Consider the following 57,671-nt stretch of genomic DNA (forward strand, 5'->3'; position numbering starts at 1 on the left):
CACCGACCTCGCCGCGCTTGTTCATCGCCAGGAACCCGACCTGCAGATCGCGGGTCAGCTGCGGCTTGCGCCGCACGATGCGCATCACCACCTCGCGGCAGGCCTCGGCCGGGCTCTTGCCCTGGCGCATCATCTCCACCACCGCGAAACTGCCGACATTGCGGATCACCTCCTCGCCGACGCCGGTGGACGTGGCGCCGCCGACCTCGTTGTCGACATACAACCCGGCACCGATGATCGGACTGTCGCCGACCCGGCCGTGCATCTTCCACGCCATGCCGCTGGTGGTGCAGGCCCCTGACAGATTGCCGTGCGCGTCCAGCGCCAGCATGCCGATGGTGTCGTGGTTGTCCTTGCCGCCGGGCAGCGTGCCCTTCTGGTAAGCCCTGTTCTCGATGTTCGCTTCCGGCGCGTACTTGGAGGTCTTCAGCCACTCCTTCCACGCCTTTTCCGAAGACGGCGTCAGCAACTTGGTGCGCTCGAAGCCTTGCGCCAGCGCGAACTGCAGCGCCCCTTCACCGACCAGCATCACGTGCGGCGTCTTCTCCATCACCCGCCGCGCCACCGAGATCGCATGCACGATGTCCTCCAGCGCCGCGACCGAGCCGCAGCCGCCGGTGTGATCCATGATGCAGGCATCGAGCGTGACCCGCCCATCGCGGTCCGGATAGCCGCCCAGCCCCACGGTGGGATTGTTCGGATCGGCCTCCGGCACCTTCACCCCGGCCTCCACCGCATCCAGCGCCGCCCCGCCGCGCGACAGCACCTGCCACGCCGCCTGGTTCGCCGCGATCCCGAAGTCCCAGGTCGAGATCACCCGCGCCGCGCCGCGCGGCAGCGGCGCGACGCCGCCCTTGGCGCTCGCCAATGCACGCGGCAACGCGGCGGCCAGGCCGGTGGCGATGGTGCCGAAGGCGGCGGTCTTGAGGAAATGGCGGCGTTCGTGCATGGGGTGCTCCGGCGCGGGAAGGAAGGGCGCAGCGAGAAGATCGCACGCGGCTAGCCTTGCATCATGCGGCAGAGTGGGAGTGGATTGAATGGGGGGCTGTGACGACGGCGCCCAACCAAGGCCAAGATCACGCGTTGATAGGGCCTGCCAGCCGTTACCGCGATGGGACAGACCTACAGCTGCTGCTGAGCAATATCTGCACGGTGATGGGCGGGCGATCATGAAGTCCGCAAGCTGGAGAAGAGCGGTGATGCCTAGAACCTACTGCTGCTTCCTCAGGCCGGCGATCCAACGAAGATGCCGAAGAGAGAAGAGTGCAGCACAATGCCTTCAAGCTCCCAATTTACAGACACAGCATGAGCACGGAAATCCGCAAGGCACTGGAGAAGGAACTGCTGGCAAGGTTCGAACAGACCGCGTCTTCGCGCCCATACCTGAAGGCAGGCAAGAACAAGCTCAGCCTGGTTGCCGCAAAAGAGAAGCTCGGCGAGATATACATCCAGCACTTGCGCAACGCGGACGGCTATTACGCAGCACTGGAAATCCATGCATGCGAAGCGCTGAACTTCTGCAAGAGCCAATCGCCGCCTTATCCAAGCCGGCTGACGAATGCCTCTTGCATGTCAAAAACTTCACTCTCTGAAGAAGCAAAACGTTTTGGCGACGAGCTGGGCGGCATCATCAGAACTCCATCTTTTCAGGAGATAGCATCAACAGCAACAAAGATAAATGATCGCATAGTGAAATTTTATCTCCCGAAGGCAGAGAACTGCATTTTTGGCACAACCTCTCTGATCGAGGACATCCTGGCCGAGCCGAGCGACTATGCCTATCCATTTCTGACTGCGCTGTTTGTCGCGAAAAAAAACGGGCTCGACCTAGACTCAAGCCTGTTCCAGAAAATGCTCGGCACCAAGATCATATTCGGAAACAAGAATTTTGATCTTGCACTGGCAAATGATCTCTTGAAGCCCTAATGAAGCCAACGCATACTCCCCTAGGACTGACCGCATGCATCTTCTTGATGTTAATTAAAATCGCCCTGAAGGCTATTGACTCAATACGACCAGGCAGTTTCGCCGGATCACCTGTCGTTTATCTTTGCCGAAGCTAGGCCGGCATCGGCCGCAAACGCATGCCACTTGGATGGGGCGGGTTGCCATGTCCTAGAAAGGCGAACACGACAACTCCCAAAGTAGCCAGACGCCGAGACTAGCGAATGGAATCCAACAACGTCTGAGCTGCCTGCCTTACATGGGCAGCCGGATCGTCCAGGTAAGGCGCTATCAGATAAGCGTCATCAGCAGAGATAAGCCCGTCCAGTTCATCGATCGCGTTTTCACGAACAATTGGATCGTTGTCATCCAGGCCTGTCAGCAACAGCGGTCGTGCGTCCTTACCGAGCGCTTCTTTTGCATATCTGAGAGCCGCGCCCCGGACATAGGGAGAAGCATGGCGCAGTTGCGATGAAATGATCGGCCATTCCGCCGAACCGATCCGCCTCAGCCCATCAATAGCAGCGGTGACAACCAACGCCTCATCATGATGGAGGAAGCTTTTGATCGTCGGCTCACTCTCAGTAGAAGAAGCCATTCCCAAGCCACAGATAGCTGCACGTAGACGTTTATTGGAGAGACTCCCCGACATCGCCTCCAACGCATGTCGGTGTTCCTTCGCCAGTTCAGCGGCGACGACATCGTAGAAATCATCGTCATCAAGGACTTCACAGAAAAAAAGCCCCATTAGCTCGTCAAATGACTTCCCTACTATACTAATTATAGTAGTCATCAGCCTGCCCCCGGCAAATACAACGAATTTTATTCAAGCCCTTACCACGATCGGGATAGCCGCCCAGCCCCACCGTCGGATTATTGAGGTCGGCCTCCGACACCCGCACCCCGGCCTCCACTGTATCCAGCGCCGCGACGCAGCGTGACAGCACCTAATTTAGTCAGTGAGACCCAGAACACTCCCATTCCCCAGAGGCATCCACAGATTCGTGAACACACAGATTGCTACCAGGGCCAAAATACTTAAAAACCAAAGTATAACCTCCTCCTGCATTAGAGGTATAGATGAAGGTTAATTGATCGCCACCAGAACCATTTTCGATCGCTGCAAATTGGCCACCCAATTGTTTCAGCGAAACTGGGTATTGACCATTCTTTAAATGGTATGCATTCAACGCAGTGACAATTGCGTCACCGCGTTTCTTACCAGCGCTAAATTTTCCACCTTGGCCGGGAGCCACGCATGCAACAATAAAAATGGAAAAGAAAAGTAAAAAAAAGGCACAGCGAGGGAGCTTCATCATTTACACCCGCAACTGGATTTTGCAGCAACCACCGCTTTCAACGCCTCATGAATCTCACTAGCAAGCCCGCCTTGATCTGCTCGCAGATAAGAATCCTCCCACATCTGGGCTTGCCCCTCGTAGCGCCCTCTGTTAAACAAATCATTAAAATACAAGGCTGCACCACCTGCACTTGTTGAAGCACCATAGACATATGGGTCGCCGAATCCAAAGTAATTCGCAATTTGAGGTACAACAAGCGAAGAAGCAACTCTCGCACCTTGCCTCCTTTGCCAGACATGAAAAACTTCATGCGCCAATGTGGACCTGGCATTAACGCTATAGAGATCCAAACCCTTATTTACGTCACCACCATTAAACAGCGAAGCGGGGATTGAAACGCTCCCACCACTTAATGACGAAGCGCGTTCACGTGAAGTCCCACTGATATCTATTGAGGCAAAATCAAAACAATCACCAAACAAGCTTGATATAAATGCGGCCTCTTGCTCATTTGGAGAACGAAGCCCCAATGGATCGATGCGACCCATCGAGCTTCCGCCGACATAAGCATAAGTTGAATAACCCCCATTTAACCCAATAGGGTCACTTTGCCCATACCGCCCAGTGCCCGGCTCGTAGTCACGGAAGTAGTTCTGATTGAACCCCGTCGCGGCATCGTAGCGCTGCCCCGGGAAGCGCATATCGAACACGAACGCGGTGCCGTCCTTGTCCGGATCCTGGTCCGGCGGCGTGTTGCCGAAGGCTTCACCCTTCAGATCCCACTTCCAGATCGCGACGTCGCGGACCGGATCGATCACTGCGCGTGGGGTACCCAGGTGGTCCGGTTGCACGTAACGCAGGCTGTTCTTGGCCAGCACGCCCACCGGCAGGTCGTCCAGCCAGATCGCCTGCTGTAGCGGTGCGCCGTTGATGTCGTAGTCGCCCAGCCAGTGGCCGCTCTCGTCGTACAGCGTGTAGGTGTTGGTCTTGCTAACCCGCCGCACCTGCTCGCCGCGGCCGTTGTAGCCGTACTTCATCACGACCGCGCCGGCGCGCTTGGCCTGGCTCATCCGGCCCGTTGCGTCGTAGACGAATTCCTGCGCGGTGCCACCGATCGAGAGCGTATTGCCGATCGCGTCGTAGGTGCGGGCGGTGCCGGCCACCGCGCTCAGGCGGTGACTGGTCGTCGGATAGGTGTAGCTCTGCGTGGCGGTGTTGACCTTGGCGCTGAGTCGGTTACCGGTGGCGTCGTAGCTGTAGCCGTCGATCACCGTGCCGGTCGGGCCGTCCTTGAACGCGGTCAATCGGCCCAGCGCGTCGTAATCCAAGCTGACCACCGGGGCGGTGTTACCCGCTGCGGTCAGGGCGCTGAGGTTGCCGGCTGGGTCGAATGCGAAGCCGGTGCTCAGGCCATCGCTGCGGGCGTCGCTGACCGCCAGCGGACGGTAGTCCTGGTCCAGCACGCGCTGCATCGGGCGGCCGTTGCCGTAGGACCAGCTCGCCACCGGGCCGAACGGGTAGTAGGTCGCGTTGCCCAGCAGCAAGGCCGTTGTAGGCATAGGTGGTGTCCAGCCCCTTTGGATCGGTGACCTCGGTCAGGTTGTCGAGCGCGTCGTAACCGAACTCGGTCTCGGCCGCGATGCCGCCCACGTCCTGCGGCGTGCGGGCCACATCAAAGGAGCCAGAGAAAATCTCCATTTCAAACAAATACTCCTCTGATCTTTGTTCACAAGCAGCAGCAGGCCTACATGCAGCCTGGCGTCATGATTCCCACAGCAACTTCTCGACAACCACCCATTTCCCGGCCCGCTTCCTAAGAAATACGTCACCATTCTTTCCCGTAGGTGGAAAGCCAATCTCCAAAAATGCAGCGTCACCATCGTAATACATTTTCTCGATGGCTATAAATCCATTGCGCTGATTAAACCCAGGTGACGAAGAACGCACGATCCTCATACCCCCTCTTGCAACTCCGCAAGCTTCTATCCTTGCAGGCATCCCGTCCCATAAAAAAGTTACCTCCGGAGGAGCAAAGTGCTCTTTTGCGTAGCCTCTGATTTCGGAGTTATCTGCAACTGCCTTTAGCACATCGAAATGGGTAAAGCTGCATTTCGCGTTCTCCATTGGATGCACAGGACCCGAGCAGCCTCCCATACCGAGTATGAGCAAAAAAATCAAGAAAACAGAAGTCCCGTTAGTTAAATAATGGAATTTTCGTGCCATAGACATAATTTTCATAGTACCAACCCTCCTCAACCCGAGACCTATTTCCATTCCAGAAATACTCCGTGAAATGCACCAACTCATGCTCAACCGTACTATTTAAAATATGCAACAACTCTGGACTTCTTTCGCCCAACTCGTACCTGTCGAAATAACTTTGATGAACCAGTATTTCGCCTCCGCCTTGCTTATACCTTCCGTTATCATGCCTCATGTATTCAGGAGTAACTACAGGGCCGTCACATGGATCGAGAAGATGATCCAGATGTTCTTTCCCGATGTTCCCAAAACGGGCGAATCCATCGTACTTCCTCTGCGTCATCCTATCCTTGATTGAGTTCAGGTAATCCACCGTACTTGGATATTTCTGTTGAACCCAGGAATGAAATCTCAACAAGCCCAACAGATCAATATAAGAGGCGGGGTTTCCTCCTACATAACTGTATGTAGATAGACCGCCACCAAGCCCAATCGGATCGCTCTGCGCATACCGCCCAGTGCCCGGGTCGTAATCCCGGAAGTAGTTCTGGTTGAGCCCCGTCGCCACATCGTAACGCTGCCCCGGGAAGCGCATGTCGAACACGAAGGCCGTGCCGTCGCTGTCCGGGTCCTGATTCGGCGGGGTGTTGCCGAAGGCTTCGCCCTTCAGGTCCCACTTCCAGATCGCGACATCGCGGACCGGATCGATCACTGCGCGGGGGGTGCCCAGGTGGTCCGGCTGCACGTAATGCAGGCCGTTGCTCGCCAGCACGCCGACCGGCAGGTCGTCCAGCCAGATCGCCTGTTGCAGTGCTTGGCCGGTGGAGTCGTAGTCGCCCAGCCAGTGCCCGGTTTCGTCGTACAGCGTGTAGGTACCGGCCGTGCCCAGGAACTTGCGGACCTGCTCGCCGCGCCCGTTGTACTGGTAGTTCATCACCGCCGCGCCCGCACGCTTGGCCTGGGCCATGCGGCCGTTGGTGTCGTACACGAATTCCCGCGCCGTGCCACCGATCGACAGCGTATTGCCGATCGCGTCGTAGGTGCGGGCGGTGCCGGCCACCGCGCTCAGGCGGTGACTGGTCGTCGGATAGGTGTAGCTCTGCGTGGCGGTGTTGACCTTGGCGCTGAGCCGGTTGCCGGTGGCGTCGTAGCTGTAGCCGTCGATCACCGTGCCGGTCGGGCCGTCCTTGAACGCGGTCAATCGGCCCAGCGCGTCGTAGTCCAGGCTGACCACCGGAGCGGTATTGCCCGCGGCTGTCAGGGCGCTGAGGTTGCCGGCCGGGTCGAAGGCGAAGCCGGTACTCAAGCCATCGCTGCGGGTGTCGCTGATCGCCAGCGGGCGGTAATCCTGGTCCAGTACGCGCTGCATCGGGCGGCCGTTGCCGTAGGACCAGCTGGCTACCGGGCCGAACGGGTAATAGGTGGCGTTGACAAGCAGCACCTGCCGGGTGCCGCCGGCCGGAGTCACACCCACCTCGGTGGTCTGGCCTTGGGCGTTGCGCACGTAGTCCACCGCTGCGCCGTCGGGATAGGTCAGCCGGCTCAGCTGACCTGCCTTGGTATAGGCGTAGCGCAGCACGAACACCTTGCCGTTGGTGGTCTGCACCTTGCGGACCACGTCGCCGAAGCGGTCGTAGCAATAGTCGGTGGTGCCGCTGGCGTCCTGCATGCGGGCCAGGCGGCCGACCGCGTAGGTTTCGCCGCTGGCGCAGACGGTCTGGCTCACGTCGTAGGTGTAGGTGACGTTGAGGCTGCTGGTCGGATAAGCGACTTGGATCAGCCGGTTCAGTGAGTCGTAGCTGTAAGTGGCGGTGACGTTACGCGCATCGGTCTGGCTGGCGCGGTTGCCGGCGCTGTCGTAGGTGTAGGCCGTCGTGCCGGTATCCGGGCTGGTCAGCGTGGTCAGGTCGCCCAGGCCATTGTAGGCATAGGTCGTGTCCAGGCCTTTCGGATCGGTGACCCTGGTCAGGTTGTCGAGCGCGTTGTAGCCGAACTTGGTCTCGGCCGCGATACCGCCCACGTCCTGCAGCGTGCGGGCCAGGCGGTTGAGCGGGTCGTAGTCGTTCTGGTTAACGTGGCCGAGTGCGTCGGTCACCGTCTTGGCGTTGCCATTGGCGTCGTAGCCGAAGTCGGTCGGATTGCCGCTGGCGGTGGCCTGTGTGGCCAGCTGGCCGAGCTGGTTGTAGATCCGCGAAAGCGTGCGCTTGAGTGTGCCTGACGCGTCCTTTATGTCTTCCTTGACCCGGTTGCCAGCGTTGTCCAGCGTGTAGTGCAGCGTGTTGCCGGCGTTGTCGGCAATATCGGTCAGGCGGTGAGCCGTGTCGTAGGTGAAGGTGGTGAACGCGCCATCCGGCTGTGTCACCTGCTTGACCAAGCCGGTCGGCCAGTAGTCAAGCAGGGTGATGCGGTCGTCGCTCTCGCTGGTGTCGTCGCTACCGCGTGCCTTGCTGGCCGTGAGCCAGCCGCGCGGGTGGTAGGTGTAGTCGGTGATGACGCCATTGGCGTCCTTCATCGACAGCACGCGACCAGCACCGTCGTAGGACAGGTACTCGGTCACCTGGCCCAGGGTGTTGGCGACCTTCCAGAGGTCGCCCTTCCGATGTGGACAGGTGGTGGGCGATGTGGCGCAGGTTGCGTCGTCGGACGGGTAGTAGGTGTAATCGGCAGCGTCGACCAGATCGGTACGCGCACCGTCTTGCCGCTTGAGCAAGCCGACAATGGGGCATGGACCACCCGCCGCAACATCGTCGGTACTGCAATACGCCCGCAACTGTTGGCGAACTCCAGTCGGAGGCGTGGATGACGATCCGCAGACATAAGCAGTCGCCACCGTACTGGACGGATCGATCGCACATTGGGCGGCCAAGGCGCCATCTGCCGTGTAGGCGTAGCGCGTGGTTGCAATCGTGCCAGCCGTGGTGGATGTCTGTGATTGCACGATGCGATTGTTCGCGTCGCGCGTCGTGACACGGCTGCGCTGTCGCTCAGTTCCTTCAGCCTCGACCTCGGTAACCGACGAGGCACCATCTGCGAGCGCATCGCTGTAGGTCCAGGTCTTGCGCCATCCGTTTCCATCGACAGATGCGGTCGGCCTTCCATCGACAGTAAAGGCGTGGGTTCGCGAAACACCTGGGCCTCGGATGCCGGTGACCTGACGGAACGCTCCGGCGCCGATGGTGTAATCGTAGCTGGTACCGTTGGGCTTAACGACTGTGGCGCTCTCGCTGCTGGTGTACTGCAGCGTGGTTTTCTCCACAACTCCGGCACCAGCATGCAAGCCGCTGGAAGCGACTCTGCCGTCGAGGCCATACGTGAAGGATGCATAGCGCACACCGTCCTCCGCGATGCCAGTCAGAAGATGCCGAATCGATGCAGGAGCTGCGCCAGTTTCATTATAGAAGTAGCTACGGCGTGTGCCGTCAGACCGAACTGCTGCGACCAAGTTATGCTCAGAGTCGTATTCATAATGGACCGAGCTACCGTCACTCAACGTGACGAAGGAGAGAAAGCTCTTGTCGTAGGAAAATGTGATAGCGCGACCGAGTCCATCCGTAACACGGGCTAAGCGGCCTGCCTGATATCCCAATATCGCGGTTCGCTCCGGCACCCCAGGATAACTTACGCTTGTCAATTGGCCACTGGTGTTGTATCTACGCACCTCGCCACTGGATTTAGTGAGGGTCCACGCTCCATTCGAGGCCTGGCTCAAGAAATCCCCAGAATTGCGAAAACCACGGTATCTTCTTTCAGCAATCTGTTTGAACTTCTCGAAATAGCCATCAGCCGTTATCATGTACGGCCAGCCTACATCCGATCGAATCATTTCCGTGTAACTATGCCCCCAACCAGTCGGCATGTAAGAGGTCACGCCAAGCTGTTGCAAGGAATGGTAATAGCGAACGAATGGCAATCCAGCGAAAACGAAGTCTTCTTCAGCGCGAAACTTATCCCCCGTCGCCGGAAAGCATGGATGGTCGTTGGCAGGACACGAAGAGGTCTGCGTGATACCTAAAGAAGACCGGACCTCGATATATGCATAAACTTGACCAGCAGTACAAACATTCGGCCACAACGCGACATAATCTGGATTTCCGGACGAATTATAGGCTGGATTAAATCCTGTTATCGGATAGAAACCGACCGGACATTCATAATTCTGGAATCTACTCAACGGGTAAGAGTAAGAATTATGATAGGAATAGCAAATACCCTCATACTTCAACCACTTCCTGGGCCCACCTTCTTGCGCCCGAAGCAACCCATGCGTACCCGCCGGGCGACTATAAACAAAAGGTTCTCCGTATTCACCTTCGGTGTGCTCACCAAAGAACGTGCACTCTGGGTACACGCTCCGCGTATAAGCGAGAATATTGGCAATCATCTCACCCTCGTCTGCGCATAGCCCCCCCTCGTCCGCAACATAAGGGTCGGCAGGCTGAGAGCAAAATCCCGAGTCTGAGCGCCAGCCGTTCGCATATCCATGGGGATAAATTTTTGAGTACGGCTGATCTGGCACCACATACTTTATAATAACCGAAGGCGTGGAACTGTATACATTCCTAACAGCCGATTCCGCGCGCTGAAAATAAGCGCCATAGCTAGACTTCGCCTTCATAAATGTTTCTGCCTCGGCCAGCGTGGCAAAGCAGCTGTTTTCGTGGCAATACTGCGTAGATTGAGACTGCGCACGAACTGGTGCCGACGGAATAATCCACCAGACAGCCACTAGAAAGAAAGCGAGGGCAAAAGATTTCCATTTCATACGAGCACGTCCCTGTCCAAATGCCTTGATTAGATCCGACCTTTACCACACGCAAGATCGAATTGAACTTATTCAACTGCCCTCATGCCTTGGCCATCAGCAAAAGGTAAATACGCCGAACTTAACCACAGCAATGACAATGAATCCGAGCAGGTCGGATCTCAACCCACCAAAAACCGCTCCCCAATCATCCCCTCGATCGCCTCCATATCCGGCAGCAGCGCGCTCTGCTCGCCCAGCAGCACACGCATATGCACGCCAGCAGGCAAGGTTTCCTCGGAAGCGTCGGCGAGCAAACCGTCGCGCGGGACCGAAATCAGTTGCGGGAAGGATTGGGTCAGCAAGGCGAAGTACGGCAGGTCGGGGTTGCCGCCCAGCGCCTTCAGCACGACGATCTTGTTGTTGGAGGCGACGGTCTCGCTACCCAGGCCGGTCAGGCGGGCGAAGGAGAAAAGCGGCACTTTCCAGCCGTACCAAGCGATCTGGCCGAGCAGCCAGTGCGGGGCGTCGGGCAGCGGTTCGACCGGGATGCGCGACATCACCTCGGCGACGGTGGCGTTGGGCAGCAGGACGCGCTCGCTGCCGGCCTGGATCAGGACACCGCGGATTTCGTCGTTGCTGGCGTAGCTGCTGCTCATGGGTTACGTCGTCCTGGAACCGGGAAAAACGCGCGGGCGGCGGCTCAGCCGCCCCATCGCGCGGACAGGGCTTGCGCCAGCTGCACGGGGTCGCCGCCGGGATGGCCGCGGCCGGTCAGTTGCGCGCCGGCGGCCGGGTCGTAGCAGCCGTCGCCGGTCTGGCCGGCGACCCAGGCGCCTTGCGCGGCCAGGGCCAGCACGTCGTCGACCTGGTGCGGGTCGCTGCCGCTGAGCAGCAGCACGGCGCTGTGCGCGGCCGGCAAGCCGCCGACCACCGAGGCGCCGGCGTCCTGGGCGACGAAGCGCAGGCCGGGGCCTTCGCCGCTGCGCACGCCGACGTCGTCGGGCAGGATGTAGACGTTGCCGGCGGCGACCGGCGCGCCGGCTTCGGCCAGCAGTACCGGCAGCGCGGACACGCGCGCGATCTGCTTGACCAGGTTGCCGTAGCGGCCGCCGTCCAGGCGCAGTTGCACCAGCAGCGGCTGCGGGAAGTCCGACGGCAATGCGGCGAGCAGACGGCGGATGGCATCGGGGCCGCCGATGCCGGCCATCACCAGCACCGCGCCCTGCGCGACGGCCACTGCCGTGGAGGCGGCAGCGGCGGGATCGGTGGCGGCGTCCGCCTCGGAATCCAGCGCGACCAGCGACAGGCCTTCGGTGGAAATCTGCATCTGGCTCAGCGGCGCGCGCGCCTGCACGACCAGCGGTGCGTCGTCGTCCACCAGCGACCAGGCGCTGGCCGGCAACGGCGGCGGTGCGCTGACCGGTGCGGCGGCGGGCACGGCAACCGTGTTCGCCGGTTCCGGTACCGTGGCGGGCGCGGCCGCATCGCCTGCGGCGATCTGATCGCGCGAGAACTGCAGGTCCTCGAATCCGGGCGCGGCATCGGCCGGCGGTTGCCAGGCGTAGAAGCTGTCGCCGGGCACGGTGGTGGCGAAGCTGGCCGCCTCCTCGACGTGGAAGCCGATCGGCGCGCCTTCGTGCAATTGCGCCGGCGTGGCCGGCAGGCCGGGTTCGGGCTGCAGGCCGGTGTCGTTCTCGCGTCCCGGCGGCAGCACGTCCTGGTGGCCTTGCAGCTTGGCCGCCAGGTGCCGCGCCCAGCGCTGCGCCTCCCAGCCTTCGCGGCGTGCGGCCAGTTCGGCTTCGTCGAAGATCACGGTGAGGCCGGGCAGGTCCAGTGCCGCGTCGAGCCGTTCCAGCGCGTCCTCGATCGCCGGTTCCAACGCGATCAGCACGGCGCTGGGCGCGGCATCGGCCAGGGTCTGCGCGTCGATCGCGCCCGGGTCGTCCTCGAGCACGATCGCCGCGCCGACCTGGTGCAGCGCCTCGCGCAGGCGCTCGCGCGCCTGGCCGGGGCGCGCCAGCAGCGCGACCGGGGTGCCGTTGCCTTCGCCGTCATTCGCGAACACGGGCAATCCCCAGCAGGTCGTACACGTTGCGCATCAGATCCAACTCTTGGTAAGGCTTGCCGAGATAGCGTTGCACGCCGATCTCGAAGGCGCGCTGGCGGTGCTTGTCGCCGCTGCGCGAGGTGATCATCACGATCGGCACCGCTTTGTAGCGCGGGTCGGCGCGCATCGCGGTCGCCAGTTCGTAGCCATCCATGCGCGGCATCTCGATATCCAACAGCATCAGGTCGGGCACGCGCTCTTCGAGGCGCTCCAGCGCCTCGATGCCGTCGCGCGCGGCGATCACGTCGAAGTTGTGGCGTTCCAGCACGCGGCCGGTGACCTTGCGCATGGTCAGCGAGTCGTCGACCACCATCACCAGCGGCACGCGCCGCTGTTCGGTCGGTGCCGCTTCCACCACCGGCCGCGCCGGCTGCGCCAGGTAGCGGCGTACCAGCGGGGCGACGTCCAGGATCACCACCACGCGGCCATCGCCGGTGATGGTGGCGCCATAGATGCCGGGCACCGAGGCGATCTGCAGGCCGACCGGCTTGACCACGATTTCGCGGTTGCCGAGCACCTGGTCGATCGCCACCGCCGCGCGCAGGTCGCCGGCGCGCACCAGCAGCAGCGGCACCTGCACCTGGCCTTCGGCGCGTGCCGGGGCCTGGCCGACCAGGGATCCGAGGTCGTGCAGCGCGAATTCCTCGCCGCTGTAGTGGTAACCGCCGTCGGCCGCCTCGAAACGCTCGCGGCTGATGCGGCCGATGCCGCTGACCGAGGCCACCGGCACGGCGAAGGTGGTCTCGCCGATCTGCACGAACACCGCCTGGGTCACCGCCAGCGTCTGCGGCAGGCGCAGGGTGAAGGTGACGCCCTGGCCCCACACCGAGTGGATGTCCACCGAGCCGCCGAGCTGGCGCACTTCGTTGCGCACCACGTCCATGCCCACGCCGCGGCCGGCCAGCTGGCTGACCTGGTCGTAGGTGCTGAAGCCGGGGGCGAAGATCAGCGAATCCAGTTCTTCCTCGGACAGCGCGGCGCCGATCGCGATCAGCCCGCGCTGTTCGGCGCGGTGGCGGATCGCGTCGCGGTTGAGGCCGGCGCCGTCGTCGGCCACTTCCAGCACGATTTCCGAACCTTCGCGGCGCAGGCGGATGGCGATGCTGCCCTCCTCCGGCTTGCCGGCGGCGCGGCGTTGCTCCGGCGTTTCCAGGCCGTGCGCGACCGAGTTGCGCAGCATGTGCTCCAGCGGCGCGATCATGCGGTCGAGCACGTTGCGGTCGAGTTCGCCGTGGGTGCCTTCCAGGGTCAGGTGCACCTGCTTGCCGGTCTCGCTGGCGGCCTGCCGCACCACGCGGCGCAGCCGCGGCACCAGTCCGTCGAACGGCACCATGCGCGCGCGCATCAGCCCGTCCTGCAGTTCCGAGCTGACCCGCGACTGCTGCTGCAGCAGGCCGTCGTACTGCCGCGCCAGGTCGTCGAGCACGCCTTGCAGGCCGCCCAGGTCGGCCGCCGATTCGTTCAGCGCGCGGCTGAGCTGCTGCAGCGTGGAGAAGCGGTCCAGTTCCAGCGGATCGAAGCTCTGTTCGGTCTGGTCCTGCTCGCGCTGGTAGCGGGCGACGATCTGCGCTTCGGTTTCCAGGTCGAGGCGGCGCAGCTGGTCGCGCAGACGCGCGTTGGTGCGGTCCAGTTCGGACATCGCGCCACGGAACGCGCCGAGCTGCTGTTCCAGCCGCGAGCGGTAGATCGCCACCTCGCCAGCGTGGTTGACCAGGCGATCGAGCAGGTCGGCGCGCACGCGCACCTGTTCCTGCATCGGCCGCGCGATCATCGACTCCTCGTCGAGCGTGCCGTCCACCGGCAGCGGCGCCGACAACGGCGCCGGCTCCGGTGCGGGCACCGATTCCGGATCGACCGCGGCCTGGATCATCGCCGCGACGTCGGCATCGTCGGCATGGACGTCGCCGCCGGCATCGGCCGGCACGCTGCGGCCGTGGGTGCGCGCGTCGAAGCGGCCGATCAGGTCGATCGGCATCGCCACCGCGCGGTGGTTGCCGGTGAGGGTGAGCAACTGGTGCAGGCGGTCGAAGCCGCGCTCGAGCAGTTGTACGTCGCTGCGATCGAGTTCGGTGCGGTTGGCCGCCACCGCCTCCAGCAGCGATTCGATGCCGTGGCCGAGGTCGCCGATCGGGTTGACCCCGGCCATGCGCGCACCGCCCTTCAGCGTATGCAGGTCGCGCTGCAGGCCGGCGAGCGCATCGCGGTCCTGCGGCGCGGCGCGCAGCTCGGCGATCAGGCGATCGCAATGGTCGAGCAGGTCCTTGCCTTCCTCGACGAAGATATCGACGAGTTCGCGGTCCAGGTCGGCGAAGTCCAGCGGCCCCATGTCGACGGCGGCCAGGTCGGCCGGCGCGGCGTCGTGGTGGCCCGCCTCGGCGAACGATGCGACTTCGGTGGGCGCATGGTGTTCGTCTTCTTGTTCGTCGCTGGTTGCGGCGTCCGCTGGGACGGCGGTGTCTGCGAGGTCGGCGTCCGTCGGCTGTTCGATGGCGTCCGGCGTGGCGGTGTCCGCGTGTGCGGGCTCGGCGTCCGTCGGGCGCTCTGGGTCGGACAGGTCGGTCTGCTGCGCCTGGTCGGCGTGTGCGTCGTAGGCACAAGACGGTGCGTCGAGGCCGGCATCGCCTTCGTGCACGGCATCGTGCGTTGCCGCGTCGTGTGTGTCGGTGGGATGCGTCGCTTCGGCATCGGCCGTTGCGACAAGCGCGGCGTCGGCGGCATCGGGCGCGGCAGGCGTGGCGTCGTCGGCGTGCGACGCCAGCACGTGGTCGCCCACATCGGTCGCAGCGGTGTCGGCCGGATGCGTCCGGGTGTCGGCTTGTGCGGCGTCGCTACCGACATCGCCAGCTGCGGCGTCCGGATGCGACTCGGCTGCAACGTCCGCGTCTTCCTGCGCGTGCGGAGCAGCATCGGCATCCGTGGCCGGCACGTGATCGCCCGCGTCGGCCGGATGCGCATCTGCGTCGGCCTGTGCGGTGTGGCGATCGGTCTCGTCGACAGCGCCGTCCGGGAGCGATCCGGCTGCAGCCTCCATGTCGCTCTCGGCATGCGCCGCGGCATCGGCGTCGACGTCAGCATGCGCCGCAGCGTCGTCGGCCGCCGGCAGTTCGGCATCGTCGTTCGCCGAGGCGGGTTCGGTGCCGTGCCAATGCGTGGACGGCTGCGCAGAGTCGGCGCTGAACGCATAGCCCTGCGGATCGCGTTCCTGGTCGTGCTCGTGCTCGGCGCGTACGTTCTGGTCGTGATCCTGATCGTGCGTTTTCTGGTCCGATTCGCCCGCGCGCTCGCCATGAAGCGATGCGTCATGCACCGTGGTGTCGTCGGCGGTCGCGTCCTGCTCCTGCGGTTCGATCGCGCCTTCCGGCGGCGGCAGCTCGCTATCCGCCGGCACGCGCTCGTCGGCCAGCGGCGCGTCGACGGTCAGTTCATCGAGCTTGCCGTCCTGGGCCAGCAGCGCCTGTTCGTCGGCGTCGATCGCGGCAGGCGCGCTGCCGCTGTCGGCCGGCGGCGCGGCGATCGCGTTCGATTCCTCCGCGTCGCCATCGGCCGGCGCAACGCCGACGACGGTGGCGTCGTCTCGCTCGCCGAACGAGACATTGGTGTCGTCGGAAACAGGCGTCGCCGAGGCAAGGTCTTCGGCAGAGGCGTCGCTCGGCGCGGGCACGTCGGTGTCGTCGGACGTCGGCGGCCATGCCAGTGGCGCATCGGCCGCCTGCGCCACGGACGCGTCGGCATCGGCGTCGGCGTCGGCATCAGCGACAGGCGCACGCTCCGCGTCCATGCCGGCCGCATCGAGGTGCCTGGCGTCGCCCAGGTACGCCGACAGATCGTCGGCGGCGGTGAGTTCCACCGCCTGCAGCAAGGTCGGGTCCAGCGCCGCGTCGGCGTGCGCCGGTGCCGCGTCTTCGTCGTCCTCGTCGTGCGCGGCTGCGGGCCACTGCGCTTCAGGCAATGTGGCGACCAGCGCCTGCAGGCGCTGCGCCAGTTCGGTGAACGGCGGGATCACCGGCGACGGCGCCTGCAGTTCCTCGATGGTGCCGGCGATCGCGTGCGCGGCATCGTCGAGCGCGCGGACGCCGTCGGCGCTGGGCAGCATGTCGGCGGCCAGCAGGCGCTTGACGTAGCTCTCCGCCGGGCCAGTGACCTCGGTGATCTCCGGCACGTCGGTCATCGCGAACGCGCCGCTCATCGTGTGCACCGCGCGCAGCAGCGCTTCGGTGGCCGGCTGCGGCGCAAGCTGCAGCCAATCGCGGACCGTTTCCAGGTGGGTGCCGACCTCGGCCTCGAGGATCTCGCGCAGCACGCTGTCCACCGAGGCCGGGGTGCCGGCGCGCGGCGCGGCGGCGGCCGGCGTCGGCGCGGCGGCGAAGTAGTAGGCATCCTCGCCGGCGGCGATGCGCTCGGCGACCGCCTGTATCGCGTCCAGGTCGGCATGGATGACGCCATGCCCACGCAGCGCGGCATTGAGTTGCGGCAAGACTTCGTAGGCCAGTTCGACCATCGTCACCACCGCCGGACTGGCCGCGCGGGTGCCGTCGAGCACGCGGTTGAGCATGCTCTCGATCTTCCAACTGAACTCGCCGAGCACGCGCGCGCCGACCAGCCGGCCACTGCCCTTCAGGGTGTGGAACACGCGGCGGATCGGGCGCAGGCTTTCCATGTGGCCGGGCGAGGCGCGCCATGCCGGCAGCAGGTTGCCGAGGTTGACCAGTTCCTCGTCGAATTCCTCGAGGAACACTTCGCGGATGTCGGCGTCGATCTCGCCACCGTCGTCCACGAAACCGCCGTCGATGGTGGCGGGCGCAGTAGCCTGCACCGCGTCGGTGGCCGATTGCGGGGGTTCATCGGTAGCGGATGCACCGGCGGCGCCGGCCGTGGTCGCTGCGGCGACGTCGAACTCCGCGGCGGCAGCATCGAGCTCGGCGAGGAACGCCGCCGACGCGTCGTCCAGTTCGATCGGCTGGATGCTGGCCTTGTGCACGCCGGGCGCCGGCGCTTCCGGCTCCGGGGTCGGCTCCGGCCAGGTCAGGTCGACGAATGGGCTCGGTTCGGCGTCGGCCTGCTCCGCCTCTCCTGCGTATGGGTGCGGCGTTGTGTCGCTGGCGGCCTCTGCCTCGGCCTCGGTCGAGAACACGGTATCGCTCGCCGACAGGTCGATGGTGGGCGTGTCGTGTTCGGCGGCGACATCGCTGTCGTCGTCGGCCAGGCTCGCCGGCGCGTCGCTCCAGGCGATGCTGTGGACGTCGTCGGATGCGGCCAGCGGTGCGTCGGCGAAAGCCGGCGCATCCTCCAGTTCGATCACCAGCACGTCGTCGTCGGCGCTGCCGCTGAATGCAGGGGCGGGCGTGTCGACGATGACCAGGCTGGCGTCGTCGGCCGCGGGTTCGGATTTGGCGTACTCGGCGGCCACCGGGTCGAAGCCGTAGCCGGCCGGCGCCGTGGCGTCGGCCGCGGCGGCGTCATGCGCGGCGGGCTGGTCGGGCGATGCGTCTGCGATCTCCGGACGGAACGCATCGCCTTCCAACGCCAGCGTGTCGACGCTGATGTGCAGCGGCGCGGAGGCCGCCGACCATTCGTCCTGCTCGGCGGCGACTGGATCGAAGCTGGTCGACGCCGGCGCGACGATGGAGCTGCCGTCGCTGTCCGCAGCGCTCACGTCCGCGTCGGACGGCATGCCTTCGTCGGCGACGCCGCCGATGGTCTCGGCGCCCGCGGCGTTCCCAGCGACATCGGCGGCTTCGTCCAACGTCCACTGCGGCGCCTGCGGCACCTCGCCAGGCAGCGGCGGCGGCAAGCTCGCGGCAACCGGCGCGTCCGTGGCCGGTGCCAGATCCCAGGACGGCACCGGCGGCGGCGCGGACACCGCGCGCGGCGCTTCGGCAATGGCATCGATCGATGCAACGCCCAGCTCCGCCATCGGCGCGGGCGGCGACGCATCGGCAGCGACCTGCGGTGCCGGCGCGTCGATCGGCAGCGGCCAGTAGCGCAGCGTCTCCAGGCTGGTGCGGGTGATGTCGAGGATTTCCTCGCGGCCCGGGCGGCGCTCGCGCAGCGCTTCCAGGTAGTACTCCAGGCTGGCCATCGCATCGGCCAGCGTGTCGAGCTGGCGCCCGCTGGGCACGCGGCGCTTGCCGATCAGTTCGACGGCGACGTAGCGGCGCACGCCTTCCAGGTAATCGGCCGGCTGCGGCAATTCCAGCATGCGCAGCGCACCGGCGACCTCGCCGAGCAGGCGCGGTACGTCGCCCAGGCGCTCGTGTTCCCAGTTGGTCTCGATGAAGGCGACGAAATGCTCGCGCGCCGCAGCGAAATTGGCGATCGCCTCGTGCGCCAGCACCTCCACCGTGCGCCGCGCTTCGGCGGCGCTGGCATCGTCGTGGATGCCGGCGCTGGCGCCGAGATAGGCGACCTGGTCGTCGAGCGAGGCGTCCACGTACAGCAGCGCGCCGGCGATATCCAGCAACACGCCTTCGTCGGCCTCGCGCTCGCCCTCGACGATGCTGCGCAGCGAATCGCGCTGCTGCACCACCACGCCGCGGGCCACGCCCAGGCCCATCACCCCGAGGGTGTCGGCGACGTTGCCGAGTTCGTCCACCTGGGTCTGCAGCGCGGCGACGTCGCCGCCGGTGCGCAGGTGCAGGTCGAGCGCATCCTTGACCCGCAGCAGTTCTTCCTTGATCGCGGTGCCGACGGTGTCGAGCAGTTCGCGGTTGCGGCCGCTGAGGCTGCCGCGGGCGTGGTCCAGTTCGGCCTCGGTGACCGCGCTGGCGTCCGGCGACAGCGCGAACAGCGCGCCTTCGCTCAGGCCCGGCTCGCCGCGCGAGGCGCGGATCTCGTTGAGCAGCGGCAGCAGCACGATCGGGATGTCGCGATGGCCGTCCTGCAGGCGCTCCAGGTAATCGGGCAGCAGCACGGTGCCGCGCATCAGCGTCGCGCAGGCCTCGTCGCGATCGGGCACCTGGCCGTTCTGCACGGCGATCGCCAGCAGTTCCAGTTCCTCGGCGACCATTGCCGGCGCGTACAGCTCGACCATGCGCAAGGTGCCCTGCACCTGGTGCAGGTAGCCGGCGCAGAAGCGCATGCGGCTGGTGTCGGCCGGATCTTCGACGAAGTATTCGATCTCACCGCGTACCTGGCGCAGGGTCTCGTCCAGCTCCGGCTTGACCCAGCCCAGGGCGGCGTGGCTCATCGCGTCGCGCAGCGCGCTCATCGCGGCGCCCCGGCGGACGGCCACGCGCCGCGCCGCGTCGGCGCGGCAGCGGAGTGCAGGGATTTTTCACGGTACGTCATGTGCGCTTCCTTCCACCCTGTTCCGATCCGCTCACGCCGGCAGCTTGAAGTCGGCGACCGAGCGCCGCAGGTCCGCTGCCAGTTCCGCCAGGCGCCCGATCGAGTCGGCGGTCTGGCCGGCGCCTTGCGAGGTCTGGCCGGTGATGCGACGGATCACGTCCATCGTCTGGGTGATGTCCGTCGCCGCCGCGGACTGCTGGTGCGCGGCGATGGAGATGTTCTTGATGAGGTTGTTCAAGGCGTTGGAGACGCGCTCGATCTCGGTCAGCGCGGTGCCGGCGTCCTCGGCCAGGCGCGCGCCGGACACCACTTCGGAGGTGGTCTGCTCCATCGAGCTGACCGCTTCGTTGGTATCGGCCTGAATCGTCTGCACCAGGCCTTCGATCCGGCGCGTGGCGCCGGAGGTGCGTTCGGCCAGGCGCTGCACTTCGTCGGCGACCAGCGCGAAACCGCGGCCGGCCTCGCCCGCCGAGGCGGCCTGCACCGCGGCGTTGAGCGCCAGGATGTTGGTCTGTTCGGAAATGTCGTTGATCAGTTCGACGATCGAGCCGATCTCCTGGGTCGATTCGCCCAGGCGCTTGATGCGCTTGGAGGTTTCCTGGATCTGGTCGCGGATCTGGTCCATGCCCTGGATGGTCTCGCGGACCACGCCGGCGCCCTCGGCGGCGATCACCACCGAGCGCTGCGCCACCTCGGCCGACTCGCTGGAGTTGCGCGAGACCTGTTCGATGCTGGCGGCGATTTCGTTGATGCGCTCGGACGCCGAACCGATCTGCTCGGCCTGGTGGCCGGCGGCCTCGGCCAACTGCAGCGCGGTGGCCTGGGTTTCCTCGGTGGAGATGGCGACCTTGGCCGAGGTGTCGTTGATGGTGGTGACCAGGTGACGCAGCTCGTCGACCGCGTAGTTGATCGCGTCGGCGATGGCGCCGGTCATGTCCTCGGTGACCGAGGCCTTGACGGTCAGGTCGCCTTCGCCGAGCGAGCTGATTTCGTCGAGCAGGCGCATGATCGCCTGCTGGTTGCGGCTGTTGTATTCGACCTGGGTCTGGTAGCGGATTTCCTGGTCGCGGGTGCGGCTGCGCACCGAGGTCCAGACGAAGCCGATGATCGACAGCAGCGCCAGCAGGCCGGACACCACGCCCAGCCAGAAATTCGGGAACAGGCGGGTGTCGCGCACCGAGCCGAACGCGGAGAACGCGTCGAACAGCTTCTTGCTGTCGTCGAGCATCTTGTCCGAGCCGGCGGTCAGCGCCGCGGCCGAGGACTGCGCGGCGAACAGGCTGCGCGAGCTGGCCAGCAGCGCGTCCAGGTCCTTCTTCATTTCCGCCCACTGCGCCTGCGACTGCTCCAGCGCGCCCAGCGCGGCGGCATTGCGCACCGGCGCGATGCCCAGTTCCTCGTTGCCGTTGCGCAGGCCCTCGAGCATCTGCCCGAACACCACCGAGTCGCGCGCCAGCGCGTCGCCGGCGCTGGCCGCGCCGCTGCCGCCCGCGCGCATCTCGGTGACGCGGCGGGCCATGGTGCCGGCCACCACCACCTGCTGCAGGGTGTTGTAGATCTGTGCGGCGGGGGCGCCGCCGACGGTCATCGCGCGCACCACTTCGTTGAGCTGCGCCTGCAACTGCGGCACGCCGCCGACGAAGCGCTCGGCGTTGCCGGCCAGCGCCAGCACCGCCGGCTCGCTGTCCACCACCTGCTGCGCGTTCTTGCCCAGCGGGGTCCAGGTGCGGTTGAGCTCGGCCAGCGGGCCGGCGATGCCGTTCTCGTTGGCATAGCGCGCATTGAGTTCGGCGACCGTGCTCTCCACCCGCGCCTTGGTCTGCTTGAACTGCTTGTAGGTGGCGGCGTTGCCGGACACCGCGTCGCGGCCCTGGTTGGCCAGCTGCTGCGACAGCACCTGCAGGTCGGCCGCGCCGGTGCTGGCGCCGGCCAGGCGATTGCCCTGCCAGGTGGCCACGCCGGTGTTGGCGCCGAACACGATCAGCGACAGTGCCAGCAGGCCCAGCCAGAAACTCGTCCCCATGCTGCCAAGCTTGTTGGCCTTGGGGGCGTCCGCTGCAGTACTCATGATTCGACCTCGGTCTTCGATGCGAAGGCAGGCCGCGCGCTCAGGCGGCGGCTTGACGGAATTCGGGTGTACGCGACAGCAGCGACAGCGAGAACACGCCCCAGTCGTTGCTGTCGCCGCGGAACGCGCGGTCGACGAAGTGCGCGTAGCGGCCGTGGGCCAGCTCGCCGGGTTCCACCGCCTGCGACTCGGCGAAGCTGCGCTGGCCGAACAGTTCGTCGATGGTCAGCGCCACGTCGCCGCCGCTCTGGCGCATGATCAGCACGCGCTGGCCTTCCAGCAGCGAGGTGCGCTGGCCTTCCATGAACTGCTTCAAATCGACCACCGGGAACAGGTTGCCGCGCAGGTTGCCCACGCCCAGCAGCCACGGCTGCGCGCCCGGCACCGGGGTGATCGGCGGCATGCGCACGATTTCCACCACCTCGCGGAAATCGGACACCAGATGGCGGTTGCCGACGCGGAAGCCGACCCCGCGCCAGATGTTCTCGTCGAACTCGCGCTCGGGCATCTGCACCGCGTGCGCCAGGCTGCGCCGCTCGTAGGCCTCGAGGATGTCGAAGGGCGAACGCACGTCAGCCGACCAGTTGGTTGATGCGGGCGATCAGGTCGTCTTCGCGCGGCGGCTTGACGATGTAGTCGGTGGCGCCCTGGCGCATGCCCCAGACCTTGTCGGTCTCCATGCTCTTGGTGCTGATGATCAGCACCGGGATGTGCCGGGTGGCCTCGTCGCGCGACAGCGCGCGGGTGGCCTGGAAGCCGCTCATCCCCGGCAGCACCACGTCCATCAGCACCAGGCTGGGCGCCTGCTCGCGGACGATCTTCAGCCCGTCCTCGGCGTTGTCGGTGGCGAGCACCTCGTGCCCGGCCTTTTCCAGCCATTGCGTAAACACCGCCCGGTCGGTCGGTGAGTCCTCGATCAACAAGATTCGAGCCATGGTGCCTTTCCCCCTGGTCAGGCGTTGACGTACGTACGGATCGCGCCCAGCAGTTCTTCGCGTGTGAAGGGTTTGGTGAGGTATTGCTCGGAACCGACGATGCGCCCGCGCGCCTTGTCGAACAGGCCGTCCTTGGAGGACAGCATGATCACCGGCGTCGCCTTGAACAGCTGGTTGCCCTTGATCAGCGCGCAGGTCTGATAGCCGTCCAGCCGCGGCATCATGATGTCCACGAAGATGATCTGCGGCTGCTGATCGGCGATCTTGGCCAAGGCCTCGAACCCATCGGTGGCGGTGACCACCTCGCACCCCTCGCGCTTCAACAGCGTTTCGGCGGTACGGCGGATCGTCTTCGAGTCATCGATCACCATGACTCTCAGTCCTGCGAGTTCCCCACCCGCAGTCGTGTTTTCACTCATTCACTTGCCCCCAGGCGCGCGACGCTTCATCGGATCCGACGTCGCTGCGAAACGACATGTATCCCAAGACCCGCTCAGACTGTCAAGGCCGTCGCCACGGCGCTGCGTTGGACCACTTTCCGGAGCCAACTATGTCACAGTTTGGCTGCCGCCGCAGGGTGCCGCGCGGCCCGGCGGCGGTGACCTTGCGCGCGCCCGCCGCCGACCCGCTACCATCTTCCGCTCAGTCCCCCAGGTGCCGCCATGTCGTTCGATGTCATCGTGGTGATGGATCCCATCGCCAGCATCAAGATTGCCAAAGACACTACCTTCGCGATGTTGCTGGAAGCGCAGCGCCGCGGCCACCGGCTGCACTACGTGCGGCCCGGCGGGCTGTCGCTGCGCGAGGGCCGCGCGCTGGCGCAGGCCGCGCCGCTGCAGGTGCGCGACGACAAGGCCGGCTGGTTCGAACTGGGCGCGTTCGCCGAGCTGGCGTTCGGCACCGGCCAGGTGGTGCTGATGCGCAAGGACCCGCCGTTCGATTCTGAATTCCTGTACGACACCCATGTGCTGAGCGTGGCACAGCGCGCCGGCGCCCAGGTCATCAACGACCCGCAGGGCCTGCGCGACTTCAACGAGAAGCTGGCCGCGCTGCTGTTCCCGCAATGCTGCCCGCCGACCCTGGTCAGCCGCGACGCGGCGGCGCTGAAGGCGTTCGTGCTCGAGCACGGCCAGGCGGTGCTGAAACCGCTGGACGGGATGGGCGGGCGTTCGATCTTCCGCAGCGGCACCGGCGACCCCAACCTCAACGTGATCCTGGAGACGCTGACCGACGGCGGCCGCAAGCTGGCCCTGGCGCAGCGCTTCATTCCCGACATCAGCGCCGGCGACAAGCGCATCCTGCTGGTCGACGGCGTACCGGTGGACTACTGCCTGGCGCGGATCCCGCAGGGCGACGAGTTCCGCGGCAACCTGGCCGCCGGCGGCCGCGGCGAAGGCCGCCCGCTGAGCGAGCGCGACCGCTGGATCGCCGGCCAGGTCGGCCCGGAGATGCAGCGGCGCGGCATGCGCTTCGTCGGCCTGGACGTGATCGGCGACTACCTGACCGAGGTCAACGTCACCAGCCCCACCTGCGTGCGCGAACTGGACGCGCAGTACGGGCTGAACATCGCCGGGCTGCTGTTCGACGCGATCGAGGCCTACCCGGCGCGATGAGCGCGGCCGCCGCGACGCCCGCGCCGCGCATCGGCGAGCGCGAACGGCTCAGCGCCACGCTGGTGCTGTCGTTGATCGTGCACGGCCTGCTGATCCTGGGGGTCGGCTTCGCGATCGACGACGACGCGCCGCTGGTACCGACCCTGGACGTGATCTTCAGCCAGACCAGCACCCCGCTGACGCCCAAGCAGGCCGACTTCCTGGCCCAGGCCAACCAGCAGGGCGGCGGCGACCACGACACGCCGCAGCGCCCGCGCGACAGCCAGCCCGGGGTGGTGCCGCAGCAGCACGACGGCCTGGCGCCGCAGGCGCTGCGTGCGCAGACCGCGGCGGCGGCGCCGGAGCCCACCCCGCGCGTGGTCAGCAGCGCGCGCGGCGAACAGCCGCTGCCGGCGCCGCAGACCCAGCCGCGCACCGACGCCCCGACCCAGCCGGTGGACGCGCAACGCGAGCAGCGCGACGCGGAGATGGCGCGCCTGGCCGCCGAGGTGCACCTGCGCTCGGAGCAGTACGCCAAGCGCCCGAACCGCAAGTTCGTGTCCGCCAGCACCCGCGAATACGCCTACGCCAACTACCTGCGCGCTTGGGTCGACCGTGCCGAGCGCGTCGGCAATCTCAACTACCCCGACGAGGCGCGACGGCAGCGGCTGGGCGGCCAGGTGGTGATCAGCGTCGGGGTCCGCCGCGACGGCAGCATCGAGAGCAGCCGCGTGCTGCGTTCCAGCGGCGTGCCGATGCTCGATGCCGCGGCGCTGCGGGTGGTGCAGCTGGCGCAACCGTTCCCGCCGCTGCCGCACACCGAAGACAACATCGACATCCTGCAGGTGACCCGCACCTGGGTGTTCCTGCCCGGCGGCACGCTGCGCGACGACCGTTGAGCGCGCGCTGCGCACGCGCACGCGCCGAGACTGCGACAAGCCCTCTCCCAACGGGAGAGGGGTTGGGGTGAGGGTACGTCGGCACCGATCGCCTGGCGTCGCCAAATTCCCCGGCTTCGCCCGTACCCTCATCCGCCCCTTCGGGGCACCTTCTCCCGCAGGGAGAAGGGACGATCGAGCCCCTCTCCCGCCGGGAGAGGGGTTGGGGTGAGGGTACGTCGGCACCGGTCGCCTGATGCAAGCGAACTTCCCAAGGCTTCGCCCGTACCCTCATCCGCCCCTTCGGGGCACCTTCTCCCGCAGGGAGAAAGGACAGATCGAGCCCCTCTCCCACCGGGAGAGGGGTTGGGGTGAGGGTACGTCGGCACCGACAGCCTGGCGTCGCCAAACTCCCCAGGCTTCGCCCGTACCCTCATCCGCCCCTGCGGGGCACCTTCTCCCGCAGGGAGAAGGGAGACGCAGGGCGCGCCGTGTGTCGGCAGGCGCCACAGCAACCGCAGAGATAACGATTGGTGCCGCCGACATAACCACGCGGCATTTCTGAATAGGCGCCGCATTAAGGTTAATGGGGGCGGGGAACGTTACCGCGCGCACCGCATCACCCAAGGATGAGTGGACCGGAGGCCGGCGTGGGTGCGTCCCCGCCCCCACCACCCGAGCCGCCTCCTCCATGAAAAAGCATTCCCTTCTCCGCAGGCCCGCCCTGCTCGCGCTGGCGCTGGGCGCTGCCCTCGCCGCGCCGCCCGCCCTGGCCCAGTCCACCACCGGCGCCGTCGCCGGGCAGGCGCCGGCCAACGCGCAACGCGTGCAGGTGCGCAGCGACAGCGGCCTCAGCCGCGAAGTCGCGGTCGATGCGCGCGGCCGCTACAGCATCGGCCAGTTGCCGCTGGGCACCTACACCATCGTCGCCAAGGGCGCCGACGACGCCGTGCTCGGCAGCCGCGAAGGCGTGGGCCTGACCGTCGGCGCGGTCACCGATGTCTCCTTCGCCGCGGTCACCAGCCTGACCGGGGTCAACGTCAGCGCCGACCGCGCCGCCGCGGCGATCGACGTCAGCAGCGTCGACTCGCGCACCGTGATCAATGCCGAACAGCTGCAGCGGCTGCCGCTGGGGCGCTCGGCCGAGGCGATCGCGCAGCTGGCGCCCGGCGTGTCCGGCAACAGCGGCAGCGGCACCTACATCGGCCCGACCGGCGCGCAGCTGCTCAGCTTCGGCGGCTCGTCGGCCGCCGAGAACGCCTATTACATCAACGGCTTCAACACCACCGACCCGCTGCGCGGACTGGGCGGGCTGACCCTGCCCTACGGCAGCATCGACCAGTTGGAGGTCTACACCGGCGGCTACAGCGCCAAGTACGGCCGCTCCGACGGCGGCGTGATCAACGCGGTCGGCAAGCGCGGCAGCAACGAATGGCATTTCGGCGGCCAGGCGACCTGGGAACCCGACGGCCTGCGCACTTCGCAGAAGGACGTCTACGCGCCCGGCGACGGCACCCTGTACCGGCCGGACAGCAAGAGCAGCGCCACGCTCAGCACGCAGAGCGTGTACGCGGGCGGCCCGCTGATCCAGGACAAGCTGTTCTTCTTCGGTTCCTACGAACTGCAACGCCAGGACGGAGACAGGTTCTACGGCTCCCGCGAGAACAACACCGGCTACTACGACTACGACTACCGGCGGCCGAGCTGGTACGCCAAGCTCGACTGGAACATCAGCGACAACCAGTTGCTGGAGATCACCGGCGCCTCCAGCCGCTACATCACCCGCGGCAGCTACTACGACTACAGCGGCTACGACATCGGCGCGCGCCGCGGCAGCGCCGACACCACCAAGACCGGCGGCGACCTGTGGACCGCCAAGTACACCGGCTACCTCACCGACCGCCTGACCTTCAGCGCCCAGTACGGCAAGCAGCGCACCGACGACTACGTCGGCAACCCCAACTACAGCGGCGCGCTGACCTACGTCGACGACGCCGCGTTCCAGAACCCGGCCTACACCGGCGGCACCCCGATCACCAACGCACAGACCACCGCGCTGCTGGTCGACCCGGACCGCGGCAACCGCACCGACAACCTGCGCCTGGACCTGAACTACGTCATCGGCGAGCACAGCATCACCGTCGGCATCGACAACCAGAACGCGCGCGCCCTCAACCGCGGCTCGGTGGCCTCGGCCGATGGCTACCAGTGGATCTACGGCCAGTCCAATCCGAACGTGCCGATCAACACCGGCCTCGGCGTGCCGGCCACCGGCGGCTACGCCAACGGCGAGGACGGCTACTACGTGCGCAGGTACGTCTACAGCGCGCTGGCCTCGGTCCGTGCGGCGCAGCGCGCGCAATACATCGAGGACAACTGGCAGGTGAGCGAGCGCTTCCTGCTCAGCCTCGGCCTGCGCCTGGACCAGTTCACCAACTACAACCGCGACGGCGACGCCTACATCAAGCAGACCAGCGGGCAGTGGGCGCCGCGCCTGGGCTTCAGCTGGGACGTCGACGGCGACGCGCGCTTCAAAGTGTACGGCAACGCCGGCCGCTATTACCTGGCGCTGCCGCTCAACCCGGCGTTCAATGCCGCCGGCGCGACGCTGGCGACCTCGACCTACTACACCTACGGCGGCATCGACGGCAACGGCTACCCGACCGACCTGACCCAGATCTCCGACGCGGTCTCGTCCAACAACAACTACGGCATCCTGCCCGATCCGAAGACCGTGGCCACGCAGGGCATCAAGCCCTCGTTCCAGGACGAGTTCATCCTCGGCTTCACCAAGGCCTGGGGCGACAGCTGGGTCTACGGCGCCAAGGCCACCTACCGCGTGCTGCGCAGCGGCGTGGACGACTACTGCGACAGCGACACCGTGTTCGCGGCGGCGGCGGCGCAAGGGCATGCGGTGACCCTGGCCAGCAACCCGGTCAGCTGCTGGCTGATCAATCCGGGCAAGTCCAACACCTTCACCCTGGTCGACACCTCGGGCAACTACGTCAGCGTGCCGCTGAGCAATGCCGAGCTCGGCTTTCCCAAGTTCAAGCGCAACTACTACGGGCTCAACCTCTCGCTGGAGCACCCGTTCGACCAGCGCTGGTACGGCCGCGTCGACTACACCTGGTCGCGCAGCTACGGCACCACCGAGGGCCAGCTGCTGTCGGGCATCGGCCAGACCGCCGTCTCCACCACCCAGGCCTGGGACTACGCGCAGCTGATGGAACACACCAACGGCCCGCAGAGCAACGACCACACCCACCAGTTCAAGTTCTACGGCTATTACCAGTTCACGCCCGAATGGCTGGTGTCGGCCAACCTCAAGCTGATGTCCGGCACGCCGTTCAGTGCGCTCGGCTCGTACGGCGCCGACCAGAGCGATCCGTCCGGCTACGGCATCGCCTACCACTACTACCAGGGCGAAGCGGCCCCTCCGGGCAGCCAGGGCCGCCTGCCGTGGCTGAAGCAGCTCGATCTAGGCGTGTCGTGGCGGCCGGCGTACGCGGATCACAAGCTGGCCTTCAACCTGGACGTGTTCAACGCCTTCAACGGCCAGGCCACGCTGTGGAAGTACCCGTATTCGGAAACGGACCCGGGTAACAGCGATCCGGTATATGGCGCGGCATTGCTGCGCCAGGCGCCGCGCTCGGTGCGGTTGAGCGTCAGCTACGACTACTGACCGCTTGCGGTCTTCGGGGGCGCCGACCAGGGACGGTCGGCCTGCCTGCCAACCCTCATCGGGCGATGCTGGCTGCATGCAGACGATCGGCCAGCACGACGATCTCCGCCGCATCCTGCACGCGCGCGCGCCAGGCGGCGGGGATGCCGTCGATGCCGTAGAACGCGCCGGCCAGCTGCCCGCAGATCGCCGCGGTGGTATCGGCGTCGTCGCCGAGATTGGCTGCACGCAAGACCGCATCGGCGAAACTGTCGGTCGTCGCGAAACACCACAGCGCCGCCGACAGGGCGTCGACCACATAGCCGGTGCCGCGGATGTGCGCCGCCGGCACCGTAGCGTGGTCGCGCACCGCCAGTGCGCGCAGCGCCGGCGTCTCCAACGCCACATCCTGCGCGTGCAGCACCTGCGTCCGATTGCCGCCAACAAGCGCGGCGCGCAACTGCAAGGCAAACAGCCGGCAGGCATCGAGCGCCTCGGCGGCGGCATGCGTGGTGCGCGAACTGTCCGCCGCGCGTTCGGCCAACACCTCGGGGCGATGCGCGTAGTACATCGCCACCGGCGCCAGCCGCATCAGCGAGCCGTTGCCGGCCGAACGCGGATCGTCGCTGCCGCTGAAGGCCCCTTCCCCTTCCAGGTAGCGCTCCAGCGCCTGGCGCACGGTGTTGCCGATGTCGAAGCAGGCGCCGGTGCTGCTGAGGTAGCCATGGCGGTACCAGTTGCAATAGCGGTTCATCTGGTCCGCGGCGTCGAAGCCTTCGCGGTACAGCAGGCTGTGCGCCAGGCACAGCGCCATCGAGGTGTCGTCGGTCCACTGCCCCGGCTGCAGATCGAACGGACCGCCGCCGATCATGTCGTCGATCGGGGCGAAGCTGCCGGGCGCCTTGAATTCCAGCGTCGTCCCCAGCGCATCGCCAACGGCCAGGCCCAGCAGGCAGCCGCGGAAACGCGCGCGCTCGTCTTCGGCCGCGGTCATCGCGCGGCGCGCTGCGCCTGCTGCTCGGCCAGGGTCAGCGCGACGTTGTCGCGCAGGTAGGCCGGTTCGGCGCGTTCCGGGGCGATCGCTTCGCCGCGCGCATAGGCGGCCAGCGCCAGGGTCAGCACGTCGGCGGCATGCGGCAGCGCCTGCGCATCGACGCTGCGCAGCTGCGCGCCCAGGCGCCGCTGCAACGTGCCCTCGATCGCCGCCAGCCCGGTGCCGACGCCGTGCCAGTGCGCGTCCGCATCGGGCAGCACGAACACGTCCGGCACCAGCACCTGCTCCGGCGTCAGCGCGTGCAGGCCGTCGGCGTCGCGCACGAAGGTCGCCGCGTAGATCTCGCCCATGCGCGCATCGATCGCGGCCAGCACGCGCGGTGCGTCGCCCGGCGCGCGCAAGGCCAGCGCGTGCAGGGTGGACACCGGCAGCACCGGCAGGTCCAGCGCCAGCGCGATGCCCTGCGCCAGCGCGATCGCCAGGCGCACGCCGGTGAACGCGCCGGGGCCGCGGCCGAAGGCGATCGCATCGAGCTGGCTGCGGGCGATACCGGCCTCGGCCAGCAACTGCTCGGCCCACGGCAGCGCCAGCTCGGCATGCCGGCGCGGCGCGAGTTCGAAGCGCTCGAGCACCGCGCCATCGACATGGATGGCGACGGACAGGGCTTCTGTGGCGGTTTCGAAGGCGAGGATGTTCATTGGGGGAGCCGGGACCGGGGACCGGGGACCAGGGACCCGGAAGGGCGCAAAGCTTAATTCATTGAAGCCGGCGCGGGGACCTGGGACTAGGGACCCGGAAGAGCGCAAGGCCTGCAGTGCATTGCCACCGCGCTGGCACGCCCAACGGGCGATCCCCAAGTGCACCATCAAACCCCAACCAACCGCTCGTCCGGGTCCCCGGTCCCCGGTCCCTGGTCCCGGCTGCCAAAAAACGCCCGCACCTCCTCCACATCGCGGGTCCGCGCGAACGGCGGCAGCGACTCCAGGAAGGTGCGGCCGTAGGACTTGGACAGCAGCCGCGGGTCGCACAGCACCAGCACGCCGCGGTCGGTCTCGCTGCGGATCAGCCGGCCCACGCCCTGCTTCAGCGCGATCACCGCCTGCGGCAGCTGTTCGTCGCGGAACGGGTTGCCGCCGTCGCGGCGGATCGCGTCCAGCCGCGCTTCGAACACCGGATCGTCCGGGGCGGCGAACGGCAGCTTGTCGATCACCACCACGCTCAGCGCGTCGCCGACCACGTCCACGCCTTCGCGGAAGCTGGCCGAGCCGAGCAGCACACCGTTGCCGGACTCGCGGAAGCGTTGCAGCAAGGTCGCACGCGGCGCCTCGCCCTGTACGAACAGCGGCCACGGCCCGTCGCGCAGCGCCTCGGCGGCTTCGCGCAGCGCGCGATGCGAGGCGAACAGCAGGAAGGCGCGGCCCTGCGAGGCCTGCAGCACCGGATGCAGCGCGGCGATCAGCGCGGTGCCGAAGCCGCGCGCGTTCGGGTCCGGCAGCGCCGGCAGGTAGCACAGCGCCTGCCGCGCCCAGTCGAACGGACTGGGCTGCAGCAAGGTCATCGGATCGCTCAGCCCCAGGCGGGTGGCGATGTGCTCGAAATCGCCCTTCACCGCCAGCGTCGCCGAGGTGAACACCCAGGCCGCGTGCGATTTCTCGCGATGCATGCGCAGCGGGCCGGACACGTCCAGCGGCGTACGCTGGCAGCGGAAGCCACGCGCGCTCAGTTCGTACCACAGCACGTCGTTGGACGGCGGCGCCGGCTCGGCATCGAAATCCGGGATCGGCGCATCGTCGCCGAGCCAGTGGCCCAGCCGCGCGCGCATCTCCTGCGCGCGCGCGGCGCAGGCGTCGAAGCCGGGCGAGGCCTCGCGCAGCACCGCCAGGCTCTCCTGCAGCCGCGCCAGTTCCGCCAGCAGCGCATCGAAGCCGTCGCGCACCTGCGGCTTGGCCAGCAAGCGCCATTGCGTGCCGCGGGTGGGCAGCCCTTCCATCGCCGCGCGCAGTTCGCGCAAGGCCTGTTCCAGCGCCTGCACCGGCGCCTGCAGGCTGGCCAGCGCGCCGGCGACGTGGCGGCTCTCGGCCAGGCAGTCGCGCGCCAGCTCCTGCAGCGGGCGCATGCCGAAGCTCTCGCCGAAGAAGTTCGCCGCCAGTTCCGGCAGCTGGTGCGCCTCGTCGATGACGAAGGCCTGCGCGCCGGGCAGGATCTCGCCGAAACCCTCCTGCTTCAGCGCCAGGTCGGCCAGCAGCAGATGGTGGTTGACCACCACCACATCGGCGGCCTGCGCGCGCTGCCGCGCCTGCACCACGAAGCACTCGCTCCAGAACGGGCATTCGGTGCCGAGGCAGTTGTCCATCGTCGAGGTGACCATCGGCAGCAGCGGCGAGTCGTCGGGCAGCGCCTCCAGTTCGGCGATGTCGCCGAAACGGGTGCGCCCGCCCCAGGCGACGATGCGCTGGAACTGCGCGATCTGCTCGCGCGCGGTGAAGCGCGGCTCGCCCTTGGCCTGCTCCAGCCGGTACTTGCACAGATAGTTGGCGCGGCCCTTCAGCAGCGCGCTGTTGAGGCCCACGCCCAGCGCCGCGCGCACCCGCGGCAGGTCGCGGTGGTAGAGCTGGTCCTGCAGCGCGCGAGTGCCGGTGGAGACGATGGTCTTCAATCCCGACAGCAGCGCCGGCACCAGGTACGCATAGGTCTTGCCGGTGCCGGTCCCGGCCTCGGCCAGCAGCACGTCGCGCTGCTCGAACGCCTCGGCGATGGCCGCGGTCAAACGCAATTGCGCCGCGCGCGGCACGAACGCATCGAGCTGGCGGGCAAGCGCACCGCCTTCGCTGAGCGCTTCGGTGCTGGCGTGGCTGAGGGACATTGGCAGGAGGACTCGGGACCGGGGACCGGGGACCAGGGACCCGGAGGAGCGATTGCTGCGATCTGATGGTGGATTCAGCGATCGGCCGGCGCAGCGCACCTGCAATCAATCCGCTGGCTTTGCGCTGTTCCGGGTCCCCGGTCCCCGGTCCCTGGTCCCGGCTTCACCCTCAATACCGCTTCACCCCCGCCACCGTGCAGCGCTCGATCTGCGCATGCGCGGATGCCGCGTTCTCCTTCTGCCCGCGCGCCAGCCGCGATTGCTCGATCGTGGCCCAGTGCCGGCGGCACAGCGGGCCGGTCTGCGAGCCCAGGTCGATGGCGCGCTTGGCGAAGGCCTCGGCCTGTGCGTCGTCCTTCAGCAGCAAGGCCAGCTCGGCGCGGTCCTGCAGCAGCGCCGGGTCTTCCGGCACCAGTTGCAGGGCCTGGTCCAGTGCCGCCGCGGCGCCGGCCAGATCGCCGGCCGCGCGCTTGCGCTTGGCGCTGTCGCGCAGATCCTCGACCTGCGGATCGCGCAGCGGCTGCACGCTCAGTTCAGTGTCGTCGACGCCGCCGCTGGCTTCGATCGCGGCGACGCGCTGTGCCGGCGTGGTGGTGTCCACCGGCGGCGGGGGCGGCGGGGGCGGCGCGCTGACGCAGGAGGCCAGCAGCAGGCTGAGGGCGGCGATGGCGGGGGCGTATCGGGTCATGGCAGGCATCCGTGGATCATTGCGCTGGCGGTGTGGACGCCGCGTCGGCAGGCGGCGTTTCCTTCTTCTTGTCCAGGCCGAACCAGCTGCGCCAGCCGCCGCCCTGGCCCTGGCCCTGGCTCTCGCCTTCGGCCGGTTGCGCTTCCTCGGGCAGCGCCTGCGGCGGCGCGCATGGCGCGTACGCCGGGGCGAAGCCGACCACGAACGGGAACTGGCGCGCGCCGGGGCAGCCGGGGTCGGTGCTGTTGCTGCCGGCCGGGTCCATCCACTGCCAGTCGATGCCCTTGCCCTGCACCTTCAGCGGCGAACTCGGCAGCCGCGCGAAGATGCCCGACCACACCCGCATCGCGCCGGTGGCGCCATACAGGCCGGTCTGCTTGTTCTGGTCGTTGCCGATCCAGATCACCGCCAGGTGGTCGCCGGTGTAGCCGGCGTACCAGCTGTCCACCCCATCGTTGCTGGTGCCGGTCTTGCCGGCCGGGGACAGCTTGCCCAGGCCGTCGCCGAGCAGCTGCCGCGCGGTGCCGTTGCTGACCACCTGCTGCAGCGCCAGCCCGACCAGGTTGGCGGCGACCGAATCGCCTTCCTGCGCCGGCGCCGGCGCCTTGTCGTAGCGCTTGAGCAGCTTGCCCTGCGGATCGAGCACGCCGCGCACTGCGTGCAGCGGCTGGATCTCGCCGCCGGAGGCCAGGAACTGGTACAGCTGGGTCATCGCGTACGGGCTCTGGTCGGTCGCGCCCAGGATCAGCGAGGGATTGACCTCGGCCTCGAGCCCGGCCAGCACCTTGACCAGCTGCGCCACCCGCTCCGGCCCGACCTGCATGCCGATCCGCACCGTGGCCTGGTTGTACGAATGCGCCAGCGCATCGACCAGGCGTACCGTGCCGTGGCTGCGGTTGTCCGAATTGCCCGGGGTCCAGCGCTTGCCGCGGCTGAGCTGCACCGTCACCGGCGAATCGTCGACCCAGCTGGCCAGCGAATAGCGGTCCGGCTGCGCCAGCGCCAGCAGGTACACGAACGGCTTGAGCAGCGAGCCGACCTGGCGCTGCGCCTCGATCGCGCGGTTGAAGCCGGGCTGCGACACGTCGCGGCTGCCGACCACCGCCAGCACGTCGCCGTTGTGGGTATCGGTCAGCACCAGGCCGGCCTGCAGCGGCGGCCGCTTCTTGTTGCTCTCCAGCGACTTGAGGGTGCGGGTCACCGCGCCTTCGGCATAGGCCTGCGCCGACGGCGACATGCCGGTCAGCACGCTCAGCCCGGCGCCCTGCAGCGCGCTTTCCGGGTAGTCGCGCGCCAGCTGGCGGCGCACCAGGTCCACGTACGCCGGGAAGCTGTTGGCCGCGACCAGCCCCGGATTGGCCGGCACGCCCAGCGGCGCGGCCAGCGCCTGGCGGTAGGTGGGCTCGTCGATCAGTTCGCTCTGGCGCAGCTTGCCGAGCACGAAATTGCGCCGGTCCAGCGCGCGCTCGGGATAGCGGCGCGGGTCGTAGTAGGACGGTCCCTTGACCAGGCCGATCAGCAGCGCCACCTGTTCCGGCGGCAGCGCGTCCAGTTCGCGCCCGAACCAGAATTCCGCGCCCGAGGCCACGCCGTGGATCGCCTGGCTGCCGCGCTGGCCCAGGTACACCTGGTTCAGATAGGCCTCCAGGATGGTGCGCTTGTCGTAGCGCGCCTCCATGATCAGCGCGTACAGGATCTCGTTGAACTTGCGGGTGAGCGTCTGCTCCTTGCCGATGCCGAGCAGGCCGCTGCGCGCCAGCTGCTGGGTCAGGGTGCTGGCGCCCTGCCGGCTCTTGCCGCCGGAGCGCACCATCACCCACGCTGCGCGCACCATGCCGCTGAGGTCGATGCCGTGGTGGTAGTTGAAGTCGCGGTCTTCCACCGCCTGCAGCCCGGTGACCAGCAGCTCGGGCACTTCGTCCACCCGTACCAGCCGCCGCTCTTCCTGCTTCTGCCCGTACAAGGTGGCGATGCGCGCCGGATCCAGCCGTGCGGCGGTCAGCGACTTGCGCGTCTGCGCATCGCGCAGCGCCGCCACGCGGCCGCCGGACAGGCTCACTTCCACCCGCTTGGGCGCGACCCGGCCGTCCACGTCGACGTAGCCGCGGCTGGCGATGACGAAGCGGTTGCCGTCCTGCTGGTAGCTGCCGGGGCGCTGCGCGCCGGCGTCCTCGCGGTAGCTGGCCGCGTCCAGTTCGGTCTTCAGCGTCTGCGCGTCCATCGCCGTGTCCGGCGCCAGCGCCAGCGGCCGTGCGTAGACCCGGGTCGGAATCTGCCAGCGCAGTTCGCCGAAGCGCTGCGTCACCTGCTTGTTCAGATAGACCGTGTACGGGATCAGGAAGCCCAGGCCCAGCGCGGCCGCGGCCAGCCCCCAGGTGAGCAGACGCCGGCGCCAGGGCGAGGCGCCGCTGTCGAGATCGTCGGTGTCCTGATCGTCGGTGTCGTTGTCGTCGTAGCGTCGTGGCACGGGGATGCGAGAATGTAAATTCCGGCGAGTCTAGCGCAGGCCAGCAGGCAGCGCGGCGCGGGTCCCCTTTTGTTTAAGCTGGAGTTGCAACGGATGTCGATGTCCTGGGCGAACCTGCGCTACGCCCTGAACCGCCTGACCGGCCTGCTCCGGCGCGGCCTGGCCAGCCTGCGCACGCGCGGCTGGCGCAGCACCTGGCAGCGCCTGCGCGTGCATGCGCAGCCGTTGCCGCCGGCGCGGCGCGCGCTGTTCGCGGTCGCGCCGCGGCCGTTCGCGCCATTCGCGGTGCCGGCCAGCGACGCGCCGCTGGCGAGCATCGTGATCCCGGTCTACAACCACATCGCGCACACCCTGGCCTGCCTGCGCGCGCTGGCCACGCACCCGCCGGCGGCGGCCTGCGAGATCCTGGTGATCGACGACGGCAGCAGCGACGAGACCGTGCAGTGGCTGCCGCAGATCCAGGGCCTGCACTACCACGTGCGCAGCCAGAACGGCGGCTTCATCGCCACCTGCAACGACGGCGCGTCGCGCGCGCGCGGCAAGTACCTGGTGTTCCTCAACAACGACACGGTGCCGCAGCCGGGCTGGCTGGACGCCCTGCTGGACACCTTCGCGCAGGTGCCGCAGGCCGGCCTGGTCACCGCGCAACTGCTGTACCCGGACGGGCGCCTGCAGGAAGCCGGCGGCGTGGTCTTCGCCGACGGCAGCGCCTGGAGCTACGGCCGCTTCGAATCGCCGGACGATCCGCGCTACGCCTACCTGCGCGACATCGACTACGGCGCCGGCGCGGCGCTGGCGATCGAACGCGCACGCTTCCTGGCGCTGGGCGGCTTCGACACGCGCTACATGCCGGCCTACTACGAAGACACCGACCTCGCCTTCGCCGTGCGCGACGCTGGACTGCGCACCCTGCTGCAGCCGGCGAGCCAGGTGCTGCACGACGAAGGCACCAGCAACGGCACCGATACCGGCAGCGGGATCAAGGCCTACCAGGTGCGCAACCGCAGCGTGTTCGCCGACAAATGGGCCGACGTGCTGGCGCAGCAGCCGGCGCCAGGTACCACGCCGACACCGGCGCTGTTGCACCGGCACCAGCGCCAGGTACTGATCATCGACGAGGCGCTGCCGCAACCGGACCGCGACTCGGCCTCGCTGCGCCAGCTCAACCTGATCCGCCTGCTGTTGCAGGAAGGCGCGCACGTGGTGCTGGTGCCCAGCGGCCGCGAATACGCCAGCCGCCACAGCGAGGCGCTGCAGCGGCTCGGCGTGGAGGTGTGGTACGCGCCGTACCTGAAGAGCCTGAGCGGGTTCCTGCAGGAGCATGGCGCGCGCTTCCACGCCGTGCTGCTGGTACGCCACCACGTCGCCCACGCATGTCTGCCGCTGCTGCGCCGCTTCGCGCCGCAGGCGCGGCGGCTGTTCGACACCGTCGACCTGCACTACCTGCGCGAACGCCGCGGCGCCGAGCTGGCCGGCGACGCACGCCTGCTGCGCGAGGCCGACCGCACCCGCGCGCGCGAACTGGAGGTGATGGCCCAGGTCGATGTCACCGTGCTGGTCAGCGAGGTCGAACGCGCGCAGTTGCAGCGCGAAGCGCCGCAGGTGCGCACCGCGCTGATCTCCAATCTGCACGAGGTCGCCGGGCCGGGCCTGCCGTGGGCGCAGCGCCGCGACCTGGTGTTCGTCGGCGGCTTCCGCCACGCGCCCAACGTCGATGCGGTGCGCTGGTTCCTGCAGGAGGTGTTCCCGCCGCTGCGCGCGCTGCTGCCGGAACTGCGCTTCCACTGCATCGGCGCCGACATGCCCGAGGACATCCGCCGCCTCGGCGCGGCCACGCCCGGGGTGGAGCTGCTCGGCCACGTACCGGACATCGTCCCGTACATGGACGACATCCGCATCGCGGTGGCGCCGCTGCGCTTCGGCGCCGGGGTCAAGGGCAAGGTCAACCTGAGCATGGCCCACGGCCAGCCGGTGGTGGCCACCCCGTGCGCGGTGGAAGGCATGCACCTGCGCCACGGCGAGGACGTGCTGATCGCCGACAGCGCACCGCAGTTCGTCGCCGCACTGGCGCAGCTGTACACCGACGAGACGCTGTGGAACACGCTGGCGGGCAATGGCCTGCGCAACATCGCCACGCACTTTTCGCTGGACGCGGCACGCGCCACGGTGCGACAGGTGTTTCTCGACTAGGACGTTGCGGCGTTGGCGGCCGCTGCCGGCAGCGCAGATGCAGCGGCTCGGAGCGGCCCGAATGACCGACCGCCGCTCAACCGTATCGCGTCGGGGCTGAAGCCCCTCCCACAGTGCACTCGACAAGCTCGCCGCAAGTCCCCTGTAGGAGCGGCTTCAGCCGCGACGAGCGAAGCCGGAAACTACCAAGGCCTCGCCTACTGTCAGGGCTAAGCCCTTTTACAGTGCACCCGGCAAGCTCGCCGCAAGTCCCCTGTAGGAGCGGCTTCAGCCGCGACGAGCGAAGCCGGAAACTACGACAGCTGCGACCACTGCCGGGGCTGAGCCCTTCCTACAGTGCACCCAGCACGCTGGCCGCGAGCCTCTTGTGGGAGCGACTTCAGTCGCGACGAGCGAAGTTCGGAACTGCCTCGGCGTCGACCACTGCCCTGACTTGAGCCCCTCCTGCAGTGCACCCAGCACGCTGGCCGCGAGCCTCTTGTGGGAGCGACTTCAGTCGCGACGAGCGAAGTTCGGAACTGCCACGGCGTCGACCACTGCCCTGACTTGAGCCCCTCCTACAGTGCACCCAGCGCGCTGGCCGCGAGCCTCTTGTGGGAGCGACTTCAGTCGCGACGAGCGAAGTTCGGAACTGCCACGGCGTCGGCCACTGCCCTGACTTGAGCCTGCAACGTACCAGCAGCCAGCAGGAGCGGTTCCAGGCGGTCTCGCACCATCGCCCGGGACGAAACAGCGACGGAACGGTGCGCTTCGCCAGCCATCGGAACGAATCCCAAGGGTCCAACATCCCTCCTGCAGCAATCGGATTCTCTGCGCAAGACGCTCAGCGCCCAGGCGACAAACTCCGCAAGCGCTGCGCGAATGCCGCCAGCTCCGGCGTACCCGGATCGATCGCGCGGGCGCGGCGCAGCGCCTCGCGCGCGAACTCGGCATCGCCGGCGCTCAAGCGCTCGTCGCCGACCGCGAGCCAGCGCTGCGCCAGCCGTCGCCGTGCCGCGGCCACGCCGTTGCCGCCCGGCGCCAGCGCCCGCCACGCGTCGTAGCACGCGCTCGCCGCCAGCACCCGGTTGCCGCGCAGTTCGTCGTCGAAGCACTGCCGCAGCGCCGCCAGCACGCGCTGCTCGGCACTGCGCACGCGCGCATCGCGCGGTGCCAGCACCTGCGCCGCCAGCAGCGTGTCGTAGGCGCTGGCGCCGGGCGGAGTCAGCCAGTCGCCGCGCGCTTCGGCCGCCTGCAACGCCGCCAGCAAGACCTGCAGGCGGCGCGCGCGCTCGGCCGGCGAGAGCCGCGACTGCAGAGTGGCCTGGCTCTGCCGTGCGCGCGCCAACGCCTGCCGCGCATCGCCCAGCGCGCGGCTGTCCGGCGCCAACGCCTGCCCCTTCTGCACGGCTCGCTCGGCCTCGGCGAAACGGAAATCGGCGGCGGCACGCATGGCCTGCGCCGCGTATGCGGCGGCCACGCGTTCCTCGCCGTCGCCCACGCCGGCAGCGTCCGGCGCGGCGGCGCGCAGCTTGGCGAAGGCGCGCGTCGCCGCGTCCAGGCGCTGCCGGCGCAGGGCCAGTTCGGCCTCGCGCTGCAGCGCTTCCAATGCCCGGTTCAGCGCCGCCTGCGCCGCCGGCAGGTCGACATGCCCGGGGTCGTAGTCGCGTGCGCTGGCGACCAGCGTCGCGGCCGCCGGCACGTCGCCGCGCGCCAGCGCCGCCTGCGCGCGCTGCAGCAGCTCCGACAACGCATCCTCGCGACCTTCCAGCGCTTCGGTGCGTTCCGGCGCGAACTCCAGCACCTGCCGGTACAGCGGCAGCGCCGCATCGGGCGCGCCGTCCAGGCGCCCCTCGCCGCGCGCCTGCGCCGCGCGTTGCAGCAGTTGATCGAGTCCGGCATGCGCGGCCTCGCGCTGGCGCAGCGCGGCCTCGATACGGTCGGCCTCGGCGCGCGGCACCTGCAGCGCGCGCGCCAGCGCCAGCGCCGAGCGCACCTGCGCATAGCGTCCCGCCGCCAGTGCCGCACGCGCCTGGCCGAGCGCGGCGCGGCCGGTCGCGGCCAACCCGGCACGCGCCTGCAGGCGATCGCCATCCAGCGCCAGGGCGGCCTCGAACCGCTCGCGCGCGCCGCTGCCGTCGGCCGCGCTGAGGCGGCCGGCGCGCAACGCGGCATGGCCCTGGTCGAGCAGCTGCTGGATGCGCGTCTCCGGCCACAGCAGATCGGCCAGCGGGCGGCGGAACACCACCAGGGTCATCGCCACCAGCAGCAACGCCGCCAGCGCCCAACGCCAGACACGGCGATCGCGCCACAGCGGCACCCGTCGCTGCGGGCGCCGGCGTTCGTCCTTGATCTGATCTGGCGGCTTGCTCACCGCGCAAGCTTAACGCGCGCGCATGACGAAGGCCTGTTGCGGCGAGTCCTCCGCACCAACACGGCATCGCGGATCCTGCGCCAGGCAGTCGCCCTGCTCGCTGCCGCCCCGCCCTCAGCCCAGGCGCCGTGCCTCGTCCACGCCGGGCAGCGCGTCGAGCTTGCCGAGCAGGGTCGACAACTGGCCGTAGTCGCCCACCTTCAGCCGCAGGCGCAGCTGCGCGCGGCCGCTGTCGCGCACGTTGTCGCTGTTGATCTCCAGCACGTGGGCGTCCTCCTGCGCGATCAGGTTGGTGATGTCCTTGAGCAGCCAGCGCCGGTCCATCGCCCGCACCAGCACGTCGACCTCGTAGCCGCCGCCGGCCTGGCCCCACTCCACCGGCAGCACCCGCTGCGGGCTGCCGGCGGCGAGCCGGGCGAAGGCGGCGCAATCGACACGATGGACGGTGACGCCACGGGTGCGGGTCAGGTAGCCGGCGATCGGTTCGCCGGCCACCGGCTGGCAGCAGCGCGCCAACTGCACTAGCAGGTTGCCCACGCCCTGCACGGTGAACTTGGACTTGGCCAGTCCGCTGCGGCGTGCGGTCGGTCGCGGCAGCGCTGGCGCGGCCGGCTGCGCCGCGGCGCGCTCGGCCTCGTGCAGGGCGCGGCCGACCTGGCTGGGGCCGACGTCGCCCAGCGCGACCTGGATGTACAGCTCTTCGATGCTGTCGGCATGGAATTTCTTCGCCGCCGGCAGCAGGTCGGCATGCTGCAGGCCCAGGCGCTTGAGTTCGCGATCGAGCAGGTCCTTGCCGGCCTGCACGTTGCGCGCGCGGTCGAGCTTGTGGAACCAGGCCCGCACCTTGTCGCGCGAGCGGCCGCTGGCCAGGTAGCCGTTGGCCGGCAGCAGCCAGTCGCGGCGCGGCTCGGCCTCCTTGCCGGTGAGGATCTCCACGCGGTCGCCGCTGCGCAGCTTGTGGGTCAACGGCACGATGCGGTTGTTGACCTTGGCGCCGCGGCAGCGGTGCCCGACCATGGTGTGCACGTGGTAGGCGAAATCCAGCGGCGTGGCGCCCTGCGGCAGGTCGATCACCTCGCCCATCGGGGTCAGCGCATAGACCCGGTCCTCGACCAGCTCGGCATCCAGCGCACCGGCCAGCCCGCCCTGCTCGCCGTCCTGCGACTGCTCCAGCAGCTGCCGCATCCAGGTGATCTTGCGGTCGAACGCCTTCTCCGCGCCCTTGCCGCCTTCCTTGTACTTCCAGTGCGCGGCCACGCCCAGCTCGGCCTGCGCATGCATGTCGTGGGTGCGGATCTGCACCTCGATCGTGCGCCCTTCCGGGCCGACCACGGCGGTGTGCAGCGAGCGGTAGTCGTTGGCCTTGGGCCGGGCGATGTAGTCGTCGAACTCGCTGGGCACCGGCGCCCACAACGCGTGCACCACGCCCAGCGCGGCGTAGCAGGCGGCGACATCGTCAACCATCACCCGCACCGCGCGCAGGTCGTACAGTTGGTCGAAGGCCAGCCGCTTCTTCTGCATCTTCCGCCAGATGCTGTAGATGTGCTTGGGCCGGCCGCTGATCTCCGCGCGCAGGCCCTGCTCGCCCAGCGCCTTGGACAGGAGCTTCTTGACCGCCTCGATGTAGCGCTCGCGCGCTACCCGGCTCTCGTCCACCTCGCGCGCGATGCGCCGGTAGGTGTCCGGCTCCAGGTGGCGGAACGCCAGGTCTTCCAGTTCCCATTTCAGCTGCCAGATGCCCAGCCGGTTGGCCAGCGGCGCGTGGATGTCGCGGGTCAGCTGCGCCAGCGCGCGGCGCTGCGCCTCGGGCAGCTTGTCGGCCTCGCGCATCTTCGCCAGCTGCCGCGCCAGCAGGATCGGCACCACGCGCAGGTCCTGCACGATCGACAGCAGCAGCCGGCGCAGGCCCTCGCTGTTGCGCCCGGCCTCGCGCCCGGCATGCAGCGCCCACACCTGGTCGGCCGCATCCTGCCCGTCGAGCAGGCCGGCCACCGCCTGCGCCCGCGCCGCTGGCGCCACCGGCAACTGCGCCAGGTGCGCACGCAACCCGGGCAGATCGAAAAACAACGCGGCCAGCAGCGCCGCCTCGTCGGCGGACAGCAGCGCCAGCGCGTCCAGGGTGTCGGCCAGCACCGGCCACGGCGCGCGTGCGGCCTGCTCCGGCTGCGCGTGCCAGGCCTGCAGCAGCGCCTCGCGCAGCGCGGGCGCCAGGACAGCCGCCGCCGGGCGCTGCAGCAGCGCCTCCAGGCCGGGATGGGAAGAGTGGTTCAAGGACGGGCAGTCGTGGCGAAACAGTGCCGCCTACACTAGCGCGCTTGCGCGCTTCCCCACAATTGCGCGGCGCTGCGGCCGCCGTGGCGTCCGTTGCGCATACGCACCGCAAGCTCAGTGTGATGCGCTTGCGACTTGGTCCGCCTTACCGGAATTTTCACATCCATGGCGAGGGGCAGGCCTATTCTCGAAGCCGACGCCGTCGCCCCGCCGCAGGCGGATGCCGCCGTCGTCGCCCTGTCGTCCCACTCTGAAGAGGAATGCCCATGAAGCAGTGGAACAAGCCAGTGATCCGCGAGATCTGCGTCGGCGCGGAGATCAACTGCTACGCCTCCGGCGAGCTTTGATCGCGCGTTAGCTCCTTTCCCGAGACGATGTGACCGGCCAGGCGCCGTAGACGGAGACCGGATGCACCTCATCGTATTGGGATCGGCGGCCGGCGGAGGGCACCCGCAATGGAACTGCCATACGCCCGCGAGCCTGCGGGCATGGCAACAGCTTGCGGGTGCCCAACGTCGCACCCAGGCCAGCATCGCGGTCAGCGCCGACGACCAGCGCTGGCTGTTGATCAACGCCTCCCCCGATTTCCGCCAGCAACTTCTGGCGACCCCGGCACTGTGGCCGCAACGCGACCTGCGCCATTCCCCGATCGAGGCCGTGCTGCTGACCAGCGGCGAGATCGACCATATCGCCGGCCTGCTGTCGATGCGCGAGAGCCAGCGCTTCGACCTGCATGCCAGCGGCCGCGTGCTCGACCTGCTGGCGCAGAATCCGATCTTCGACGCGCTGCATCCGGCCTACGTGCAGCGCCATGCCTTCGCCCTGGACACGCCGCTGTCGCTGCTCGGCCTGCAGGTGACCCCGTTCGCGGTGCCGGGCAAGGTGCCGTTGTTCATGGAGAGCCGCCACAGCGGCGACCTGGCCGGCTCCGACGAGGAAACCCTGGGCCTGACCATCGACGACGGCCGCCATCGCCTGCACTACATCCCCGGCTGCGCGGCGATGACCGACGCGCTGCGCGCGCGCCTGCGCGGCGCCGAGCTGGTGTTCTTCGACGGCACCCTGTGGCGCGACGACGAACTGGTGCAGCTCGGGGTCAGCGCCAAGACCGGCCAGCGCATGGGCCATCTCAGCATCGACGGCGAGGCCGGCACCCTGCGCGCGTTCGCCGACCTGGACGTGGCGCGCAAGGTCTTCATCCACATCAACACCACCAACCCGATCCTCGACGCCGGCTCGGCCGAACGCGCGGCGGTGGCCGCGCACGGCTGGGACGTCGCCCACGACGGCATGGATATCGCGCTGTGAGCCATCCACCTGTGAGCATCCGCCCGTGAGCGCTTTGCTCAGCCCCGACCAGCTGGAAGCGGAACTGCGCGCGATCGGCGCGCGCCTGTACCACGATCAGCACCCGTTCCACGCGCTGCTGCACAGCGGCCGGCTCGACCGCGGCCAGGTGCAGGCCTGGGCGCTGAACCGCTACGAATACCAACGCTGCATCCCGCTGAAGGACGCGGCGATCCTGGCGCGGATGGACGATCCGGCGCTGCGCCGGATCTGGCGCCAGCGCATCGTCGACCACGACGGCACCGCCGAGGGCGAAGGCGGCATCGCGCGCTGGCTGCACCTGACCGACGCGCTGGGCCTGGACCGCGAGCTGGTGCAGTCCGGCCGCGCCTTGCTGCCCGGCACCCGTTTCGCGGTGCAGGCCTACCTGCACTTCGTGCGCGAGAAGAGCCTGCTGGAGGCGATCGCCTCGTCGCTGACCGAGCTGTTCGCGCCGAGCATCATCGGCCGCCGCGTCGCCGGCATGCTGCAGCACTACGATTTCGTCTCGCGCGAGGCGCTGGCGTATTTCGAGCACCGCCTGCACGAGGCGCCGCGCGATTCGGACTTCGCCCTGGACTACGTCAAGCGCCACGCCGACACGGTCGAGAAGCAGCAGCTGGTGCAGGACGCGCTGCGCTTCAAGTGCGGCGTGCTGTGGTCGCAGCTGGACGCGCTGCATTTCGCCTACGTGCAACCCGCCGTGGCCTGGCCGGAGGCGTTCGCCGCCGCGCCGGCGCAGGCGGTGGCATGAGCGCGCTGGCGCCGGCCAGCTGCCCGCGGCTGCCGCCGGGCGTGCGCCTGCAGCACGACCGCGCCCGCGCGCAGTGGGTGCTGCTGGCGCCGGAACGGGTGATCGAACTGGACGAGATCGCGCATGCGATCGTGTCGCGCTGCGATGGCGTACGCAGCCTCGCGGCGATCGCGGCCGAACTGGCCGCGCAGTTCGACGCCGACCCGGCCGAGGTCGAGCGCGATGTGCTCGAGCTGGCCGCGCAGCTGCACGACAAACGCCTGCTGCGCGCATGAACGCGACCGTGCCGCCGCCGCTGTCGCTGCTGCTGGAGCTGACCCACCGCTGTCCGCTGGCCTGCCCGTACTGCTCCAACCCGATCGCGCTGGCCGCGCTGCGCGAGGAGATGGACACCGCCGGCTGGCGCTCGGCGCTGGACCAGGCCGCGGCGATGGGCGTGCTGCAGGCGCATTTCTCCGGCGGCGAGCCGATGCTGCGCAAGGACCTGCCCGACCTGGTGGCGCATGCGCGCGCGCTGGGCCTGTACAGCAACCTGATCACCTCCGGCGTGGCCGGCGGCGCGCCGATGCTGGCGCAGCTCGCCGACGCCGGGCTGGAGCACGTGCAACTGAGCGTGCAGGACGCCGACGCCGCCGGCGCCGACTTCATCGCCGGTTACCGCGACAGTCTGGCCAAGAAACGCGCGTTCGCCGCCGCGGTCACCGCGCTCGGCCTGCCGCTGACGATCAACGCGGTGATCCACCGCCACAACGCCGAACGGGTGCCGGCGATGATCGAACTGGCGCTGGAACTGGGCGCCGAGCGCCTGGAAGTGGCGCACACCCAGTACTACGGCTGGGGCCTGCGCAACCGCGCCGCGCTGATGCCCAGCCGCGCGCAGATCGACGCCACCGTGGTCGCGGTGACCGCCGCGCGCGAGCGCCTGCGCGAGCGCCTGACCATCGATTTCGTCACCCCCGATTACTACGCGCACCGGCCCAAGGCGTGCATGGGCGGCTGGGGCCAGCGCTTCGTCAACATCTCCCCGCGCGGCGACGTGCTGCCCTGCCACGCCGCCGAAACCCTGCCGGACATGGTGTTCGAGAACCTGCGCGAACGGCCGCTGGCGGCGATCTGGCAGGACGGCGAGGCGTTCGTGCGCTTCCGCGGCACCGCCTGGATGCCGGAGGTCTGTCAGGGCTGTCCGAAGCGCGAGATCGACTGGGGCGGCTGCCGTTGCCAGGCGCTGGCGCTGAGCGGCGACGCGGCCACCCTGGACCCGGTCTGCGAGCGCGCGCCGGAGCACGCCGATCTGCAGGCGCTGGCCCAGCGCGAGGCGGCCGACGCGGCGCCGGCCTTCGTGTACCGGCGCCCGGCTCGGCCGCACGCCGCCGCCGAGCCCAGCAGCGGCTGAGCGAGAGGCCCTGCCCGCCTGCGCCAGCGGCGATCGGCGACGGCGTGGATGGCGCGCAACCCGGCACGACGGCGCGCCGCCACCCACCCGGCACCGGCGGCGCGGCTTGCGACTACACTAGCCCGCATCCCACTGCCCGGATCCCGCCATGCTGCTTGCGCGCCTCACTCCCCTGGTCCTGTGCGCGGCGCTCGCCGTGTCCGCCGCTCCCGCCGCCGCCCAACGCACCGTCGCCGGCGACCTGCAGACGCAGATGTCGGCGCAGGAGTTCAAGGCCGCCGGCCTGGACAAACTGTCGCCACAGGAACTGGCCGCGCTGAACGATTGGCTGCAGGGCAAGGTCGCCAAGGAAACCGCGGTGGCGCTGGAGAAGGCCAAGGAAGAAGGCCGCCAGGAAGTGATCGTGAAGAACCGCGGCTTCTTCGACTTCGGCAGCCAGGAACCGATCGTCAGCACCCTGATCGGCGACTTCACCGGCTTCTCCAAGGGCCGCCGCTATGTGCTGGCCAACGGCCAGGAATGGGAGCAGACCGAATCGGCCAGCCTGAGCAGCGTGCACCGCAGCGCGCCCAAGGTGCGGATCAAGCCCGGCATCGCCGGCGTGTGGTACATGCAGGTCGACACCTACAACACCCAGGCCAAGGTCCGACGCGTCAAGTAAGGCGCGTGCCGTGAACGTGCGCCAGCACCCGCGGCTAGGCCTGGCCGACGCCTCGCACAGCCTGGCCGACGCGCTGCGCCGGCGCTTCCGCGCCAGCGACGTCTGGTTCATCGCGCTGGCGCTGCTGGTCGGCCTGATCGCCGGCCTGCTGACCCTGCTGCAGAGCGGCCTGGCGCATCACGCACAGGCCTGGCTGTACGGCCTGGACGCCGACGCCCGGCTCAGTGCGCTGCCCGAACTGAGCCTGGGCCAGTTGCTGGTGTTGCCGCTGGGCGGGCTGCTGGTCGGCCTGCTCGGCATGGCCGCACGCGCGCGCAAGCGCCAGCTGATCGATGCGGTCGAAGCCAACGCACTGTACGGCGGGCGCATGTCGATGCGCGACAACCTGATCGTGTCCGCGCAGACCCTGCTGTCCAACGGCTGCGGCGCCTCGGTCGGGCTGGAAGCGGCGTACACGCAGATGGGCGCGGGCAGCGGCTCGCATCTGGGACGGATCCTGCGCCTGCGCCGCGCCGACATCCGCACCCTGGTCGGCGCCGGCGCCGGCGCGGCCATCGCCGCCGCGTTCGGCGCGCCGCTGGCCGGCGCGTTCTATGCGTTCGAGATCGTGATCGGCGCGTACTCGCCATCGGCGCTGGCGCCGGTCGCGGTGGCGTCGCTGGGCGCGGTGTTCGTGGCCCAGGCCGCCGGCGTGCAGCCTTACCTGCTGCCGGCCTCGGCGGCGTCCGCGCTGGAAGCGCGCGACTACGCGCTGTACGCATTGCTCGGCGTGATCTGTGCGCTGCTGGCGGTGGCGGTGATGCGCCTGGTCACGGCGATCGAGCAGGCGGTCAACCGCAGCCCGCTGCCGCGCTGGGCGCGGCCGGTGGCCGGCGGCCTGATGCTGATCCCGCTGGCGCTGATCACCCCGCAGGTGCTCTCCTCCGGGCACGGCGCGCTGCACCTGGACCTGACCAGCCCGACCTCGCTGCAATGGCTGGGCATGCTGTTGCTGCTCAAGTGCCTGGCCTCGGGCATTTCGCTCGGCTTCGGTTTCCGCGGCGGCCTGTTCTTCGCCTCGCTGTTCATGGGCTCGCTGGTCGGCGGCCTGTTCGCCGGCCTGTTGAACCTGGGCAGCGGCATGGCTCTGGTCGACGGCACCGCCGCCTCGCTGGCCGGCATGGCCGCATTGGCCGCGGCGGTGGTCGGCGCGCCGATGACGATGGCGATGCTGGTGCTCGAAGGCACCCACGATTTCGTGCTGGCCAGCGCGGTGATGGTGGCGGTGCTGGTGGCCAACACCATCGTGCGCCAGGTGTTCGGCTATTCGTTCTCGACCTGGCGCCTGCACCTGCGCGGCGAGACCATCAAGAGCGCGCGCGACGTGGGCTGGGTCAAGCACCTGAGCGCCGGGCGGATGATGCGCAAGGACGTGCACCCGCTCGCCGCCGCCACCTCGGTGGCCGAGTTCCGCCGCCGCTTCCCGCTCGGCTCGGGCACGCGCGTGGTACTGGAGGACGAACACGGCCACTACGCCGGCCTGGTGACGCTGGCCGCGGCCTACGCCGACGGCGTCGACGCCGACGCGGCGATCGCCGACTACGCCGGCAACCGCGACGTGGCGCTGCGCGCCGACACCGACGTGGTCACCGCGATGCGCCAGTTCGACCTGACCCAGAGCGACGAACTGGCGGTGGTCGACGAACAGGGCCAGATCCTCGGCGTGCTGACCGAAGGCTTCGTGCGCAAACGCTACGCCGAGGAGCTGGACAAGCGCCAGCGCGAGCTGATGGGCGAGCGGGTGGATGATTGAGTGAGAGGCCGGGATTTGGGATTGGGGATTTGGGATTGGTAGAAGCGCCTACCGATGTCTGATGGGCCGTGATGACCAGCATTCGGCTGTGGAGAAGCGGAGAATCGTGATCGGATTCGTAGAAGCGCTACGAATGTCTGATCGCGCGCTTTGCGCTTTTACGAATCCCCAATCCCGAATCCCGAATCACCGCACCTGAGCCACCCGCTGCGCCAGCTTCTTCGCCGAGATCCCGGCCTTGGCGCCCAGCTCCTGCGCGAACAGCGACACGCGCAATTCCTCCAGGTCCCAGCGCAGCGCCTGCCATTGCGGATCGCCGCTGCGCCCGGCCGCGGCGGCGGCAGCCAGCGCGTCGACGAACGGCTTCAATTCCAGCATCCGCGCCTGGTCGCGCGCCGGGTCGCGCTTGGCGCGTTCGGCGCGCAGGATCATCGCGCGCAGGTAGCGCGGGAACTGCGCCAGCGCCGTCGCCGGCGTCTCGCGCAGGAAGCCCGGATGCACCAGCGCCGCCAGCTGCGCGCGCAGGTCGTCGAGGTTGCCGCTGGCCCAGCCCATCAGCGGCGATTCCAGCTGCGGCTTCAGTTCCGCCGCCGCGCCCATGATCGCCTCGGCCAGTTTCAGCCGCTCCATCGCCTCGCCAAACAGCTGCTTGCCGGCGGCATCGCGGCGCTGGGCGAAGCTGCCGGGGTCGCGGATCGCGTCCAGGCCATCTTCGAGCAATGCATTCAACGCCGCATCGACCAAATCGCCGCGCAGCCGCTCCTGCGACTCGATCGCCGCATACAGCAGCCCGGTCTTCGGCGACACCGGCAGTTGCTTGCGTGCCTGCTTGACCTTGTCCGCCAGCGCGATCTCCAGCAGCCGGCGCACGCCGCGCGGATGTTCGGCCTCGGCCTGCGCGCGGTCGGCGAAGATGCGCAGCGCCGCGGCCTCGCCTTCGTCGACCAGCGCCGGATACGCCGGCACGCCGGCTTCGCCCGGCACCTGCAGCGGGATCGGCGCGGACGGGAATTCGCGCAGCCCGTCGGCGGCCATTTCGCGTCCGGCGCGGGCCGCGAACGCCTGCCCGGCGCGGTCGCCGAAGCGCGCGCGCAGCGCCTCCAGGTCGCGCGCTTCGGCCAGCACTTTGCCGGCGTCGTCGCGCAGCCGCAGGTTCATGCGCAGATGCGGTTCCAGCGTGGTCTCGTCGAAGTCCAACGCACTCAGCGCCGCGCCGGTGGCGCGCTGCAGGAAACGCGCCAGCTCGCCGCGGATGTCGTCGGCGCTGGGCTGCGGGAACGCCTCGTAGAAGGCGCGGGCGAAATCCGGCGCGGGCACGTAGTTGCGGCGCAGCGCCTTGGGCAGGCTACGAATCAGCGCCGCGGCCTTGTCGGCGACGAAACCCGGCGCCAGCCACGACAGCCGCGCCGCATCCAGCGCGTTGAGCAGGTGCAGCGGCACCTCCAGGGTCACGCCGTCGTCGGCCGCGCCGGGCTCGAATTTATAGTGCAGCGCCAGCCGCGCGTCGCCCAGCGCGAAGTACTTCGGATAGCGATCGGCCTCGCTGCCCTCGCCCGGCAGCAGGTCGGTCAGCGACCAGTGCAGCGCGCGCCGCTGCTCCGGCGGCAGCGCCTTCCACCACGCGTCCAGGCCGGCGGCCGAGTGGATCTCGCCCGGAATCCGGTCCAGGTACCAGCGCGCCTGCCAGTCCTCGTCGGCGACGATGCCGGCGCGGCGCAGCTTGGCTTCTTCCTCGTGCGCCTGCGCCAGCACCTTCTGGTTGTCGGCGACGAAACTGGCGCGGGTGTTGATCTCGCCCGGCACCAGGCCCTGGCGCACGAACAGCTCGTGCGCGCCGGGCGGATCGATACGGCCGTAATGCACCGGCTTCTTCGGCGCCAGCACCAGCCCGAACAGGCTGATCTGTTCGGAGGCCAGCACCTGCCCCTGCGCGCGCGACCAGTGCGGGTCGAAGTGCTTGCGCGCCAGCAGGTGCGGCAGTTCGGCGATGACCCAGTCCGGCTCGACCGCGGCATTGGTCAGGCCCCACACCTTCTGCGTGTCCAGCAGCGTGGCCGGCAGCACCCACGGCGGCGGCTTGCGGGCAAGCGTGGAGCCGGGGAACAGCAGGAAACGGCGCTGCCGCGGCGCCAGGAAATCGCCCTTCTCGGTGCGATGGCCGACCTGCGTCGGCAGGCCGGCGAGCAGCGCGCGATGCAGCGCCTGGTAGGCGGCGGCGCGTTCGCGCTCGCTCGCACGTGGCGCGTCGTCGGCCGCATTGGCCGGCGGCGCGGGCCTGGTCTCGACCGGCGCAGCCGTCGGCTCGCTGCGCCCTTCGCGCGCCAGCCGCGCGGCACGGTGCAGCTGCCCGCGCGTGGCCCGCGCATTGGTCTCGGCATCGCGCGCCGGCGGCAGCGACGCGGCGCCGGCCAGCAGCGGCAGCAGCGAGGCCGCCGCCGGCTCCTCGCTCCAGCCCAGTTCCTCGCACAGCAGGTGCAGCTGGCGGTGCAGTTCGCGCCACTCGCGCATGCGCAGGAAGCCGAGGAACTGCCGCCCGCACCAGTCGCGCAGCTTGGACTGGGTCAGCTCCTCATGCGCCTGCCGATAGCCGTCCCACAGGCGCAGGATGCCGACGAATTCCGAGCGCGCATCGGCGAACTTGGCGTGCGCGTTGTCGGCCGCCTCGCGCGCTTCCGGCGGGCGCTCGCGCGGGTCCTGGATGCCCAGGAACGCGGCGATCACCAGCATCGGCCGCAGGCAGCCATGCTGCTGCGCGGCCACCAGCATCCGCGCCAGCTTCACGTCCACCGGCAGCCGCGCCATCTTGCGGCCGGTCTCGGTGAGCTTGCGCAGGCCATGCCGGTCGGGCTCGCCGACTGCGCCCAGCTCCACCAGCTGCTGCCAGCCGTCGGCGACCGCGCGCTCGTCCGGCGGCTCCAGGAACGGGAAATCCTCGATCCGCCCCAGGCCCAACTGCAGCATGCGCAGGATCACCCCGGCCAGGCTGGAGCGGCGGATCTCCGGATCAGTGAATTCCGGCCGCGCCTGGAAATCGGCCTCGGCGTACAGCCGGTAGCAGATACCTTCGGCCACGCGCCCGCAGCGGCCCTTGCGCTGGTTGGCGCTGGCCTGCGAGATCGGCTCGATGTGCAGCCGGTCCAGCTTCTGCCGCGGACTGTAGCGCTTGACCCGCGCATAGCCCGGATCGACCACGTAGCGGATCCGCGGCACCGTCAGCGAGGTCTCGGCGACGTTGGTGGCCAGCACCAGGCGCCGCCGCGGGCCGGGATTGAACACCCGGTCCTGGTCGCTGTTGGACAGCCGCGCGTACAACGGCAGCACCTCGGTCTCGCGGTACTTGCGCCGCTCCAGCGCCTGGTGCGCATCGCGGATCTCGCGCTCGCCGGGCAGGAACAGCAGCACGTCGCCGCGCGGATCGAGCCGGGTGATCTCGTCCACCGCGGCCACGATCGCATCGTTGACTGTGAGGCCGGGATTGGGGAGTCGGGAGTCGGGATTCGCAACCGCAACGGCCGTTCGCGGCGAACGCTGGCCTTCTCGCGCTTCTGCCAATCCCGAATCCCCACTCTCCAATCCCGGCTCTTCCAGCGGCCGGTAGCGCACTTCCACCGGGAAGGTGCGGCCCTCGACGCTGATCACCGGCGCGCCGTCGAAATGTTCGGCGAAGCGCGCTGTGTCGATCGTCGCCGAGGTCACGATCACCTTCAGCTCCGGGCGCTTGCGCAGCAGCTGCTTGAGGTAGCCGAGCAGGAAGTCGATGTTGAGGCTGCGTTCGTGCGCCTCGTCGACGATGATCGTGTCGTAGCTGGACAGCCAGCGGTCGCTGGCGATCTCGGCCAGCAGGATGCCGTCGGTCATGAACTTGATCCGGGTCTCCTCGCCGACCCGGTCGTTGAAGCGCACCTGGAAGCCGACCGCCCCGCCCACCGGCGTGCGCAGTTCCTCGGCCACGCGCGCGGCCACCGCGCGCGCGGCGATGCGCCGCGGCTGGGTGCAGCCGATCATGCCGGCGGCGCCGCGGCCGGCGGCCAGGCACAGCTTCGGCAGCTGGGTGGTCTTGCCCGAGCCGGTCTCGCCGGCGATGACCACCACCTGGTGCGCACGGATCAGCGCCACGATGCGCTCGGCCTCGCGCGCGATCGGCAGTTGCTCGTCCAGGGTGATCGCCGGTTGCGCCGCCGCGCGCGCCTCGCAGCGCGCCCGCGACTGGCCCAGCGCCTGCTCGAACGCGGCCTCCGCTGCGGGATTGCCGGGCGCGGCCTGCCAGCGCGACCATAGGCCGAACAGGCGGCCGCGGTCGCGGGTCAACGCCCCGTCGATCGCGTCGCGGCGCTCGCGCAGGCGGGCGGGCAATTGTTTTTCGATAGTGCTCATCAATCGGGTGCCGTTGAACTTTGAATAACAGCGCATGCTTTAGTCTGTCTATTGTGACGCCATATCGTTCCCAACCCCTCAAGAGGATTCCCCGATGGCCAAGAGCAAGACCCCCGGCAAGACCAAGAGCCTCGCCACCAAGCCGCTGGCGGCGTTGGCGCCGTCCGCGCCCAACATCGATATCGGGATCAGCGGCGGCGACCGCAAGAAGATCGCCGACGGCCTGTCGCAGTTCATGGCCGACGCGTTCACCCTGTACCTGAAGACCCACAACTTCCACTGGAACGTGACCGGGTCGATGTTCAATTCGCTGCACCTGATGTTCGAGACTCAGTACACCGAGCAGTGGGCCGCGCTGGACGACGTCGCCGAGCGCATCCGCGCACTGGGCTTCAACGCGCCCGGCTCGTACAAGGAATTCGCCGCGCTGACCTCGATCCCGGAAGAACCGGGCCTGACCGACAGCGCCGACTGGCGCGAGATGGTCCGCCAGCTGGTGGTCGGCAACGAAGCGCTGTGCCGCACCGCGCGCAAGGCGCTCAAGACCGCCGACGACGCCGGCGACGATCCGTCGGTGGACATGCTGACCCAGCGCCTGCAGACCCACGAAAAGTACGCGTGGATGTTGCGTTCGCTGCTGCAGTAAGGGTACGGCCACGCCTGCGCAGCAGGCATGGCCTCCCAGAGTTTGCGCTGCAAACTCTGGGCCCCCAGCAGCGTGGCTCCAGATCCCCGCGCCTTCGGCGCGCCCCCTTACCAAGGGGGCTTGCACGCCGGGGTTTCAACGCAAGCGCCCGGGTCGCAAGCGTCGTGCATACTGGCGGGCGGAGCAGCCACTCCGCCCACATGGACGTTCGATGACCGCCCCGTCTCCGTATCCCTCGCTGCGTCGCCCACTGCTGGCCATCGTGCTGGGCTGCGCCGTTGGCATCGCGGCTGGTTTGGCCGCGGGTTTTCATGCCTGGTGGCAGCTCGGCGACTCCGGCGTGCCCACCAATAGTGGACATGGGCTGGTCGCGTTGCTGCTCGCGGTGCTGACCGTGATCGGCTACAGCGTCAGTTTCCTCATGCCCGCGCTGAACTGGTTCGCCGGGGTGTGGGCCGCCTGCGTCGCGCTGGCCCTGGCGGTGGACAGCTACCAGCCGCTGCAGCGCAGCGTGCCGAAGATGACCGCGCTGGCCTTGCTGCTGCTGGCGAGCGGCCTGGGCGTGCTGGCGGTGACGTGGTGGGCGCGCGGATACGACCCCGACCATCCGGCGCAGCTGGTGGCGTTGATCGCGCCGGCGCTGGCGTGTTCGGCAGGGCTGCTGGTCGCGCTGCCGGTGCTGGTGATCGGCCACTTCGTCGGCAGGCGCCGCGCGCGTCGGGCAATGCCGACGCATGCGGCATCGCTTGCCTGACACTGCGCAGCACGGCGGCGCCGCTCGGGCGCACTTGACCTACGCGGTATCCTAGGCGCATGCAATCCTCCGCTCATTCCGTGCTCAGCCGCGTGTTCGGCTACGACCAATTCCGCGGCCCGCAGCAGGACATCGTCGAACATGTCGCCGCCGGCCAGGACGCGCTGGTGCTGATGCCCACCGGCGGCGGCAAGTCGCTGTGCTACCAGATTCCTTCGTTGCTGCGCGACGGCACCGGCATCGTCATCTCGCCGCTAATCGCGCTGATGCAGGACCAGGTCGAAGCGTTGCGCCAGCTCGGCGTGCGCGCCGAGTACCTCAATTCCACGCTGGATGGCGAGACCGCGCAGCGGGTCGAGCGCGAACTGCTGGCCGGCGAGCTGGACCTGCTGTACGTCGCTCCCGAACGCCTGCTGACGCCGCGCTTCCTGTCGCTGATCGAGCGCAGCCGCATCGCCCTGTTCGCGATCGACGAGGCGCACTGCGTGTCGCAATGGGGCCACGATTTCCGCCCCGAATACCGCCAGCTCACGGTGCTGCACGAGCGCTGGCCGCAGACCCCGCGCATCGCCCTGACCGCCACAGCCGATCCGCCGACCCAGCGCGAGATCGCCGAGCGCCTGGACCTGACCCAGGCCCGCCACTTCGTCAGCTCCTTCGACCGCCCCAACATCCGCTACACCGTGGTGCAGAAGGACAACAGCAAGCGCCAGCTGCTGGATTTCCTGCGCGCACACCGTGGCAGCGCCGGCATCGTGTATTGCCTGTCGCGGCGCAAGGTCGAGGAAACCGCCGAGTTCCTGGCCAAGGAAGGGCTCAACGCCCTGCCCTACCACGCCGGCCTGCCGGCCGAGGTGCGCGCCGGCAACCAGCGCCGCTTCCTGCGCGAGGACGGCATCGTGATGTGCGCCACCATCGCCTTCGGCATGGGCATCGACAAGCCGGACGTGCGTTTCGTCGCGCATACCGACCTGCCCAAATCGCTGGAAGGCTACTACCAGGAAACCGGCCGCGCCGGCCGCGACGGCGAGCCCGCCGAGGCCTGGCTGTGCTACGGCCTGGGCGACGTGGTGCTGCTCAAGCAGATGATCGAGAAGGGCGAGGCCGGCGAAGACCGCAAGCGGGTGGAACGGCGCAAGCTCGACCAGCTGCTCGGCTACTGCGAATCGATGCAATGCCGGCGCCAGGTGCTGCTGGCCAGCTTCGGCGAAACCTATCCGCAGCCCTGCGGCAACTGCGACAACTGCCTGACCCCGGCCGCCGCCTGGGACGCCACCGTCGCCGTGCAGAAGGCGCTGAGCTGCGTCTACCGCAGCGGCCAGCGCTTCGGCGTCGGCCACCTGATCGACATCCTGCGCGGCAGCGACGGCGAGAAAATCAAGCAGTTCGGCCACGACCAGCTCAGCACCTACGGCATCGGCAAGGACCTGGACGCGCGCGCCTGGCGCGGCGTGTTCCGCCAGCTGGTCGCCACCGGGCTACTGGAGGTGGACAGCGACGCCTACGGCGGGTTGCGCCTGACCGACGCCAGCCGCCAGGTGCTCAAGGGCGAGCGCCAGATCATGATGCGCCGCGAGGCGCCGACCCGCGGCCGCGAACGCGGCGACCGCAGCGGCAGCCCGCGCACCGGCGTGCCGGTGCAGCCGCAGGACCTGAGCCTGTTCAACGCCCTGCGCGACCTGCGTGCCGCCCTGGCCAAGGAGCAGAACGTGCCGGCGTTCGTGATCTTCCACGACAGCACCCTGCGCAACATCGCCGAGCAGCGCCCGACCAGCCTGGACGAACTGGCCCACGTCGGCGGCATCGGCGGCACCAAGCTGGCCCGCTACGGCCAGCAATTGGTCGACATCGTGCAGCAGCAGGGCTAGCTCGGCGGGCCTGGCGGCGGCCGTTTGCCGCCGCATCGCGCCCTGTGGCCGGCACCGGCAAGAAAATCCCCGGCCGCCGACAGGCCGGGTTCAACGTGGTATTGATAGCGTCGCGTTATGGCGGCGCGCAGCTGCGGCTGCAGCCACCGAGCCCTTCTTTCCTTGGCGTACGTCCGATGAAGCGATCCCTCCTGCTTGCCTGCGCCCTGCTCGCCGGCCCGGCGATGGCGCAAACCTCCGCCGACAGCGGCAACAGCGACAGCGAAGCGGCCAAGCGCGCGCTGGACCTGAGCGTGCCGCAGCAGCCGATCACCTACGGCACCGACCCGGTGTACAAGGCCGACCCGCCGGGCGCCTATTACGGCGACACCAGCGGCACCTCGGCCTCGGCGCAGAAGGCCGCGGCCACCCAGGCCCTGGCCGAGGCGCAACAGGCGCGCGCCGACCGCTGCAAGGGCGACGTGCACGGCAGCGTCGCCACTGGCTTCGGCTATTCTTCGCGCGGCGGCAACAGCAACTACCAGGCCGCCAACCTCAACCTGTGCAAGACCTACTACAACGACGACGGCAAGCCGCGCGAAGTCGGCATCAGCATTAGCGTTGGCCAGAGCGAAGGCCATGGCGGCTATTACGGCCACGGCGGCTACGGCTATCCCTACGGCGGCTGGTAGGTAGCCGCAGACGGCCGGCGCAGCGGCGGCCTGCCCGCACCGGCATCCGGCAGGCGAACGCCACGCATGGATTCCGGCGCGAGCGGCCGGAAAACGCGATCGGACACCTAGTGCGATCGGACACCTGTTGCAGGCGCTGCTCGACAACGCCGCCGATGCCGGCGAACGCACCGGCCCGGCAAATGATCCAAGCCAGTCGGCAGCGGATGGCTGCACACAGCCACGCCGTCACCCGCGTCCGTCGCCCGATCCAGAACTCTCCGCACACCACCGCAACGCCGCGCCTGCGGACGCGCTCAAGCGCGCGCCACGCAGCGGCCGCCGCTCAGAAATCCAGGCTGTAGCCCACGGTCAGCGTGCGCCCGCGCCCGGCAAAGTAGCGGTCCGGTTCGACCAGCGCGCTCTGCGAGTAATAGGTGATGTACTGGCGATCGAGCAGGTTGGCCACGGCCAGGCGCAGTTCGCCCTGGCGCAGCCGGTAGTTCAGCGCCGCATCGACCAGCGCGTAGCCGCTGAAGCGCTTTTGCGGATCGTCGAAGCTGCGGCTGAACGCGTATTGCGCCTGCACGAAGCTGGACAGCCGCGGCGTCCATTGCGACGACCAGCTGCCGATAACGCGGTTCGGCGCGATGTTCAGCCCGTCCAGGTGCGCATCCAGCGTCCCGTTGCCGTCGCTGTCGTAGCGCCCGCGCGTATACGCATAGGCCAGGCCGAGGCGCTGCCGGTCGTTGAGCCGGTACTTGGCGCTGGCGTCCACGCCCTCGATGCGGGTCTTCTCCCGCGCCATCTGGAACGCGCCGTCCACCGCGATCACGCGGGTGCCGTAATCCGAGCGCGACTGGAACACGCCGACATCGACATCCCACGCACCGCCGCGCAGGCGCGTG

General features: G+C 68.5%; 36 protein-coding genes and 4 pseudogenes (2 of these 40 cut by a window edge). 16 read left to right on the forward strand and 24 right to left on the reverse strand.

Features of this window, described 5'->3' with window-relative positions:
• On the reverse strand, nt 1-949 hold the 5' portion of the coding sequence (locus tag VDQ83_RS03435; protein WP_455433872.1) for a N(4)-(beta-N-acetylglucosaminyl)-L-asparaginase. 101 nt of this gene lie to the left of the window's left edge; the window shows 949 of its 1,050 coding nt (coding positions 1-949); it begins with the start codon at nt 947-949; the stop codon falls past the left edge of the window.
• A gap of 356 nt (nt 950-1,305) precedes the next feature.
• Between VDQ83_RS03435 and VDQ83_RS03440 the strand changes: the two genes are divergently transcribed.
• Nucleotides 1,306-1,926 carry a hypothetical protein gene (locus VDQ83_RS03440; RefSeq protein WP_455433873.1) on the forward strand — a complete coding sequence of 207 codons (621 nt, stop codon included), beginning with the start codon at nt 1,306-1,308 and terminating at the stop codon, nt 1,924-1,926.
• A gap of 235 nt (nt 1,927-2,161) precedes the next feature.
• Here VDQ83_RS03440 and VDQ83_RS03445 read toward each other — a convergent pair whose 3' ends face one another.
• The 14 genes and pseudogenes from VDQ83_RS03445 to pilG form a co-directional block, all read right to left on the reverse strand.
• Nucleotides 2,162-2,692, reverse strand: a complete 531-nt coding sequence (locus tag VDQ83_RS03445; protein WP_455433874.1) for a HEAT repeat domain-containing protein — start codon at nt 2,690-2,692, stop codon at nt 2,162-2,164.
• Nucleotides 2,693-2,753: 61 nt separating this feature from the next.
• Nucleotides 2,754-2,891 (reverse strand): annotated as a pseudogene (locus tag VDQ83_RS03450) (N(4)-(beta-N-acetylglucosaminyl)-L-asparaginase); the annotation flags it as partial.
• 9 nt (nt 2,892-2,900) lie between these two features.
• On the reverse strand, nt 2,901-3,260 hold the full coding sequence (locus tag VDQ83_RS03455; protein ID WP_455433875.1) for a hypothetical protein: 360 nt from the start codon (nt 3,258-3,260) through the stop codon (nt 2,901-2,903).
• Nucleotides 3,260-4,825 (reverse strand): annotated as a pseudogene (locus VDQ83_RS03460) (RHS repeat domain-containing protein); the annotation flags it as partial. The pseudogene VDQ83_RS03460 and the gene VDQ83_RS03455, both read right to left, overlap by 1 nt.
• Before the next feature lie 181 nt (nt 4,826-5,006).
• Nucleotides 5,007-5,483, reverse strand: coding sequence for a hypothetical protein (locus tag VDQ83_RS03465; RefSeq protein ID WP_455433876.1), 477 nt, complete (start codon nt 5,481-5,483; stop codon nt 5,007-5,009).
• Complete coding sequence (locus VDQ83_RS03470) at nt 5,440-10,209, reverse strand: RHS repeat-associated core domain-containing protein (RefSeq protein WP_455433877.1); 4,770 nt, start codon at nt 10,207-10,209, stop codon at nt 5,440-5,442. The genes VDQ83_RS03465 and VDQ83_RS03470 overlap by 44 nt, the downstream gene beginning before the upstream one ends.
• Nucleotides 10,210-10,370: 161 nt before the next feature.
• Complete coding sequence (locus VDQ83_RS03475; protein WP_455433878.1) at nt 10,371-10,847, reverse strand: chemotaxis protein CheW; 477 nt, start codon at nt 10,845-10,847, stop codon at nt 10,371-10,373.
• Between the two features lie 44 nt (nt 10,848-10,891).
• Entirely contained in the window at nt 10,892-12,256 is a 1,365-nt protein-coding gene (locus tag VDQ83_RS03480; RefSeq protein ID WP_455433879.1) for a chemotaxis protein CheB, read from the reverse strand.
• A pseudogene (locus tag VDQ83_RS03485) lies at nt 12,243-14,654 on the reverse strand (response regulator); the annotation flags it as partial. The gene VDQ83_RS03480 and the pseudogene VDQ83_RS03485, both read right to left, overlap by 14 nt.
• 1,080 nt (nt 14,655-15,734) lie before the next feature.
• A pseudogene (locus VDQ83_RS03490) lies at nt 15,735-19,505 on the reverse strand (Hpt domain-containing protein); the annotation flags it as partial.
• 111 nt (nt 19,506-19,616) lie between these two features.
• Entirely contained in the window at nt 19,617-21,653 is a 2,037-nt protein-coding gene (locus tag VDQ83_RS03495; protein ID WP_455433880.1) for a methyl-accepting chemotaxis protein, read from the reverse strand.
• Between the two features lie 40 nt (nt 21,654-21,693).
• Nucleotides 21,694-22,224: a chemotaxis protein CheW gene (locus VDQ83_RS03500; RefSeq protein WP_309917779.1), complete on the reverse strand. Its 531-nt coding sequence runs from the start codon at nt 22,222-22,224 to the stop codon at nt 21,694-21,696.
• A gap of 1 nt (nt 22,225) precedes the next feature.
• Entirely contained in the window at nt 22,226-22,588 is a 363-nt protein-coding gene (locus VDQ83_RS03505; RefSeq protein ID WP_263395363.1) for a response regulator, read from the reverse strand.
• 17 nt (nt 22,589-22,605) lie between these two features.
• Nucleotides 22,606-23,007 carry a twitching motility response regulator PilG gene (gene pilG, locus VDQ83_RS03510; RefSeq protein ID WP_003472648.1) on the reverse strand — a complete coding sequence of 134 codons (402 nt, stop codon included), beginning with the start codon at nt 23,005-23,007 and terminating at the stop codon, nt 22,606-22,608.
• Between the two features lie 243 nt (nt 23,008-23,250).
• Between pilG and gshB the strand changes: the two genes are divergently transcribed.
• The 3 genes from gshB (at nt 23,251) to VDQ83_RS03525 (ending at nt 28,740) form a co-directional block, all read left to right on the forward strand.
• A complete protein-coding gene (gene gshB, locus VDQ83_RS03515) occupies nt 23,251-24,201 on the forward strand; it encodes a glutathione synthase (RefSeq protein WP_263395364.1) in 951 nt (316 codons plus the stop codon).
• Nucleotides 24,198-25,079 carry an energy transducer TonB family protein gene (locus tag VDQ83_RS03520; RefSeq protein WP_263395365.1) on the forward strand — a complete coding sequence of 294 codons (882 nt, stop codon included), beginning with the start codon at nt 24,198-24,200 and terminating at the stop codon, nt 25,077-25,079. The genes gshB and VDQ83_RS03520 overlap by 4 nt, the downstream gene beginning before the upstream one ends.
• A 670-nt stretch (nt 25,080-25,749) precedes the next feature.
• On the forward strand, nt 25,750-28,740 hold the full coding sequence (locus VDQ83_RS03525) for a TonB-dependent receptor (protein WP_455433881.1): 2,991 nt from the start codon (nt 25,750-25,752) through the stop codon (nt 28,738-28,740).
• A 55-nt stretch (nt 28,741-28,795) separates the two neighbouring features.
• On the opposite strand, the gene VDQ83_RS03530 is transcribed toward VDQ83_RS03525, so the two are convergent.
• The 5 genes from VDQ83_RS03530 to mrcB all read right to left on the reverse strand — a co-directional run bounded on the left by VDQ83_RS03530 (nt 28,796) and on the right by mrcB (nt 35,731).
• On the reverse strand, nt 28,796-29,713 hold the full coding sequence (locus VDQ83_RS03530) for an ADP-ribosylglycohydrolase family protein (protein ID WP_455433882.1): 918 nt from the start codon (nt 29,711-29,713) through the stop codon (nt 28,796-28,798).
• A complete protein-coding gene (gene tsaB / locus VDQ83_RS03535) occupies nt 29,710-30,411 on the reverse strand; it encodes a tRNA (adenosine(37)-N6)-threonylcarbamoyltransferase complex dimerization subunit type 1 TsaB (RefSeq protein WP_455433883.1) in 702 nt (233 codons plus the stop codon). The genes VDQ83_RS03530 and tsaB overlap by 4 nt, the downstream gene beginning before the upstream one ends.
• Before the next feature lie 167 nt (nt 30,412-30,578).
• Nucleotides 30,579-32,576: an ATP-dependent DNA helicase gene (locus tag VDQ83_RS03540; protein WP_455433884.1), complete on the reverse strand. Its 1,998-nt coding sequence runs from the start codon at nt 32,574-32,576 to the stop codon at nt 30,579-30,581.
• Between the two features lie 169 nt (nt 32,577-32,745).
• Nucleotides 32,746-33,264 (reverse strand): tetratricopeptide repeat protein, encoded by a 519-nt coding sequence (locus VDQ83_RS03545; RefSeq protein ID WP_455433885.1) that lies wholly within the window; start codon nt 33,262-33,264, stop codon nt 32,746-32,748.
• A 16-nt stretch (nt 33,265-33,280) separates the two neighbouring features.
• Complete coding sequence (gene mrcB / locus VDQ83_RS03550) at nt 33,281-35,731, reverse strand: penicillin-binding protein 1B (RefSeq protein WP_455433886.1); 2,451 nt, start codon at nt 35,729-35,731, stop codon at nt 33,281-33,283.
• 93 nt (nt 35,732-35,824) lie between these two features.
• Here mrcB and VDQ83_RS03555 point away from each other — a divergent pair, with 93 nt between their 5' ends.
• Complete coding sequence (locus VDQ83_RS03555) at nt 35,825-37,921, forward strand: glycosyltransferase (RefSeq protein ID WP_455433887.1); 2,097 nt, start codon at nt 35,825-35,827, stop codon at nt 37,919-37,921.
• A gap of 823 nt (nt 37,922-38,744) precedes the next feature.
• Here VDQ83_RS03555 and VDQ83_RS03560 read toward each other — a convergent pair.
• Nucleotides 38,745-40,157 carry a hypothetical protein gene (locus VDQ83_RS03560; RefSeq protein ID WP_455434004.1) on the reverse strand — a complete coding sequence of 471 codons (1,413 nt, stop codon included), beginning with the start codon at nt 40,155-40,157 and terminating at the stop codon, nt 38,745-38,747.
• Nucleotides 40,158-40,388: 231 nt separating this feature from the next.
• Entirely contained in the window at nt 40,389-42,545 is a 2,157-nt protein-coding gene (locus tag VDQ83_RS03565; RefSeq protein WP_455433888.1) for a RelA/SpoT family protein, read from the reverse strand.
• Nucleotides 42,546-42,811: 266 nt separating this feature from the next.
• Between VDQ83_RS03565 and pqqA the strand changes: the two genes are divergently transcribed.
• From pqqA to VDQ83_RS03600, 7 genes are all read left to right on the forward strand, one after another.
• Complete coding sequence (gene pqqA / locus VDQ83_RS03570) at nt 42,812-42,892, forward strand: pyrroloquinoline quinone precursor peptide PqqA (RefSeq protein WP_263398504.1); 81 nt, start codon at nt 42,812-42,814, stop codon at nt 42,890-42,892.
• A gap of 61 nt (nt 42,893-42,953) precedes the next feature.
• Nucleotides 42,954-43,853 (forward strand): pyrroloquinoline quinone biosynthesis protein PqqB, encoded by a 900-nt coding sequence (gene pqqB / locus VDQ83_RS03575; RefSeq protein WP_455433889.1) that lies wholly within the window; start codon nt 42,954-42,956, stop codon nt 43,851-43,853.
• Between the two features lie 25 nt (nt 43,854-43,878).
• Nucleotides 43,879-44,625, forward strand: coding sequence for a pyrroloquinoline-quinone synthase PqqC (gene pqqC / locus VDQ83_RS03580; RefSeq protein ID WP_455433890.1), 747 nt, complete (start codon nt 43,879-43,881; stop codon nt 44,623-44,625).
• Nucleotides 44,622-44,900, forward strand: a complete 279-nt coding sequence (gene pqqD / locus VDQ83_RS03585) for a pyrroloquinoline quinone biosynthesis peptide chaperone PqqD (protein ID WP_455433891.1) — start codon at nt 44,622-44,624, stop codon at nt 44,898-44,900. The genes pqqC and pqqD overlap by 4 nt, the downstream gene beginning before the upstream one ends.
• Nucleotides 44,897-46,018: a pyrroloquinoline quinone biosynthesis protein PqqE gene (pqqE, locus tag VDQ83_RS03590; RefSeq protein ID WP_455433892.1), complete on the forward strand. Its 1,122-nt coding sequence runs from the start codon at nt 44,897-44,899 to the stop codon at nt 46,016-46,018. The genes pqqD and pqqE overlap by 4 nt, the downstream gene beginning before the upstream one ends.
• 148 nt (nt 46,019-46,166) lie before the next feature.
• On the forward strand, nt 46,167-46,679 hold the full coding sequence (locus VDQ83_RS03595; RefSeq protein WP_455433893.1) for a hypothetical protein: 513 nt from the start codon (nt 46,167-46,169) through the stop codon (nt 46,677-46,679).
• Nucleotides 46,680-46,695: 16 nt separating this feature from the next.
• Nucleotides 46,696-48,471: a chloride channel protein gene (locus tag VDQ83_RS03600; RefSeq protein WP_455434005.1), complete on the forward strand. Its 1,776-nt coding sequence runs from the start codon at nt 46,696-46,698 to the stop codon at nt 48,469-48,471.
• Between the two features lie 186 nt (nt 48,472-48,657).
• Here the strand turns inward: VDQ83_RS03600 and hrpA are convergent, their stop codons facing one another.
• Complete coding sequence (hrpA, locus tag VDQ83_RS03605; RefSeq protein ID WP_455433894.1) at nt 48,658-52,845, reverse strand: ATP-dependent RNA helicase HrpA; 4,188 nt, start codon at nt 52,843-52,845, stop codon at nt 48,658-48,660.
• Nucleotides 52,846-52,939: 94 nt separating this feature from the next.
• Between hrpA and VDQ83_RS03610 the strand changes: the two genes are divergently transcribed.
• The 4 genes from VDQ83_RS03610 to VDQ83_RS03625 all read left to right on the forward strand — a co-directional run bounded on the left by VDQ83_RS03610 (nt 52,940) and on the right by VDQ83_RS03625 (nt 56,784).
• Complete coding sequence (locus tag VDQ83_RS03610; protein ID WP_263395380.1) at nt 52,940-53,491, forward strand: Dps family protein; 552 nt, start codon at nt 52,940-52,942, stop codon at nt 53,489-53,491.
• Nucleotides 53,492-53,702: 211 nt separating this feature from the next.
• On the forward strand, nt 53,703-54,245 hold the full coding sequence (locus tag VDQ83_RS03615) for a hypothetical protein (protein ID WP_455433895.1): 543 nt from the start codon (nt 53,703-53,705) through the stop codon (nt 54,243-54,245).
• A gap of 59 nt (nt 54,246-54,304) precedes the next feature.
• A complete protein-coding gene (recQ, locus tag VDQ83_RS03620) occupies nt 54,305-56,113 on the forward strand; it encodes a DNA helicase RecQ (RefSeq protein WP_455433896.1) in 1,809 nt (602 codons plus the stop codon).
• Between the two features lie 176 nt (nt 56,114-56,289).
• Nucleotides 56,290-56,784 carry a hypothetical protein gene (locus VDQ83_RS03625; protein ID WP_263395383.1) on the forward strand — a complete coding sequence of 165 codons (495 nt, stop codon included), beginning with the start codon at nt 56,290-56,292 and terminating at the stop codon, nt 56,782-56,784.
• Between the two features lie 325 nt (nt 56,785-57,109).
• Here VDQ83_RS03625 and VDQ83_RS03630 read toward each other — a convergent pair whose 3' ends face one another.
• On the reverse strand, nt 57,110-57,671 hold the 3' end of the coding sequence (locus VDQ83_RS03630) for a TonB-dependent receptor (protein ID WP_455433897.1). The gene runs 1,547 nt beyond the window's last position; the window shows 562 of its 2,109 coding nt (coding positions 1,548-2,109); its start codon lies beyond the right edge, outside the window; its stop codon occupies nt 57,110-57,112.

The organism is Xanthomonas sp. WHRI 7945 (genome assembly GCF_035026585.1).

Bases quoted from the DNA above. Each gene is read 5' to 3' on its own strand.
- tsaB (WP_455433883.1), bottom strand. From the start codon at position 30,411: ATGAACATCCTCGCCTTCGAAACCGCCACAGAAGCCCTGTCCGTCGCC.
- pqqB (WP_455433889.1), top strand. From the start codon at position 42,954: ATGCACCTCATCGTATTGGGATCGGCGGCCGGCGGAGGGCACCCGCAA.
- VDQ83_RS03625 (WP_263395383.1), top strand. From the start codon at position 56,290: ATGAAGCGATCCCTCCTGCTTGCCTGCGCCCTGCTCGCCGGCCCGGCG.
- VDQ83_RS03525 (WP_455433881.1), top strand. From the start codon at position 25,750: ATGAAAAAGCATTCCCTTCTCCGCAGGCCCGCCCTGCTCGCGCTGGCG.
- VDQ83_RS03595 (WP_455433893.1), top strand. From the start codon at position 46,167: ATGCTGCTTGCGCGCCTCACTCCCCTGGTCCTGTGCGCGGCGCTCGCC.
- hrpA (WP_455433894.1), bottom strand. From the start codon at position 52,845: ATGAGCACTATCGAAAAACAATTGCCCGCCCGCCTGCGCGAGCGCCGC.
- pqqA (WP_263398504.1), top strand. From the start codon at position 42,812: ATGAAGCAGTGGAACAAGCCAGTGATCCGCGAGATCTGCGTCGGCGCG.
- VDQ83_RS03445 (WP_455433874.1), bottom strand. From the start codon at position 2,692: ATGGGGCTTTTTTTCTGTGAAGTCCTTGATGACGATGATTTCTACGAT.
- VDQ83_RS03545 (WP_455433885.1), bottom strand. From the start codon at position 33,264: ATGACCCGATACGCCCCCGCCATCGCCGCCCTCAGCCTGCTGCTGGCC.
- pqqD (WP_455433891.1), top strand. From the start codon at position 44,622: ATGAGCGCGCTGGCGCCGGCCAGCTGCCCGCGGCTGCCGCCGGGCGTG.
- VDQ83_RS03495 (WP_455433880.1), bottom strand. From the start codon at position 21,653: ATGAGTACTGCAGCGGACGCCCCCAAGGCCAACAAGCTTGGCAGCATG.
- VDQ83_RS03465 (WP_455433876.1), bottom strand. From the start codon at position 5,483: ATGAAAATTATGTCTATGGCACGAAAATTCCATTATTTAACTAACGGG.
- VDQ83_RS03560 (WP_455434004.1), bottom strand. From the start codon at position 40,157: ATGACCCTGGTGGTGTTCCGCCGCCCGCTGGCCGATCTGCTGTGGCCG.
- VDQ83_RS03455 (WP_455433875.1), bottom strand. From the start codon at position 3,260: ATGAAGCTCCCTCGCTGTGCCTTTTTTTTACTTTTCTTTTCCATTTTT.
- VDQ83_RS03615 (WP_455433895.1), top strand. From the start codon at position 53,703: ATGACCGCCCCGTCTCCGTATCCCTCGCTGCGTCGCCCACTGCTGGCC.
- VDQ83_RS03520 (WP_263395365.1), top strand. From the start codon at position 24,198: ATGAGCGCGGCCGCCGCGACGCCCGCGCCGCGCATCGGCGAGCGCGAA.
- VDQ83_RS03555 (WP_455433887.1), top strand. From the start codon at position 35,825: ATGTCGATGTCCTGGGCGAACCTGCGCTACGCCCTGAACCGCCTGACC.
- VDQ83_RS03475 (WP_455433878.1), bottom strand. From the start codon at position 10,847: ATGAGCAGCAGCTACGCCAGCAACGACGAAATCCGCGGTGTCCTGATC.
- VDQ83_RS03470 (WP_455433877.1), bottom strand. From the start codon at position 10,209: ATGAAATGGAAATCTTTTGCCCTCGCTTTCTTTCTAGTGGCTGTCTGG.
- VDQ83_RS03530 (WP_455433882.1), bottom strand. From the start codon at position 29,713: ATGACCGCGGCCGAAGACGAGCGCGCGCGTTTCCGCGGCTGCCTGCTG.
- pilG (WP_003472648.1), bottom strand. From the start codon at position 23,007: ATGAGTGAAAACACGACTGCGGGTGGGGAACTCGCAGGACTGAGAGTC.
- VDQ83_RS03505 (WP_263395363.1), bottom strand. From the start codon at position 22,588: ATGGCTCGAATCTTGTTGATCGAGGACTCACCGACCGACCGGGCGGTG.
- VDQ83_RS03610 (WP_263395380.1), top strand. From the start codon at position 52,940: ATGGCCAAGAGCAAGACCCCCGGCAAGACCAAGAGCCTCGCCACCAAG.
- gshB (WP_263395364.1), top strand. From the start codon at position 23,251: ATGTCGTTCGATGTCATCGTGGTGATGGATCCCATCGCCAGCATCAAG.
- VDQ83_RS03540 (WP_455433884.1), bottom strand. From the start codon at position 32,576: ATGTCCCTCAGCCACGCCAGCACCGAAGCGCTCAGCGAAGGCGGTGCG.
- recQ (WP_455433896.1), top strand. From the start codon at position 54,305: ATGCAATCCTCCGCTCATTCCGTGCTCAGCCGCGTGTTCGGCTACGAC.
- VDQ83_RS03440 (WP_455433873.1), top strand. From the start codon at position 1,306: ATGAGCACGGAAATCCGCAAGGCACTGGAGAAGGAACTGCTGGCAAGG.
- pqqE (WP_455433892.1), top strand. From the start codon at position 44,897: ATGAACGCGACCGTGCCGCCGCCGCTGTCGCTGCTGCTGGAGCTGACC.